The organism is Paenibacillus aestuarii, from assembly GCF_027789125.1.
Taxonomy (GTDB): domain Bacteria; phylum Bacillota; class Bacilli; order Paenibacillales; family NBRC-103111; genus Paenibacillus_E; species Paenibacillus_E aestuarii.
The window spans coordinates 115,343-173,013 of record NZ_JAQFVF010000021.1; the positions used below are offsets into that span (position 1 = coordinate 115,343).

A 57,671-nucleotide genomic window follows, 5' to 3' on the forward strand; every position below is an offset into this window, starting at 1 on the left:
ACGCTGGATCAGCCGATCCGCGGCTTGCTTTTGATCCAGCTCCGTTATTTCAAAAGGGAGATCGCTCTCCAGCTGCTTCGCGAGAGCTTCGCCCGCTGCCCCATCTTGATTCACAATCGCAACCTTAAGATGATTGACGCGATCCAGCACCCCATCATAAGCCGTCATCCATACCACACAAAAAATAATTTGCGCCATCAAGGCCACCACTACCGCAACGATCGTTTGCGGTTTTTTGACATACTTGATTACTGTATGTTTCATTTCTTCTCCATCTCCTCTTTTGTTTTGTGTTAACTTAGATATAGGTTCAATATAACTTATGAAAAATGATGAGTCAACAAAAATACAAGTTAACTTTAACCTATAAATAAACATTGCAGAATGCACATCTATAGATTAAAATGAACCTATAAAACAAATGATCTTCCCACATCTTGGACAAGGAGACATGGTTATGAGCTCTATTCGCTACGCATTGCTTACTTTGCTGGCCCGTGAACCGCTGAGCGGCTACGATATCAAACTGCAAATGAACGGCCGTTTGGGCCCTTTTTGGAAAGTAGGCAGCAATCAAGTTTATCCCGAGTTATCGAAAATGGAAGCAGAAGGCTTGGTCAAGCTGCAAGGCGTGGAGCAGCTTACGTACCGTCCTGCGAAGAAATTGTACGAGATTACACCATCTGGACGCGATGTGCTTGTACAGTGGACGTTAGAGCCGGCGGGTGTGGAAAATGTCCGCGATGACTTTCTATTGAAAGCTTTCAATTCCTGGCTGATTGAACCGGATCAGATGAAAGCGCAAGTTGAAGCCATCCGCAAACAACATGAGGAGCGGCTAGCCGAATATACGGCGAAAATTGCCGAGCTGACTCCGAGGGTGGATCCGTCCAACCCCCACGATCCGCTTGCCTCTACCATATCGGTCGTTGACTTTGGCGTGCGCTACGAACGGCTTTATTTGGATTGGTGCGACCATCTATTGAAAAACGTTTAATGAAAGGCATATGGCCCGTGAATTTTCACTAGCTATATGCTTTTTTTCGTGGATGGAAAAGATTCAAGACGTAGAGGATGACATTTGTCCAAAATGGGAGTATCTTTCAATTAGAGAGATTCACACGGGACAGGGAGTGTGCGGCATGGGTTTTATGAAGAAGTATGTAGACAAGCATTGGAGGCTATTTCTAGTCGCGGTATTTTTCGTTACGCTGGAGTCGGTCGCGGATTTGCTGCAGCCGACGATTATGTCCCACATTCTGGACTTTGGCGTCGCAGCAGGACGGCTCGATTATGTGCTGCGGCTAGGCGGGCTTATGCTGCTCGTTACGGCAGGCGGCGCGTTGGCCGCGTCGATGCGTAACATCGTGGCGAGCCGCGTATCCCAAAAGTTCGGCACCGAGCTTCGCAGCGATTTGTTCCAAAAGATTCAATCGCTTGATTTTAGCAATATCGACCGCTTCGAGAGGGCCTCGTTAATTACTCGTTTGACCAACGATGTCACCCAGGTGCAGAACTTCGTCAACGGACTGATGCGCATCTTCGTGAAAGCGCCGCTGCTCTGTATCGGCTCCCTGATCATGGCGGTGCGCCTTAACCCGCAGCTCTCGGTCGTGCTGCTGATCGTCGTCCCGATCGTCGGCTTGCTTGTCGCCTTGAACTTGAAAATCGGCTTTTCCCGGTTCGTCCTCGTTCAGAAAGCGCTAGACGGCGTCAACCGGGTCATCCGCGAATATTTGTCAGGTGTGCGCGTCGTCAAAGCGTTCAACCGTTTCGACCACGAAACGGCCAAGTTCCAGCAGTCGAACACCGACTATCAGAACAAATCGATTCAAGTCACAAGAACGCTTTCCATCTTCAACCCATTGATCCTCCTCACCGTCAACTTCGGGATCGCAGGCGTGCTGTGGCTCGGCGCTTGGCGGGTCAATCATCACCAGATGCAGGTAGGCCATATCGTAGCTTTTGTCAACTATATGACCCAAATTTTGTTCGCACTCATGACCATTTCCATGGTTTTCAATATGTTCGTTCGTGCCAAAGCTTCCGCCAGCCGGATCGGCGAAGTGTTCGCCGAAGTGAACCGCATGGCCTGGGACTCCGCCCAGCTGATGCCCACGGTTCAACCGGCAGGCCGGATTGAGTTTGACAACGTATCTTTTGCTTATGAAGGAGCGGCGGGAGATCCTGTATTGAAAAATGTCACATTTACATGCCTGCCCGGGGAAACTGTAGGCATTATCGGCTCCACCGGCTCCGGCAAAAGTACCCTTGTCGGGCTCGTTCCCCGGTTCTACGACACGGTCCAAGGAACCATTAAAGTCGACGGCGTCGATATCCGCCTGCTCGATCCCGCCCAGCTGCGCAAGCGAATCGCCATCGTGCCGCAAACTACGATTTTATTCAGCGGGACCATCGTAGAGAACTTGCGCTGGGGCAAAGCAGATGCCAGCCGCGAGGAAATTGAGCTGGCCGCTCGTATGGCGGAAGCGCATCCCTTCATCTCCGAGTTTCCCGAAGGCTATGAAACACGGCTCGGACAACGAGGCATCAACTTATCCGGCGGCCAAAAGCAGCGGTTATCCATCGCCCGCGCCCTCATCCGCAAACCAGACATTTTGATCCTCGATGACTGCACCAGCGCTGTGGACGTGGCAACCGAAGCGAATATCAAGGAGTCGCTGAAGCAATATGCCAGCGGCGTCACGTGTCTGATTATCGCCCAGCGGATTACTTCTGTCATGGATGCAGATAAAATTGTCGTCATGAATGAAGGCGAAATTGTCGGTGTCGGCACGCATGAGACGTTGATGAGAAGCTGCCGGGTTTATGTGGAAATTTTCCAATCCCAGTTTGGAAAGGAGCTGCCGCTACATGCCGAAGCCGAATGAAAGCAATAGCCAACCGCAGCCTCAAGCGCCTGCCCCGCCGATGCTGACCGGTCCGATGCCCCGGGGAGGACGCGCGCCGGTCGTTAAGCCGAAAAATTTTAAAGGCACCTTACAGCGCCTCTGGTCTTACTTGGGCCATGAGCGAAAATGGCTGACCATTGTTTTCCTCTTTATTTTAGCCGATTCCATCTTGACGCTTGCCGGTCCGTATTTGATCGGTGTGGCCGTCGATGCGATGGCAGGCGGAACGGTCAATTATAGCGTGCTCAATGTGACGATGATCGCCCTGCTCAGCACCTATGTTGCCGACGGCGGCCTGACGTTTCTGCAAAGCTGGATCATGGCCGGCCTTGCCCAACGCGTCGTCATGCGGCTGCGGCAAACGATGTTCGCCAAGCTGCAGAAGCTGCCATTGGCTTTCTTCGATGGACGTTCGCACGGTGATATCATGAGCAGGCTGTCCAATGATATCGACAATGTCAGCAATTCGATCTCTCAATCGACCACCCAGCTGATGAGCGGATCGATTGCCATTATCGGCTCGTTCATCATGATGCTGATCTTGAGCCCAACGCTGACACTGGCGAGTCTGATCACGGTTCCGCTTGTGTATTTGCTGGCGAGAACGGTCACCAAGCGGACAAGTAAGCTGTTCAAAGATCAGCAGGCGCAGCTGGGACGGCTGAACGGGCATATCGAGGAGACGGTCTCGGGACTTCTGGTCGTCAAAGCGTTCAACCGCGAGAGCAAAGCGATCGAGGAATTCAACGCTGTCAATGAACGTTTGTACGAGGTGGGATTAAAAGCGCAAATCTGGTCCGGTTTCATGATGCCGTTGCTCGGTGTCATCAATAACCTTGGATTTGCTGCCGTGGCCATTGTGGGGGGCGTACTGGCGGTCAAAGGTTCCATTACTGTCGGCGTCATTGCCAGCTTTTTGAGCTATTCGCGCCAATTTGTCCGACCGCTGAATGATATTGCCAATACGTATAATATTTTGCAATCGGGTGTTGCCGGGGCGGAGCGCGCCTTTGAGGTGCTGGACGAAGCCGAGGAACCGGCGGATGAGCCAGGCGCCGTGGAACTGCGCAAGCCGCGCGGTCACGTGGTGTTCAAAGATGTCACCTTTGGCTATCGCGAGGACGTTCCGATTTTGAAGCAGGTCAGTTTTGAGGTGCCGGCAGGCAGCAGTCTCGCCCTTGTCGGGCCAACGGGAGCAGGCAAAACGACAGTTGTCAATCTTGTCACCCGCTTTTATGACACAACAAGTGGAACGATCGAGATTGATGGGCGCGATATCAAATCTTACACGCGTGACAGCTTGCGCCGCTGCTTTGGCATCGTGCTGCAGGATACGTACTTGTTCACAGGTACGATCAAAGATAACATCAAGTACGCCAAGCCGGATGCGACCGACGCCGAAGTTGAAGCCGCAGCCAAAATGGCCAACGCAGATTCGTTCATTAACCGGCTGCCCTTGCGGTACGACACGCTGCTGTCCGAGAACGGCGGCAATTTAAGCCAAGGCCAGCGCCAGCTGCTTGCGATCGCGCGCGTGATCTTGGCTGATCCTTCCATCCTTATATTGGACGAGGCGACAAGCAGCATCGATACGCGCACGGAGCTGCATATCCAGGAGGCCTTGCTCTCTATTATGAAAGGGCGAACCAGCTTTATCATCGCCCACCGCCTGAACACGATCCGTGACGCCGATACGATCATGGTCGTGGACCATGGCGAGATTGCCGAGCAAGGCAATCATGCTGCTTTGATGCGGCAGGAAGGCACGTACTTCCGGATGTTTTCCAATCAGTTCAAAAATCTCGAGCCTGCGGCTGAGTAGCTGCGCTATCGGCACCGGCCTGCCGGGAACAAACGCAAAAAAGCCTTATCCGAACTGTAAAGTTCGGTGAAGGCTTTTTTGTGCGTTAGCCTGCGAGGCGAGCGGCTCCCCGCTGCCCTGCAGCGCGACTACGGGCTAGAACTGCTCATCCTCACAATAATAGGCAAACAACTGCTCGATAGGTTTAAAATACAAATGCCCGTCCGGCCACGCCTGGAAGTGCAGATCCATGCGTGAGTCTTCCCAATTGACCGGCGTGCCGTGTGTAGCTAGCTTTTTCGGCGTAATCGGCTCTTCGATAACCTTTGGGAATTCCTGGTAGCCAAACAGCAAATTTTCGTGCATCGCGATAATCTCATACTTATCGCCCAAGAAGGCCCGCTCCTCCTGCAGCTGATAGTGGTAGTAGATGTAGCTGCTCATCATCTCGGGCTTCAAATGGGCGACACGCCCGGCACGCCGCTCGACGGAAGCTTTGCGCAGCCAATGCTCATAGCTTGCCGGTTCATTGAAATGGAACACGTCTACCATCGGCACCCATTTTCGCAGCTTCGCCTGACCCGGCCAATTCACCAAAAATGGCTCGACAGCCCCCGCAATCTCCTCCGGCAGGACATGATCTCCGATGCACTCGTAATATAGAAACAGATTGCCTTCCCATGCAAACCCCGCAGCCGTCATCAGCTTGCCCTCGTTCACCAATGTCAAGGCTGCCTGACCTTCCCGCATCGCCGACAGTCCGGCTTCCTCCAGCCCTGGCTGCAATTGGGCGCGATAGATCATTCTTTTCATCACTCCGCCCCCTCCCTACCGTCACTGCCTTCTAAACTCTCGAAAACTGGCAATTCTACATTTGCAGGATTTTCCATACGAAGCAGAGAAGGTTCCAAGGTGCGGATCACCACATCGTCCGTCTGCCATTCCTGCGCATGAGCAATATACCCAGCCTCATGTACCGTCATCCGCACACGCGACCAGCGAATATCCCGCATCGGCTTCTCTGGGTAAGCTTTCACTTCAAAAGCTCGCGAACGGTTCTGCGGGTAGTCGAGATCTCCAGTGACAGTGACCGTCACATGCGAAAACTCGATGTCGCGAAATTCGGGAATGCCCCGCTCCGGTGGATGTACCGACTCTGCCATCACCTTCCAATGCGCCGGAACCTCACCCGACCAGCTATCCGGCAGCTGCGCGTAACTGTAGCTCGGATTCAGCAGAGCTAACAAAGCTCCATCAGCCACATCAGCACCTCCTTACTAGTCCGATCCATTCCTATTTCGACTGCAAATCCCGAATCATACTGCGCACCTCAACCCCGGCGAGCATAACGATGCCGATCCCGTGGGTGTCGTTGAGCAGCCATGACAATTCATCTTTGTAATAGCGTGCCGCAAAAGAGTAGCCGGAGCCCCGGCACACGCCATAAATATGGCCGTGCTTGTCGATGCTGATACGGGTCAGGCCTTCCCAGCCTTTGCGCACAGCTCGCACATACGGCTGCGCATCAGTCAGCCAGCCGAGTCGGATACCACGGGCGAACGCATATAAGAACATCGATGTGCAGGATGTTTCCTCATACGATTCCGGATCGGTCAGCACTTGATGCCAAAGCCCGTTCGTTCCTTGCAGGCGCAGGTACCCTGCGCATAATTCGCGGAAGAAGGCGAGCAGCTCATCGCGCTGCACGTGATTTTCCGGCAAGGTCAGCAGCAGTTCAGCCAGTGAGAACAGCACCCAACCGTTGCCACGGCCCCACGGCACTTCCGTTTGTTTGTTGAATTTAAAATCATATACATGAGACATAATTTGCAGCTCAGGCATGTAGAGGTATTTTTTATACAGCAAAATTTGCTTCACCGCATCGTCCAAAATACTCGCATCCTGCGTGAATTCAAAATAACGGCACATGAACGGCACGCTCATGTACAAGTCGTCGCACCAAAGCGTATCTTTCATGAAATCAACACTGCCACGCACCCGATACAGCACGCCGTCCTGAAGGCGGTCCTGCACTTGCGTGATATAATGTGCGATCCGGCCGGCAACCGCTCTCGCTCCTTCCGGCTCGTGGAAACGCGCTGCCGTCAGCATTGTAGCCCCGAACGAGCCGCAATCATCGAGGCTGTCCATAAGCGCCAGCTGATTGTTGACACCAGGCGCTCCATAGCGGGCTGCATCCCACAGCGAATACGCATCGACAGACGTACACTGCTCAATGTGCTTGAGCACATAGTCAACGTAATCCTGTCTGCCCAGCGCCGCCCCGGTCTGCATGAGGCCGTACAGCGTCACGCCCAGCGGATAATTCCATTTGCCGAACAGCGGGTTCTCCAAATAAGGGCGTACCCACGTCTCCGGATGATCTGCCCGCCAATAGGTCCCCTCCCCGCCGTCGTCATAGACGTGGTGCATCTCCCCCAATTCATGAATGGCCGGAACCTTCTCCTGTGCAAACGTGCCAAGATAGAGCCAGTGATCCGCCAATCCCTTTACAGGAACTGGCTGCAGCCATGCCACGTCGCCGCTAACTTCTGCACCTTGCAGTCTGAACCCCCACCGACTTCCCAGGCACTCGGACACGACAACCACATTATTCAGCCCGAACAGCAGTTCCGCATCCACACAGAACTCCCCGCTTGCCGGTGCCGAATAAGCCAGCTCCCCGTTGATATAGAGCGCAATTGAGCCCTCGTGGCTTCCCCGCCATGATATGGCCTGCGTGCCCGGCAGCAAGCTCTCCACCTTCGTCCACGCCAATGCGGATCGTCCCGCCACGGTGCCGAACTGTCGGCCAAACGTGCCCTGAGCAAGCTCTGTTTCGCTCCACTGCGCAGAAGGATACCAACGCAGAGCGTTATCCTGCTCAAACAAGCCGTCCGCAAGCAGCGGAAGCAGATCCCGCTCGGTCGGCTCCGAGTAAATCCATCCTTCCCAGCCCTCCCGTTCAGGCGTCGGATTCATGAAATGCAGCGGAAAATTTTTGTAAGAGCCCGTGCCGAATTGCCCGCCGCAGCCAGAGGCTGTCTTCAAATACTGCACGACAACCGGATTCCAACCCTTGTTCAGCATCGCACGGAACACATTCTTCCGCTCCGGGGCCACATCGTCGGAAATGTTCGAGGCGTAAGCGAGCTTGCCGTTAACGTACACCTTCGCCGGACCGTAGCAGCTCATGCCGAAGTTCAGCTCAGCAGGCTGGTCCATCCACAGCTTCGCCCAAGTGTAAACGACCTGTCCATTGCGCATATCCGGCCACTTTTTCGCCAAATCCATATCGTACCGATAGTCGTGAAGCCGTGTGAACCCCTCCCGGTTAAAAAGCCGGTACACAAACGGGTGGCTCGGATTCGCCCCGATATATCGCTCAGCAATCGTTGCAAGCGTCTGCTCCACATTTGTTCCATATTGGCTGAAAATAGATTCCTCTTGCCCAAAATAGCTCATCGCCAACCGCTCCTCTCTTCTGATCCACATAAAGCAACTCCCGCACCTGTGTACGGGAGTCGGGGTACCCTGCTATGACTTCGCGCCTGCGCGCTTCTTGTAAGCGTCCGTTAATTCCTGGCTCACTTTGGCAAAGCTCGGATCCGCTTTCATCTTCGTGACAAAATCGTCCCAAGCAGCCAGCGACTCACGGCCCATGATCACTTTAATTTTCTCATCTTGAATTTTCTTCTGGAATTCAGGCATAAATTGCTGCGCCGTCGCCGAGTACAGACCGAAGCTGATGTCTGCGGAGCTTGTTTTCGCACGCTCGTCTTGAATTTGACGATACGAATCCTGCACATCTTTCGGGAAGTAGTTTTTGATCGAGCTCGCGTAAGGGTCAGCAACATAGACGATCTGGTTGAAGTCCGGTCCGCCGTCTTCTTGCAGTTTTTTGGCATCAACGACTTTAACGCCGTCTTTCACCGTATGGTCTACGCCTTCCACACCGTACTGCTGAATGTTGAACACATCGTCATTCATCCAAGTGTCAATCATTTTCAGGATGCGCTTCATTTTCGCTTCGTCCACAGTCTTAGGAATCGCCAGTACACCGGCAAATCCAGGACCTTTCGGATTGTAGCCGTTCAAGTTCGTCACCGGAACGAAATCGGACTCTTTAATATTCGGGTTCGTCTTTTTCAGTTCATTCACGTACTCTGTGACTGATCCCGCTTTCTCCCACATGACGCCTGCCTTGCCGGCTTTCACCATGTCTTTGACTTGCGACGCTTTCATCGAAGCAAAATCTTCCGGAATAAGCTTCTCTTTATAAAGGTTTGCTAAGTATTCCAGCGCTTTATGCTCTTCAGGCAGGAATGCCGTGTATTCCAATTTGTTATCTGCAAATTTCCACGGACCGTTCGCGCCAGCGAAAGCGTACTCCAGCTGGCCGAGGCCTTCCATTTTATCCGGAGGCGTAACGTTCGCTGCAAGTCCGATCGTATCTTGCTTGCCGTTCTTATCGGGATCTTTTTCCGTAAAGGCTTTCAGGACGTTGTAAAACTCTTCAGTCGTCGTTGGTACTTTCAGCCCCAGGTTATCCAACCAGTCTTTGCGGATCACATAGAAGGCATCGGCTTCGGACGGGCGGGGACGCGGGATGCTGTAGTTTTTGCCGTCATCCATTTTTGACAAATCCCAAGCTGTCTTGGAAATTTTGCTCGATAAATTCGGATAATCTTTGATGTAATTCGTCACATCCCAGAAGACGCCTTGTTGAACAGCCGTACGGAATGTAGTCTGCATTAATTCTGGCGGGATATAGATGATATCCGGAATATCGCCGGAAGCCAGCGATACGTTTAATTTATCGTTATAGCTGTTGGCGGATACCCATTGAACCTTCATTTCGGAATTCGTTGCCTTCTCAATCAGCTTCTTAATCGCGTTATCATCCGCTGGCGGTGTTGCGCTGAGCAGAATCGACATGATGCTGACCTTCAGCGGTCCGCTCTCCGTCGCCGACTGGCCTGCTTGGCCCGCAGCTGTGCCGCCGTTCTTGGCACCGCAAGCGGAAAGCAAAGATGCTGCCAACATCGTAGCGCTTACACCAAGAATGATTTTTCTGTTGATTTTCAAAGTGATCAACCCCTTCTACTTGTTTCGGTTTGAAACCGCTAACATCAACTTAAGCGGAATGAACATTCCCGACAACTAAACTTTTTTGCAGAAGGTCCGAATTCGCACTTTATCCTTTATTGCAAAGCAGGCTAATCTTGCAGGATTCCAGCTCAGATCTAATGCAAGGCTATTTCCGTTCTTTCTGGATCATATCGCGATATTGGCTCGGAGTTACACCTTCGACTTTTTTGAAAATACGGTTAAAATACGTCTGCTGGTAGCCGACTTTCTCGGCGATCTCAATAATTTTCAAATTCGTTTCTCTTAACAGATCTTTGGCTGTCCCAATGCGGAGATTCGTCAAATAATCGATAAAATTAATGCCGGTCAACTGTTTAAACGCCCGGCTTAACGTATAGGGGCTCGTCCCGAATTGATCCGCACAAGCTTCCAGCGACAAATCGGTCATATACTTTTCCTTGATATAAGACATCACTTTCTCGACGACCTGCTTAAGATGAAAATCTTGCTTACTGATCAGCTCCTGTACGAAGGTGCCGACGACACGATGCTGGAACCAGTTCAGCATTTCCTCCGGCTCTTGCAGTTGGTGGAACTCTTCATATAAATTCGCGCCTGCAAACAAAACAATCGGATTCATGCCCGACTGCAGCATCGCATGCTGCATACTGCCCAAGAGCTGGGTCATCCCCTGCTGTACGATTAATTTCTTATACCCTTCTTGCGTAAGGTCTGCCATAAACTGCCGGATCAGCTTCACCGCTTCTTCTTCGCCCCCGAGGCGCAAAGAATGGATAATCTCCTTCTCCAGCGAGAAGTTGTAATTAAATTCACGCTGCGCCATGGACTTGTTGAGCTGGTCGACGTCAATCAGCCTGTTCTTGTCGTTCCTGTCCACATAGCTGAGCGCCTGACGCGCTTCTTCAAACATATACGAAATATGTCCGAGCTGATTCGTCATATGGCCGAGAACGACGACGGATTGCAGCTTCATCATGCTGTGGATGATCTGTACGTAGGCCTCCCCGTACTCGCGCATCAACGCCCGGCACTGCTCACTCGTGTAATCGCCTGGGAAAATTAGGAACAAACCGAGCGACAAATCATGATAGTTGAGCGTTTCACAGGAAATGCCTTTGCTGCTGGCCAGCTCTTGGGCAATATTGCCCGCTGCGAACGTCACCAGTTCCTCATCCCCGGATTGGAAGCGCGTCTCCTCGACATGCAGCCCACTCAATTGCACGACCATCGCAGCGAATTGCTTGCCTTCGATGGTGAGGCCCAATTGGCCAAGCCTTTCATGAATCTCGTTCTCCGATAGCGGGAATAAATACCCCTGAACGAGCTGCATCAAGAAGCCTTCGCGAAGCAGCGGAAGATGAAGATTCAATTGCCCCCGCAGGTTCTGACTCTCCCTGGACATGGAGTCCCATTTGCTCTCGATCCATTCGAAACTGCTGGCGTTTAGCCGCAGATCCGGATTGCCGAACAACCGCTGCAGCACCCTCTCGAATGGTGAGAACATGCGGGTCGATGCCAGCCACGATAGCACCAAAGCAAGCAGCAAGCCGCCGAAGCTGATAAGCACAATAATCTTGGAAACGAGCAGCACCGGAGCCGTAATACTGGATAAAGGGACAGCCGACAAAAAAGTCCAACCCGTGCCTAAGCGGTTAAATTTGCTCGTCGAGACGGAATAAGTCGCTTTCTGGAAGTCGAACAGAAACGAGCTGCCTTCCGCAGCCTGCTTCGCATATTTCGCTTCCAACGTTGTATCAAGCTCTGTTAAGCGCCCGCTGGAAGAGAAGCGCCATTTGCCGTCGCCGGCAATCATGAGCGTCGTCCCTTCCTCATAAGGATTAAGCGAATTCAATTGTTCCTTCAGCTTCACCGGATCGAGTGACGAAATTAACAATCCGAAAGGCTCGGCAGGCACGCCTGGCAGCTTATTAACTAGCGTCAGCGTCGAGCTGGCGGCAGCTGTGTTAGCGTTCTCAGGGACGTCCGGCGTTCCACTCCCGTCTGTCCAGAACATCGACTTCTTCTGCTGCAGCATGGCGTTGTATTTCGCAATCAAGGCTGGATCCGTCAGAAACGTGTAGCCCTCTTTCGTAATAACGACCGGCTGGGGAACCGCTAAGTACAGCTCAACATGGCCCAGCATCGGGCTAGAGCCTTCAATAATCAACAAAGTCCGATAAAGCTCCTGAACCTGATCATACTTCTCGACAAAGTCGATATCCTTCAGCTTATTGCCCAGATTGGGATCATAAGCCCAATGCGAGAATGTAAGCTCCAGATTGGCGAATTGATCCTCGACATTCTTTTCCTGCTGCACGATTTTATTGTAATGAAGGCGCTGCAGTTCGCCCTCTACTTTTCCGGTCACGATGCCATAAATAGCAAGTCCCGTGACGAGTCCGGGAATCGAAGCAATCAGCAAAATGAGGATCAAGCTTTTGCGGTAGAAGTTCCCTTTCTGTTTGTTCTTAAGCATAAGCATCACCTTCCAGCTTTTCGTAGCAAGTACACAGGCAGAAGCGGCCTGATTTCATTTATTATAAATCATCCCGCTCCCGATATCGACGAAAAAAACAGACCAGCATACGCAAAAATCGCCGGCTCTGAGCAGCGCTCCAAGAACCGGCTTCCATCTTGCATGTTACGGAATGATTCATTACCCCTTCACCGAACCGACCATAGCCCCTTTGGCAAAATGCTTCTGCAAGAAAGGGTATACAATCAGAATCGGAATCGTCGCCACGATTACGGCTGCCATCTTCAGCGTTTCGGATGGCGGCGCCTCCACGTAGGCGGACATGCCGAGCTCGCTGTTTTGCGAATTGAGCAGGATGTTTTGCAGCAGCACCTGAATCGGCCACTTGGAAGCATCTGTCAAATAGAGCAGCGCATTGAAGAAGGTGTTCCAATAGCCGACCGCATAGAACAACCCGAAGGCTGCCAATGAAGGCAGAGACAACGGCAGAATGATGCGAATGAACGTTGTGATATCGTTGCAGCCGTCGATCGCTGCCGACTCTTCCAGCTCCACAGGGATGCCGTCGAAGAAGTTTTTCATCAGAATGACGTTCCACCCGCTGGCCAGCACGGGCAGAATAAGCGCCCAGACGCTGTTGATCAGATGCAGATTGCGGACGATCAAGTAATTCGGGATGATGCCCGGGCTGAACAAAATCGTGATCAGAATGAGCAGCAGCAGCAATCTGCGTCCAGGCAACCGCTTACGCGACAAGGCATACGCAAGCGCTGCAGTGACGACCAAGCTGCAAGCCGTACCGACGATCGTCAGAAAGGCGCTGTTGCCGAGCGAGTGAACGAACGCCTTTGTTGCCAGCAAGTAGCTGTAAGAGGCGAGCGACCATTGATGCGGGAACAAAATAAAGCTGCTTTTTAAGTATTCGACCGGGTCCGTGAATGAAACGACAAATACGTAGTACAACGGGAATATCGTTAGCATGGCGATCAATCCGAGCAGCAGCACGTTAAACACGTCGAATATGCGGTCACTGAGCGTCTTTTTCATACGGCACCTCCTAATATACGCCTTCTTCGCCAAATTTTTTGGCCAATTTGTTGGCCACGATAACGAGAACTAAACCGATGACCGATTTGAAAAGCCCTGCTGCCGTACTGTAGCTGAATTGCGCCTGCTGAACACCGACACGGTAAACATACGTATCGAACACTTCGGCAACACTAGAAACAGCGCCATTATACATAAGCAAAATTTGTTCAAAACCGACATCCATGATATGACCGAGACGCAAAATCAACAGGACGACAATGGTGCTGCGAATCGCCGGCAGCGTAACATGCCACATTTGACGGAAACGCCCAGCGCCGTCCATTCTGGCCGCTTCGTACAGCTGCGGGTCAACGCTGGCAATCGCTGCCAGGAAGATGATCGTGCCCCAACCGGCTTCCTTCCAGATCGATTGGATCGTCAGCATGATCCAGAATAGATGCGGATTGGACAAGACATCGACTTTATCTGCGCCGAAGGAAGCCAAAATTTTATTGAAAAGCCCCTCACCTGTAGCAAACATCAGGAACGTCAGCCCTGAGATAATAACCCAAGACATGAAGTGCGGCATGTAGACAATGGTTTGAATTGTTTTCTTATACTTATCACTGCGCAGCTCATTGAGAAAGAGCGAGACGATAATCGGCAGCGGGAAGAAAAACACTAGGTTCATTAAGCTGATGCCCATCGTATTGCGAAACAGAATCAGAAAGTCCGGATTCGAGAAAAAACGCTCGAAATGCTGGAAACCGACCCATGGACTGTTGGCAATGCCCCGGATGGGCGAGTAGTTTTGGAAGGCGACGACGACTCCGAACATCGGGATATATTTGAAAATAAGAAAGAAAATAATCCCCGGCAAGGCAAGCAGGTACAAATATTTGCTTTTTACGATATCCTTCCATAATCTTCCTAATCTCCCCCTCGTGGCCGTGGGAGCCTTTTGGGCTCCTTGGGCGACAAGCGTCGGAGGCGATTGTAATTGTTCCATATCCGCTGTACTCCTCTCCGAATTTTACAATGTTAGATATCGATGACCCGATGCTGTTCATAATCAAAATATTTCCCCTCAAGCAGCCCGATCAATGTGCCGGTCACCCGCACCTCGATCTCGTTCTCGCCTTCACGGAGAATCGCTGATTGTCCGCTCCATACGTAAGGCGACCATGGGCGTAAGCCCAGCGACTGTCCGTTCACCAGCACTTCGACACTGTCATGAACGTCCCAGCCTGGAAACATCACTTCGAACATTGCAGCCGATGGCAGCGAGCTTAGGCTCATAGCGCGCTTAAATGACATGTCGCCGGCGTAGTACGGATATCCGGCATAGTATCGGCCTGCGCGCAGGGACTCGGCGTTCTCCGGAGCGCGGGTCACGACAGGGCGAGACGTCTCGTCGAAGCGTACGCCGAAGTCGCCGTATAAGTAAAGCGCATCGACGATGCCGTGCCAATCCTGCTCCACATGCACGTCGATGTGCATGTTATTCCAGCCTTGACGAAGCGCATGCCCAATACTGCACAGGCAATTGGCATGATCGTAAACGAGCTGGCTGGTGAAATCTGCTTTCGTGACAGCCACATCGTTCAGATGGAGCGTCCATTCGCCTGCGATCGCCGATTGGTCCATCAGCAAGCTGCACGACGTTGGCAGCTGCTCGATATAGAAGGAGACCGAGTATCGGCAGGCAAGCGGATAAGCAATCTTCGTCTTCATCGGTACGCCGAACACTTGGCTGAATGATATCGGCAGATTCTGCTGCTGCGCCAAATCTGCGCATTGGTCAATAAAGGTTTTGGCTTGCACCCAAACCGCTTCCTGCGCTTCCGCCGATTCGCCGACGCTTAAGCGGAACTTATCAAAGCGAAGCGCATTCGGGCTGAGCGCCGATTGCCGCCAATCGCCAGCATCGGCGTCAAGATTCCAGCGCCACACGTCTGCTTCTTGCGGTGCGCTTGCGCTTGCACTAGTCGTTATGCGTATTAGTCTCGACTGATACGCATCGAAGGTAAGCGGAATGGTGCACAGGCCTTCCGCCAAAAAATTGATTTGCAACGGGGTATGTGCCCCCGATTCTACATCCACGAGCTCGGCATCTATCGTATACGGCGACTTCAGTTCCGGCCAAATTTGACCAGGATCTATAGTCAGCCGAGTATCCCACACCGCCGATTCCTGATTGCTGACGAACACGGCATAGTCCTGATCGTCCAGATAACGGCTCTGCATCAGGAAGCCGTCTGCCTCGCGCCCGAAGTCCAAAGTCACCGGCCTCGGAAGCAGCTCGTCAAGCAGCTGGCTCAGCTGCTTGAGCGCGTGATCCGCAGGCTCCCCACCGCTGCGTGGGATGAAATAGGCGGCCCCTTGCCCTTGGGCGAGTAGCTGTAGCTCTATCGCTTCTAGCCCCTCACACGCCTCCTGCTCATCCTTCGCCTGCATGCTGCGCCAATATAGGAGATGCGGTGACGCCGGCACCCCGAATGTCTGCACCGCTTCCAGATGGGCCGTGCCCTCCGCCTCAATCGCCTCGTAAGGCAGCAAGCCATAGGCGATGACTGTGCCGCCGGCTTGCAAGAACGCCTTCACCTGGCTCCAAGCCCGCTGTTCCAGATTCGCCATCGGCGGTAGGATCAGCACGCTGTAGCTCGCCTTGCCGATGCGGATCGTTCCCTCTTCCGTCAATTCCGCTTCAGCAAGCAGCTCGGGATCGAGATGGTCGAAGTCGCGCCGGCTTTTCAGCAGATGGACATGAATCGATTGCCAATCACCTTTGAGCTGATCAAGCCGCTTCTTCTCCTGAGCATCGTATCCCGCATATTCGAAATGATGCATCGGATTCGCCATATGGCTCCACAGCGTTGTCGTCGGATCGAGCACGGCAATGCGGATATCAGCCGTTCCTTTACTCATCAAGTAGCTCATTCTGGCGGTATAATCGCCTAGCTGGCGGAAATGGCGCCAATATGGATTTTGATAAAACTGGGAAGGCGGTGCATCATGCTGCGTCATACCATCAATCGTATAGAAGAAGGCATGGAAGTTGTAAAAGTTCGTGCCCAGTGCCGCAAGCCGGTCAATCATCCACTTCGCATCCTGCAAATTCATCGACCAGCCGACGCTGTGGAACGATTCGTTGAGCACCCGCTCTCGTCCCAATTGGCGTGCGATCGAGCTGGTCATCTTCGGATTGTCTCGGAAGCTGAGCGCATATCTGCGCAAAATCCAGTCGAGCGAACGTCCCAGCTTCTCATGCGCGCTGTCACCACCAGGCACATGGCTGTAGCGCTGCGTCGTCATCCGCATGGAAGGCACCTCAGCCACATATTGCAGGCTGCGCTCCTCACACCAATCGTGAATCTGCTCATGGTACGATTCACAAAGCAAAAGATGCAGCGATTGATAATAGTCGTAGCGGATCTTCGGCGCATTCGGATAATCGCTGCACACCAGAGCCTGGAGGTGATCTTTCAGCGAATATCCGTTGCGCTTCAAGAAGTAGGCCTCCAGCTGCGGTGACCACGGATTTTTCCCAAGCAAGCCGATCTCATCCGTGAACATGCCTTTGACCGTCTCGCCGAAATCCTCGCCGATATATGCTTCATAGCGATCATGGGTCAGCCGGATGAACGATTGCATCGCTTCCCGGTGACATGGATCGACGAACGTGCCGTAATATTTGAAATTTTCAATTTCCTTTTCCTGGAAGATCAGGACTAACCATTCGCCTGCAGGCGCCTCCCAATCCAAACGATACACGGTGCGATAGGTGAAGAAGCGCTTTTGGTTATATGTCGTCAGCCCCGTTTTTTGAAACACGGGATCCGCTTGGAAATTACCGATCGCAGCCGACAGATCCACGGCGTGCTCCCAATCTTTCTCCCCAGTCGGTTTCACCGGCACAGCTTTGGCTGCTAGAATGCGCGCCCATGGAAGCTCCAACTGAATCTGACTGCCGCCAGCGACGCTGTGTTCGGTTACAGCAAGTGTCTGATGCTTGGCGTCCGGATGCAGCAGTGTCACTTCCCCGCCGGCAATTCCGCTTGGATACGGATACTCGTCATAAAGCCAGACTTGCATATTCCTTTCCTTCGCCGCCTTGATCGCAAAGCTGACTTTATCAAACCAAGTTTTCGACAAGTAGGAGATCTGCATGCCTTGACGTGCACAGATGAAAAATCCGCGTACGCCCTTGTCGGCCATCTCCTCAATCTGTCTAATAATCTCCTGTTCTTCCATATCTCCGTTCCAAAACCAAAACGGATGAATGCTATATGCAGCCCCGGGACTTCGGAATTGCTGCCAGTCCATTCGGCTCCCTCCTCATTGAAAAATTTGTAGCTTAACCTTATTCCCCCGGACGCTTCCCGGCAAGCACACATTCTTGCATGAGCGAAGTGGTGGGCCTAACACTTTTTTGCGCGCTTGCAGTTCGTTGCAAAACCGCATTGCTCCAGGCTTTGCACCGGGCTTCACGGCAAATCGGCGGCTGCGTATGCCTACCAATAAACACAAAAAAACACAAATGAGCGCACTCATTTGTGTTTTCAATATTGGCTATTATGTACTACTCTGATATCAATTCCATCACTAAAATATCACCAATAGGTATCCAATCAATGCCTTGATCGTGCGATAATTTCACTTTACGTGATTCCTGATCGATCTTCGTGATGAGACCTGTCATCTGCTGGTCGCCAGCTTCATTATAGATCTTCACTAATACAAACTGTTGACTTAACAGCGCCTCTGACATCACTTTTGCAATTTTGTTATTTTCACGTTGTCCAGTCATTATGTCTTCACTCCATTGCCAGAACGTTAGTTCTTATTATACTAGAGAATCGAACGGGGGTAAAGATGACTTTATAATTTAATACTCAAGCCACAACTTGATAGGGGACCTTGATCGTGACTTTAGTCCCAGCCCCGGGTTCACTTTCATAAGTGATCACACCGTTCATGCTTTGAATAATTCGAACCGCCAGTGCCGTTCCAATACCAGTTCCCACTTCCTTCGTTGTGAAAAATAAGGTGCCGATGCGCGAGACCTGCTCCTTGGTCATGCCCTTCCCGTTGTCCATCACGACAATTTGCGCATGCTGGTCATGGCCGGTAAGGTGCAGCAAAACTTCTCCATCCGACGGCGTCGCTTCCACCGCATTTTTAATAATATTAAACAAAGCTTGCTGCAATTGCCCGCGGTCAGTGTGAATCATGATATCTCCTTGCAGGTTCGAGCTCAATAAGACACCATTGTTGGTCGCCATGGGCATAAACAAGGTGGTGACGTTTTGCAGCATGTCCGATAAGGAAAAAGATTCAATCTTCGTCAGCTTCGGCTTGGCAAAATACAAGTAATCATTAATGATCGCTTCCGTCCGCTCCAGCTCACCCAGGGCGATCTCCAAATACTGCGCGTTCTTCCCTTGCTCATGAGGACGCATCATCTGCAAAAAACCTTTGACCACCGTTAAAGGATTGCGGACTTCATGGGCGATAGAAGCTGCGAGCTGACCTAACGTTTTCATTTTCTCGTTATGCTGGATTTCCTGCTTCATGACAATTCTTTCGTGACAAACCTCCTGCAGCATGGCCGAGATACAAGCAGCCGTGCTTTGGAAAAATCCGAATAGCAGCACCGTGACAGCCGGATTATGCTCAAGTTGAATCGAAATATCCTTCAGCATCGTAAACGAGACTAAGACCGCCAGCATCACCAGCGAAGGCAGCACGGAAATCAGGAGCGTTCCACGAATGCGATATTTGCCCGATGTCCCTTTCATTTTCCAGGAAGGAAACAGCAGCAATAAAAATGTAAAGGTAATGCTGATGTAACCGAACAGCAGTGCGCTGCCACCTAAATAGGTACGTGTCGCGATGATAATCAAATAATTAACGGCGCCGGCGATTGGCCCCCCATAAATGGTAGATATCACAAGAGGTACATAGCGAAGGTCCCAATACAGATTCAACGCTTCATACGAGAAAATGAGGCAAAGCATGGAAGACAGGCCCTGCAGCAATCCAATTCCGAAAGTAGATCTTACAAAAGGCCATCGATCCCCGATGGCTGTGAGTACCAAAGTCGGTGCGAGAACGATCAATATGTTGAGAAACAATTTTTCGATTAACATGCGCGTTCACACACATCCCAAGGGTACAGATTTCAAATAAAGGTGCTTCCCAATTGTTTCTACATTTACGAACAATTCCCCTGCCTGGCATGAACTTTGGATAAAAATAATCCAGCAGGCATGCAAAAGGCGCCCCCCCGTCTAAGACGGAAAGACGCCTTGCCTTGTATTGAGCTATTCTTTAATCGTTACATAGACCGTTGTCTTCATGTTGCCAAAAGTGACGCTGATCACCGCTTTACCTTTGCCGTTCGCTTGAATGACACCGTCTTTCACATCGGCGATGCGGATGTTGTTGCTTTTCCATAATGCTGGCAACGTCACATCTTGTTCACTTTGATCCGCATAGGTTGCCGTCGCTTTCACGTTGTAAGTAGCGCCTAGCTTCATTTCCACATTGACGATATCTGTCTTCAAATATTTCAACGTGTCCACTTCTACAGGGATCGAGATCGTCTTTCCGTTGTACGTACCCGAAATGTTCGCTTTACCCGACCCTACAGCTGTAACCAGACCGTTATCCACAGATACCACTTTGTAGTTCGAAGATTTCCAAGTCCCGGAAGTGCTCACATCTTTCTTGCTGCCGTTAGCCAGCATAGCCGTAAGATTTACCTGAACGGAATCTCCGGTTTTCATGGAGATGAACTTCTTGTCCGTATCAACCGTCTGCACCGCACCGACTTCCACAGGAATGGTAACGGTTTTCCCGCCGTAAGTTGCAGTCACTGTCGTTTTGCCATTCGCTACGGCTGTTACAGTACCGGCGGCAACTGTAGCCACCGCAGGAGTGCTTGATGTCCATTGCGCCTGGCTTGTCACATCGCTCGTATTGCCGTTCACATCCGTGGCTGTGATGACGATAGCTTTCGTTTCACCGATATCGATGGCAATGGATGTCACGTTCGGCGCCAACGTGCTGGCCATATCGACCTGGACATTCAGCGTCAGGCTCTTGCCGCCGTATTCAGCGGTGATGACCGTTTCTCCGGCAGCCACAGCTTTAAGCACGCCTTCACTCACTGTTACCGCTTTTGTATTCGAGCTTGTCCAGACAGCGTCTTTGCTGACTTCAGCTGTCGTGCCATCCGTATATGTAGCCGTCACCGCAACGGCTTGGCTGTCGCCCTTTTTCAGAACGATGTTGGAAATCGAATCTTTATCGCTGGTTAAGCTTTTCAAAATGCCGACGGATACTTGAACCGTAACCGTTCTTGTTCCATATTTGGCTGTCACGGTAGCCGAACCTTTGCCGACAGCTGTAATCAAGCCGTTACTGACTTCAGCAACCGAGGAATCACTGGTTGTCCACTCCGCTTTGTTCGTTACGTCAGCCTCTGAACTGCCGCTATATACCGCTGTAAGACCGATCTGCTCGTAGCTGCCAACCTGGAAATCAAGGTTTTTCTTGCTGGCCTTGATATACGTAGGGATATCGACATAGATTTTGGAACTTACGCTTTTGCCGCCGAAGCTTGCTGTAATCGTCGCTTCTCCGGCTTTGAAAGCCGTAATTTTACCATTCGTGACGTCGAGAATGTTATCATCACTAACTTTCCAAGTTGCCTGATTCGTCACATCTGCCGTCGTACCATCGTTGAAAGCAGCCGACAGTGTCAAAGCAGGTGTATCCGTCGTTTTCATTGAAAGGCTCTCTTGGCTGATGGTAAGCCGCTTAGCCACATCGACATCAACGGTAGCTGTAACCGAACGCTCGCCGTATTTGGCTGTGATCGTCGCCTCGCCTGTCGCATTGGCAACGAGCTTGCCTTTATCCACGTACACAACGCTTTCATCGGAAGATGACCAGTCTGCACGGTCTGCGATGTTATTCGTAGAACCGTCCGCATAAGAGGCTGTCAACTGAAGCTGTGTCGTACTGTTCTTCTTCATGTACACTTGCTGCTGATCAAGATCCAGCTTGATCGCTTTATCAACATCCGTCTTGATTTCAACGGATTGTGTGCCGTAAGTCGCTGTGATCATCGCTTGTCCCGGACCGTATCCGGTAATCTTGCCTTTCAAGACATCGGCAATATCCGGATGATCGGATTCCCATTCCGCTTTATCGGTCACATCTTCTACGGAGCCGTCCGGGAAAGTAGCTGTCAATTTGATCGTTTGCGAATCATGAAGCAGGAGGGAAAGCTGGGATTGATCCGGCTCCAGACGCTTGACGATCTCCACATTGACAGGAATCGTCACGGAACGATTGTTATATTGAGCCGTCAAAGTCGCAGTACCCGAGCTAAGGCCTGTAATCTTGCCATTCACTACGGTAGCAATCGCGTCCTTATCAAAGCTCCATTCCGCTTTCTGCGTAACATCTTCATTCGTGCCGTCATCATAATAAGCCGTCAGTGTGATCTGATCCGATTGTCCCAAACGCAAATCAACGCTTTGCTTATCTTTGATTAGCGAGCGGACATGCTTGTTAACCGTAACATTGACGATAACGGTTTTGTCCGAATACGTGGCCGTAATCACGGCGGTACCCGCCTTCTTCGCTGTGACTGAACCCGCATACACAGCAGCAACGTCATTGGCGCTTGAATTCCAATCCGTCTTCACCGTGACGGTCTCCGTCGATCCGCTCTCGTAGACCGCAGTTGCCGTCATCGCGAGCGTATCCCCGACTTCCATCGTCAGTTCGTTCTTGTTGAGCACAAGCCGCGATATTTCGTCCGCCGCCAGTGCGGTGCTTCCAAAGCTGCTTATGAAAGCGAAAATAAGTAAAAATGGCAGCAGCAGCAGCTTTGATTTTCGTGCGATCATCATGTCATCTCCTTCGTCCTCGAATGTGCATTATATATTACATTGTCAGTCTACAGCACGAATCTGGATTTTGTGTGGAGTTGAGATGACCTTTTCGTGAAATTTTCACAATAAAGTCCATGAATCGACATGAATTGGCAGCAGTAAATCCGCAAAATCCGCTTCTCCCACACCGTCCGCCTGCTTAAAGCTCCAGCTTGTAGCCAATTCCTTTTATCGTTTTGATATAAGGGATCCGTGTTTTTCTGCGAATATTTTTCAAGTGCGAGTCTATAATTCTCGCGTTTCCGTAGTACTCGTAGCCCCAGAGCTTGTCGAGAATCTGCTCGCGCGTCACCACATGTCCAGCTTGCCCGACCAACAGCTTCAGAATTTCGAATTCTTTGCTTGTCAATTCGACAGCGGTCTCACCAACAAATACTTTAAAAGCGTTCACATCCAATCGCAGCTCGTTAAATTTCACGCGGCTGTTGTCCGGATCTGCCATAGCGCGCGAACGGCGCAAAAGCACTTCGACCCTTTTGACCAGAATTTGAACGGAAAAAGGCTTGACCATATAATCATCCGCACCACTATTAAAAACTTCCAGAATGAAATGTTCCTCTGACAATGGAGAAAGCAGGATAATAGGGACACTCGATTCTTGTCTCAGCGTACGGGCAAGCTCATACCCGGTGAAACCAGGAATTTGAATACCGGAAATGATTAAATCGTAGTTTCCCTGGCGCCACAGCCGAAGCCCTTCCTTATCGTCTGACGCGGTCGTTACGTGGTACTCTTGCGAAGACAGGTTTTGTTCAATAACTTCTCTAGTAATCTCATCTTCTTCGATAACTAAAATGCGCGCTTTCAACCTTTTCACCTCAAAATTATGAATAGCCTGACTTTTATGTATACATTCTAGACGTTACTTATGGTTTAAAAGTTGCACATAAAAATTCAGCCTTCACAGATGAAAATAGGCCGATAGCGGAAAGCCTCTTCCGCTATCGGCCTTGCGCGCGTTCGCTGCGCCTGGCGGTGCACTTATCGCCCCGCGCGCCCCGCAGCAAACGTCCGCATCACGCGCTCCGCAGCATGCTCAAGCAGCTCGTGTGTGCGCGACATCGCCTCCGCAAGCGTCATCGGGCCATCGACGATGCTGTGCACGCCGGTGATCCCCGCAGCATACAGCACATCGATGCCGGGGCCCACCGAGCCGGCCAGCGCAATGACCGGCACGCCGAATCGCCGTGCTTCCTGGGCGATACCCAGCGCCGTTTTGCCTGAGGCTGTTTGCGAATCGACTCGGCCTTCCCCTGTGATCACCATATCGGCATCCGCCAGATGAGCAAGCAGCCCGGATTCCGCGATCACGATGTCAATCCCACGTTTCATCTCAGCTCGGAAAAAAGCAAACAAAGCCCCGCCGACGCCCCCCGCCGCTCCGGCTCCCGGCAAATCGTGAACCCGAATACCCGTCTGCTCCGCGATCCGGTCCGCCCAGTTGCGCATCCCCGCTTCAAGCTCCTCCGCCATCTCAGGCGTAACGCCTTTTTGCGGTCCATATACCGCCGTTGCGCCGCTCACGCCGAGCAGCGGATTCTGCACATCGGCAGCAATCGTGAAGACCGCTTCCCGCAAACGCGGATCCGCCTTCCGGTCATCAATCTCCGCAATCCTGTGCAGCTCTCCGCCGCCGTAACCGATTTCGGCACCTTCCTTATCCAGCAGGCGAATGCCTAAAGCTTGAAGAAGCCCGGCTCCGCCATCATTGGTCGCGCTTCCACCGATCGCGATAATAAACTTGCGGCAGCCTGCATCCAGCGCATGGCGGATCAGTTCGCCGGTTCCGTAGGTGGTCGCGCGCAGCGGATCCCTGCCGTCCGGCGGAACGAGCTCCAGCCCGGAAGCGCTGGCCAGCTCAATGACAGCATCCGTGCCTGTCCGCAGGATGCCGAACTCGGCGGCAACGGGGGTACCGAGTGGACCTGTTACCGTGACAGGAACCTTCGTCCCGCCGAACCGGGTCAAGCTGTCCAGCGTGCCTTCGCCGCCGTCAGCAGCGGGAAGAAGCACAGTCTCCGCCTTAGGCAGACAACGCTTCACCCCTGCTTCAATCGCTAGCGCAACATCCGCTGCACGCAAACTTCCTTTAAACGAATCGGGAGCTATCACAACTTTCAAAGGGAACGCACCTCATTTACCATATTCGTCGGATTGCCTTGTAAAAAAGCGGCCACATTGCCCACAGCAATGCACATCAGCTTACTCCTTGCCTCATGAGTCGCCCAGGCAATATGCGGCGTAATGATGCAGTTCTTCGCCTGCAGCAGCGGATTGTCATCCCCTGGAGGCTCGACCGAGAGAACATCCAGCGCTGCGCCTCCAAGCCGCCCTTCATGAAGCGCAGCCGCCACATCGCGCTCCTGCAGCAGGCCGCCACGGGCCGTGTTGATCAGAAAGGCGCCCCGCTTCATCAGCGCAAGCCGCTCATGATTGATCAGCCTTTCCGTCTCAGGCGTCAGCGGACAATGAAGGCTGACCACATCGGATTCGGCGAGCAATTGCGCAAGCGGCACCCGCTCGGCCTGCGCTTCCTCAGAGCCCGCCGCAGCTCCCCCCGGCCGAGCCAAGCTCGTTCTGCCCGCGACGAGCACGCGCATGCCGAAGGCTTGCGCCAGCCGGCCGACTTGCTGGCCGATGCGGCCGTAGCCGACGATGCCCATCGTTTTGCCGGCCAGAGCCATCTGCGGGCTCAGCGTATAGCAAAAATCCGGCGAAGACGCCCAGCCGCCGCTCCGCACGCTCTCGCTGTGCATGCCGACACGGTGGCATAATTCCAGCAGCAGCGCGAAGACGAATTGCCCCACCGAATCTGTGCCATAAGTCGGCACATTCGTAACGGCAATGCCCAAATCGGCGGCTGCGTGCACATCGACAACATTGTAGCCAGTAGCCAAAACGCCAATGTAGCGCAAGCGGGGAAGACCCGACAGCGTTTCCCGCGAAAGTGGCGTTTTGTTCGTCAAAACGATGTCCGCCTCCTCGATCCGTTCCCGGATCTGCTCAGCCGGCGTCCGGTCATAAACCGTAACGCGGCCAAGCTGCTCAAGCTCCGCCCAGCTCAAATCCCCGGGGTTCAGCGTATAGCCGTCGAGCACGACGATTTGCATACATTCACCTCATATCAATATTGCGTATAAATCACTTTCGTTTCCGTATAAAATTGCTGATTACTGCTGCCGATAGAAAATGCGCCAAAGCCCGAGCGCTTCACCCCGCCGAACGGCATGTGCGCCTCACTGGCTGTGCCATGGTTTATATGGACCATGCCGGTTTCCAGACGGGCGGCGAACCAGTTCGCATCGCTTAAGCGATCCGTGAATACCGATGCCGCCAAACCGTATTCGGTTCCGTTGGCGATGCGCAGCGCATCTTCTTTCGTATGCGCTTCCATCACCGTCAAAACCGGACCGAAAATTTCCTCGCGCGCAATCGTCATACCTTCAGTCACTTTGGCAAATAGGGCCGGTGCCATATAAGCGCCGTTGTCATAGTTGCCGCCGCTAAGCGGTTCACCGCCGATCAAGAGCTCGGCGCCCTCCTCTTTGCCCAAGCGCACATAGCGCTGCACGGAAGCCAATTGCTCCGGATTGACCAGAGGCCCCATATTCACGCCTTCTTCCCACGCAGGCCCTACGCGCAGCTGGCGGATTTCTTGCAGCAGCGCCTCCGTCAGCCGGGCAGCGTATTCCTTCAAGACCACGACGCGGCTGATCGACGTGCAGCGTTGGCCGCTGCAGGCAAAAGCGGCCGCCACGATCTGCTTCGCAGCGCCAGCCAGATCCGCATAATCCAGGACGACCGCCGCATTTTTGCCGCCAAGCTCCAGCTGCGTCCTCGCCAGCCGCTCAGCCGCTGTGTGCTGAATACGCAGTCCGAGGCCGGTCGAACCGGTGAAGCTGATCCCTTTGACGCGCGAATGCTTCGTGAGCGGATCGCCGACCCGGCTTCCGCTGCCCGTGACCATGTTCACGACACCATGCGGCACGCCGGCTTCCGTGAACAGCTCCATCAGCCGGGCGGATGCCCATGGCGTTGCCGAGGCCGGCTTGAACACGACCGTACAGCCGTAGGCGAGTGCGGGCGCGATTTTGCGCACGGGCGTCACGACAGGGAAGTTCCACGGCGCAATAGCGGCAACGACGCCGATCGGGTAGCGGACGACCGCGTTCGAGACGTTCCGGCGCTCGCTCGGTACCGTCTCACCTACGATACGCGCTGCCTCCCCTGCCGCATAGCGCGCTTCCTTCGCCGCACGGGCGATCTCGCCCCGGGACTCAGCGACCGTTTTGCCCTGCTCCGCCGACAGGCGGAAAGCCAGCTCATCGCGGTCAAGCTCCAGCAGATCCGCAAAGCGCAGCAGAATCGCCCCACGTTCCGGTCCCGGCACTTCCGACCAAGCGGCAAAGGCGGCTTCCGCTGCGGCTACTGCACTGTCCACATCCGCTGCATCAGAGTCGGCAAAATGACCGAGCACACGATGCTGCTCCGCCGCATGAACGATGCTGAACGTGCGGCCGGAAGCCGCCGGCTTCCATGCACCGCCCACATAGTTGCCATAACTTTCGCCGCAAGCTTCCTGAAGCCATTTTACCATTTCATGCTCAGACATAGTAACCCCCGCTCCCCTCATTAATTGGCTAAAGCGCTGCTTGCAGACATCGCCGCACGGCAGATTTGCTTCAAATCCTCAAGCGTCGGCTTCACCGGATTCACAGGCACGTTGCCGGAGAGCATCGCTTCTTCCACAATCGCATCCAGATCGTTCTCCGTCACTCCGTAATCGGACAGCGTCTGGGTGATGCCGATATCCGCCTTCAGCTGTCGGATGGCCGAGACGGACCGTTCCGCTGCTTCACGCAAGGAAAGATGGTCGGTCTTCTCCCCAAAAATACCGGCGATTTCTTTAAACTTCTCCAAATTACCAACGAGATTGAACGCCATCACTTCCGGCAGTAGAATCGCGTTGACGGTGCCGTGAGGAATTTTGAACTGTGCGCCGAGCGGCATCGCGAGAGCATGAGCAAGCCCCAGCCGTGTCGGGTTGAAAGCCATGGCAGCGATTAAGCTCGCCAGCAGCATATCGTGACGCGCAGCTAAGTTCTCCCCTTGAACGACGGCGGTGCGCAGGTTGCGGGCAATCATTTTCATCGCTTGCAAAGACATGCCTTCAGAGATCGGCTGCGTCGCTTTGTTGACATAAGATTCCAAGGCGTGTGTCAAAGCGTCCATCCCTGTAGCGGCTGTGATTGGCGCAGGCAAGGATACCGTCAACTCAGGGTCGCACAAAGCGAGTGTCGGGCAATTATAAGCGGATCCTACGCTCAGCTTCGCTTTTGCTTTTTTATCGGAAAGCACGGACCAGATCGTCAATTCGCTGCCTGTGCCAGCCGTCGTCGGAACCGCAATAACCGGCGCACCCCTGCGAGGCACTTTGTTAATGCCGACATAATCGCGGATGTTGCCTTCATTGGCAAGCATCAGTCCGACGGCTTTCGCCGTATCCAACGAGCTGCCGCCGCCTACGCCGACGATAAGGTCGCAGCCTTCGCTTTTGGCTAGGACCGTTGCTGTATCGACGGAATCAATGTTCGGGTCCGGTTCAATTTCGGAAAAAATGACAAATGGCAGCTGGTTCTCCTGCAAAGGCGCAGTCAAACGATCAACCACGCCGGCTCTCAAGACGCCAGGATCACTGACAATCAATACCTTAGTACCTCCCAGCGCCCTAACGTGCTGCGGCAATGTTTGTACAGCCCCGTTGCCGAATTCAATCGTTGTCGGCAGTTCATAGCGAAAAATCCGATTCACCATCGTAATACCTCCTTTTGTCATGAGCTCAACACCCAGCCCGCTGTGACGCACGGTTACTCCATTTTATTAGGCAGTGACGCAATCACAATGAAGCCACGTTCAGCTCTTCGATCGACTTGCAGACCGTAATCGTTGCCATACAGCAATTGCAGACGTTCATGAATATTCCGGAGTCCAAGACTACTCGGTTTGTGGCTATGCGGCGGACCCGCCGAATTTAAGACGCTTCGGATCGCTGTAATTTTTTCTTCACTCAGCTCCGCCCCGTCGTCTTCCACACCGATATGCAGGGAGTGCTCATCCACCGCCGCCCAAATCTTGATCGTCCCTTGGTCTTCCTTGGTTTCAATCCCGTGAAAAATGGCATTCTCCACTAGCGGTTGAATAATCAGCTTCGGAATCTGACAGCGAAGCGTCTCCTCTGGAATTTTCATCACAAGCTCGAAACGATCGCCGTAGCGGAATTTTTGAATACTGATATAATCCTTCACATGCTGGATCTCTTCGTAAAAGCTGACGATTGGCGCACCTTTGATGCTGAAGCGGAAAATTTTGGCCAGGCTGATCGCCATATCTCCAATATCCGGGGCTTGATGGATATCGGATAACCATTTGATCGATTGCAAGGTGTTGTATAGAAAATGCGGGTTAATCTGCGCTTCGAGCGAGGCGAGCTCCGCTTCTTTTTGCTTGAGGTTCGAGACGAATACCGTGGAGATCAAATTCTGAATATCGCTGATCATGATATTAAAATGTTTGTTCAGCTTCCCGATTTCATCGGATTGGCTCACGCGCGCCCGGACGGTCATGTTGCCTTCGGCAACTTTTTCCATCAACCGAATCAGATTGTGAATCGGCCGGGAAATACGGCGGCTTAAATAGTAAGCAATTACAGTGCTCATCACGATCATAATCAGCGCGAGCAGCACAATGATGTTCTTCACTCTGGAGGCATCCATAAACAGATCGCCGGCAGGAACGACTGTAACCATTTTCCATCCCGTCGTATGGATGGTTGCAAATGCAACCAACTTGCGTATCCCCTGTTCTTCCGTAAAATAGTAGCCGTTATCCTCATGAAAAGCTTGCTGAAACAGTGTCACCTTTTCCTGCTCCAGCTTTTCCGTGACGATTGTTTTATCGCTGGCCGAAATGACCGTATTCGCCTCGTCAAGAATTAGCGTATACCCATTCGGAGCTATGCGGCCTGATGTGTAAATATTTTCCAGGGACCGCTCATTTAAATCCATCCACAAAATCCCGATTTGGCGGCCGTAAGGGTTGCTAATTTTTTTGATAAACGTGACGACGTTCGCATTCGAGCTTGTGGTATAACCGCCTACTTTGTGCGATGACGACCATAGTGCTTCTTGCGCAGCGGAATTGCGAAACGCCTGGAACCATGAGAAGCTTGTAAAATTAGGCTTTTCCCGCAGCTGATTGGCCGAAGAGAAATAATTGCCAGCTGTATCGATGAAGTACATGCCGTTAATATCGTTACGGTAAATCGTATATTTGTTCATTTCGTCTTCCACGCTGCGGCTGATCTGGCTTTTCTCATAATCCGAGGCGGTCGGGTAATCTTCGATTTGCTTTTTGATCGGATTTGGCAAGTTGAATGAATCATAGAACGCCGTATGCACGGCTTTCTCCGCTTCTTCCAGCACGACTTCCGAGTTCAGCGAGAGCTGATGGACCGTCTGCTGCAGGGAACGGCTGAGGTTGTTGTTAATAATGTGCGTAGCTACGCTGTAGGCGATATAACTTAGGACCGTCAGTGGGAGAACGACCAAGCTCAGGAAGGAGAACATCAGTTTGGCAAACAGATTGAACCGGACCTTCTTCATGGCGCCAACTTCCGAAACTCGCTCGGTGTCATTCCCGTATGCTTCTTGAACATTTGGCCAAAATGGCGAAAGTCTTTGTAGCCTACGGCTTCAGCGACCTCATAGTTTTTCATGCCGCCTGCCGCCAGCAGCTCTTTCGCTTTCTCCAGCCGCAAATCAGCGAGAAAGTCGGAGAAGTTGCTGCCGGTCTCCTGTACAAATAAATAGCTCAGATAGCTGCGGTTGAGGAAAACCCGGTTCGCTGCATCGGCCAAAGAAATCTCCTCGCCGTAATGCTGATTGACATAGTCGATGACTTCGCGAATAACTTTGCTATACGGCTTCGGCAAATGCTGATGAAGGACATGCGTCGCTTCCTGAAACAAAGCATGAACACTGTCTACAGCGTCCAGCAACGTATCGGACAAATACAGCGCTTCGCGTACCCGCTCCCTGAATTCGGCAGGCTGCTCTTTGCAGCGCTCCATCAACACCGCCTCGACAGCCTCCGCTAGCTTCAAGTAATACGCTTCGATGCTAACCGGATCATACGCCGGCGGCTGCGCCAGCCGTTCCCGCAGCTTGCTCAGTTCATCGAGCAGTGGCTTGCTGCTGCCGAGCTGCAGAGCCTGAACCGCCGTAAGTGCAGCCTCTCCGGCCGCCAACGGCGCTCCGACCGCCTCTTGGCCGGTCATCCACACGCGCTTGGCCGGGTTCAGCCATCTGGCTTTGAGCGCGCGATCCGCCTCCTGATACGACTGGCGAAGCCCTTGCAGGCTGCTCGTCATCGAACCGATCGCCCATGTTGTCGGGATGCGCAAATAATCAAGAATCGCCGATTGTGCGTGGTGGGCCAAGCTCATTAACTGCTCGTGCTTGCCTTCCTGCTGCGTCAGCACCAGGCAAAGGCTCCCTGGACGCAGGTCCACAAGCTCACCGCTGCCTTCGATTCTTACCAGTTCTTCCAATATGTTCTGAACGGCAAAATGCAGCAAGGCGCCATCGCGAAACAAGGTGCTCTTCTCTTTAAACGCATTGATTTTGACCAGCACGACAGCCTTCATTCCAGCCAGCGATTCCTGTAAGCCGAGCACGTGCTCATAGCGCTTCCATTGTTTTTCCCCAGCCTCGCCAAACAGCAGCTCCTTGAGCACCTTCTGTCTGGCGATGCCCACGGATTGCTGCAGCAGATGTGTCATCTGCTCCTGCTCGCGCAGCTTTCCCCGTTCCTCGGCAATCTCCTGCGTAACTTTCTCTACCGCTTGCGACAACGATTTATTGTCAATCGGCTTTAGTAAATAATCGGTGACCCCGTAAGAAATCGATTTTTTGGCATAACTGAAATCATCATAGCCTGAAATAATAACAATTTTGATGGACGGCCAGCGTTCTTTCACGATGCGCGAAAGCTCCAACCCGTCAAGTCCGGGCATTCGTACATCAGTCAGCAGAACATCCGGCTGCTTCTGCTCGATCATCTGCAGCGCAATTCGGCCATTAGGGGCTGCCTGCATCTCCTGAATTCCATAGCTGCTCCAATCAATCGCCCTCTGGATACCCATCCGCATCAACGGCTCATCATCTACGATTAATGCTGTCAACATGCACTTGTTCCCTCCTGCAGCGGTATATTCAGACGATCTTCTTGCTACCTATTGAATTCGCTGAAACAGGCGCTTTCCCCTCTCATCAGACCTCAACAATTAACCTCGGATGACCCGGCTGACCGCAGCAAAATCCAGCTCCCCATTTTCCTTCGCCGCCATTTCAAAGAGCTGCAGCGCCAGCGCCGTCACCGGCAGCGGTTGGCCCAGCCCTTCCTGCAGGGCAATGCCGATGTCTTTCTTCATCAAATTGAGCTTAAAGCCGGGTTGGAAACTTCTTTCTGCAATCGCCTGCGCTTTGTTGGCAAACATCCAGGAACCACCGGAGCTGCTACCAATCACTTTCTGCAAAGCATCCAAGTCGACGCCGAGCCGCTCAGATAAGGCTATCGCCTCAGAAGCGGCCAACATGTGCACGGCGGCCATCATTTGGTTAATCGCTTTTACCGCTTTGCCAGCACCGATCTCGCCGACCTTATGAACGGTCTGCGCGATCGCTTCCAAAATAGGCTGCACCTGCTGCAACGCTTCTTCACTGCCTCCCGCCATCACGGTCAGCGTTCCTTTCTCGGCGCCGATCGTGCCTCCGCTGACAGGCGCATCCAGGACAGCAGCCCCTTTGGACGCATAGGCCTGGGCTACCTCCTTCATCGCCCCCGGCGTGCCTGAAGTCATCTCCAGCAGCAGCTGCCCAGGCTTTACTGCAGCGAGTACGGCTTCGGCCAACAGCACCTCCCGCATTTGCTTATCTTCCGGCAGGATGCTCACAATGACGCCGGCAGAGGCGATGGCAGACGCAGCGGATGCGTGCACTTCTGCCCCCAAGCTGCGCAGCTCCTCTGCCGGCGCCGGGTCCCTGTGGACCGTCACATGCAGCTTGAATCCTGCTTTCGTCAGATTTCTCGCCATCGGCAAACCCATGGCCCCCAAACCGAGAAATGCAACCTGCCGCATATCGAGTAGATTCATTTGGATTTCCCCCCCCATGTGCATTCGTTTATCGAATAAGGAAAAACCCCGGTAGAACCGGGATTTTCTCACTTAATAGCCAGCTACGGACGCATCGACCGTCATGCCCATTTTATCGTACAGCTTCCGGCGGCTCTTCTTATCAGCCTCCATCTCTTGCGTTGCGTATTTGGCCACATCCCAAGCTTTCTCGAGCGGCACGACAACGATGCCGTCACCGTCGGCGACAATGATGTCATTCGGGCGTACCAACTGGCCGTTAATATTGACAGGAATATTATGCGCTTGGTACTCCACGCGTCCTTGCACCATGGTTTGAGAAACGTAACGCGAGAATATAGGAACTTGATTCAGAATCAGCTCATCGGTATCACGCGCACCGCCATTGGTGATGATGCCTCTGCAGCCTTGGCTTTTATACTCCAAACCGTTGTTAGAGCCGATAATGCCGACATTTGTATTGCTGGCGTCAAGCACGAGCACATCGTCTTCGCCGATCTCTTTGCCCCAGTGATAAGTAGCAACGTTGCCATACCAGTGGTTCGAGAACTTCGTGTAGCTTTCCGGATCCATCGTCGGAATCGTGCGGTTCGTTGGAACGAACTGGACCGTTTTGGCAAATCCGCAAAAGTTGGTGCGGAACAATGGCTTAATCTCGTCCGTATAAATGCTTCCCATAAAGTGCATCATGTTCCAATCCATACCATCGCGAACATCAGCAACGCGCAGCTTGCGATAAACTTCCATTAATTTTTGCTTTTCCTCTTTTGTCAATTCGACCATGACCATTCACCTCTTTATTAGTTTGGGGTGCTGCTTTGGCAAGTTTATTTACGAAGAGCGATCCGGGCTACAGCTTCAAACCGCTCGATGCCACACTTTGAATCACATATCGCTGCAGGATGAGGAACAACGCAACCATCGGGATAATGGTAAGTGTTGCAAGTGCAAGGCTGCTTCCGATGTACGTGCCGTTCGGTCCCAACGTATAATTAGCGACGCCGATTGAAACCGTATACATGCTGCTTTTGGATAAAATCAAAAGCGGCCACAGCAGTTCGTTCCACTTCTGCATCACAGTAATGATCGATAGCGTTGCCATGATCGGCGCCGTCAAGGGCAGGTAGATCTTGAGGAAGATGCGAAAATGATGGGCACCGTCCATTTTGGCTGCTTCTCCCAGTTCGTTCGGCAAGGAATCCATGAATTGCTTCACCAGGAAGACGCCGAACGGATAGGCCAGCGTCGGCAGAATAACGCCAACGAACGTGTTGATGAGGCCAATCTGGTTAAAAATGAGAAATCTCGTAAACACGATGACTTGATCGGGCACCATCATGGCGCTGAGGATGATGAGGAGCCACAGCTTTTTGCCCCTGAACTCTCCTTTGGACAGCGCATATCCTGCCAGTGCAGCGCCTACGATATGGCAAAATACGGAGCCGGCGACAATGATGAGCGAGTTCATGTAATAAGTGCCGATCGGCAGCGATCTAAAAACGAGCGAGAAGTTTTTCCACCCGAATTGTTCAGGCACAATGCGAGGCGGAAAGCTAAGTCCGAAATTGGCGTTGTTGTCCAAACTAATGCCGATCATAAGCACAAAGGGGTAGAGGAACACGACAGCCAGTAGTGCAAGAACGATTAATCGGACCAGTTCCACCATGTGATTGCGTCTTGTCATTCGAACCGCCTCCTTTCATCGTTCCGCTCTGCGGCTGATTTTCAGATTAATCACCGTAATCAGGAGAATCATCAGGAACAGTGCGATCGAGGCGGCCGAACCATAGCCATACTGCGACTTCTCCATCGTTTCCTCATAGAAGAAAAGCACGATGGTTTGCAAGGAGCGCAGCGGGCTTCCTGAAGCTCCCCCGAATGTGTATACATCATCAAAGCGCTGGAAGGCGCCGATGACACCGGTAATGAGCAGGAACCAGAGGATCGGGCGTACGCCCGGCAAGGTGATATGCAGCAGCTCATCGAAGCGTGAGGCGCCATCTACGCGTGCGGCTTCATAATAATCTTTGGGAATCGATTGCAGCCCCGCCATCCAGATGAGGATGTTGAAACCCGTCGACTGCCACAGCGCCAAGAAGATAACCACCCACTTGATCAGCGACGGATCACTCACCCATTCCTTCGGGCCGATCCCCAGCCACGAGAGCACATAGTTTACGGTTCCGGAATGGTCAGGGAAAAACAGGACTTTGAACACGAGTACAACCGCTACGGCTGAGGTCACATTAGGCAAAAAGTAGATCACCTTGAGCACACTTTTGCCGTACATCGCCCGGTTGATCAGGGCCGCCAGAAGGAACGAAAGCGGCAGCCCGAGCAGCAATCCGAACAATCCGATGTACAAGGTGTTATAGATGGCGTAGTAAAAATTCGGATCTGTCAGCAGATGTGTGTAATTAAACCAGCCTGCGAACTTTTCCAAACTTCCGTTGCTGGAGACGTAGAAGCTGAGAAGTAAGGTTTTGATCATGGGGTAGTAACTAATGAAGATAAGTACGCCGACAGTCGGCAGCAGATAGAGGTACCAGCTCAGCTCCTTCAGGAGATTTCTTCTGCCTGAAGCGTGCCGGATGATCACCGGAGTCGCCGGATGGGCCTCAGCAACCGTATTCGCATATGTCGTCGGTTTCATGTTGAAATCCTCCTTTGCCAAGCATACGCATACTGACGTTACTTTTGATCGGCCGCCTTATTTTTGGCGAACTCATCCATCACTTCTTTTTGAGCGGTATCCAGCGCTTCCTTAGACGGAGTGTCTTTCAAAAGCACTTTTTCCAAAGCGCGTGTGAGCGCGAATTTTGCGGTAGTAAACCAAATCGGAGACATGTATTGCGCTTGACTGACCATCTTGAACATTTTTTCGTCGGTTGCATCCGGCTTGTAATCCGTACCGAGTGCTTTCGTCGAAACCGGCATCGTATTCTTCGTTTCCCAGAGGAAGCGCTGACCGTTGCCGACGGACATCCACTTGACAATTTCCCAAGCGAGATCTTTATCCTGCGTATTTTTCACCATTTGCACGCGCACGCCGCCGAGGAAACCGCCTGTACCTTGCGGACCTTTCGGAATCATCGCCACATCGTAACGGTCCAGCATTTTCAGGGACTTGAACTTCTGCAATTGAATTGCCGGCAAATTCACGTACATGGCGATATTGTTTTTCGGCGTGGACCACTTCTCTGCACCTTGACCCTGGACCATGCCAGGTGGCGTGAACGGAATGAGCGACTTGTAAATATCCGTGGCTTTCACCATGCCGTCGCTATTCAGCGTGACTTGGTTCAAATATTCTTTGTAACCCATTTTTCCCATGTCTGCACCGAATGTATTGGCAATGATGGAGACCGCATAGCCGGCTTGATCACCAGGGATACGCGTGTACAGACCGTAAGTCTGTTCCCCTGTTTTCGGATTTTTGCCAGTCAGTTTCTTCGCTTTCTCCAGCACTTCATCCCAGGTCGGATTCTCGGAAAGCGCCTCGACACCATAATCGGCGAAAATCGTCTTGTCATAGTAAATGCCAGAACCGTCTACGGCGATCGGCAGTGCATTATTTACTGTTTTGCCGTTCTGATCCACTTCCAGCGGACCGGTGAGCAAAGTAGGCGATAAATACAAATCCTTGCTCCACTCTTTGTCTTTCTCTTCAAAAGGCGTCAAATCTTCGCTTAAGCCCTGGTTCCACATGAACTTGCTGTCTGATTCAATCGAGACATCAATTTGGCGCGACTCCACGAGCGCTTTCGCCTTCGCTTGATGATCCTTATAAGGATACGTGACAACCTCAAAATCAATATTCGGATAATCCTGCTTTAGCCGCTTTTTCAGCTCGTCAGCTCCATAGACCATCTCGCCAGTCAACGGATCCGGTGCAGTCTGATCGTTCAATCCGACGTAACCGATGCGGATTTTGCCTTTCAGTTCAGGCTTTGCTTTAACCGGTGACGTCGAAACTCCGGACGCTGCCGAATTACCTGTTCCTTTGCCGCTTGACGAAGCCTGATCCCCGCTGCCGCATCCGGCAGTCGTCATGGCAAGCATCGCTGCTACGGATAATGTAAGCCACTTGCTCTTCATTGTTTGGCCACCCTTCATCTCTTGTTCGGTACCGCTTACATCCTTATTGTAACGGAGCCTGGACAAGATTGTTAGGAGGCGCTGTTTGGATTATGTGGGCTTTGTTTAGCTTTTTATCAGCTAACCTCAATATCCACGACAATACCGTCTAATCTTCCTGATTCTCGAATCAATGCGGAGCAAGCATGATGCTCTGCATTGCTTTCATAGGCAGCCAGCGCTTCCCGGCTCTCGAACCGCACCGTCAGCACGAGCTGGTAGCCCTGATTGCGATCCGAAAAATTAAAGCCGGCCTGCAGGTCCAGCACGCCCCATAGATGCTGCCTTAATGACTTAAAGCAATCAATCACAGCCTGCAGCTGTTCATCGGTCGTATGCTCATGAAATTTCAGCAATATGATATGATCCAGCATGCTGTTCCTCCTCTTTTATCCCGTCAAACCCTGGGTCTCCCCGATAACCGGATGATGCTGGAACGCTGCATCGCTCAGCTGCAACCCGTATTTTAAGCCGATTTCATGAAGCTCCTCTACAACCTTAGGCGGAAGCTGAATGCCGCCTTGCTTGCGGGCTTCTGTCTGCCGGTATTCGATCTCCCCGGGAACCAGAATCTCGCTGACGCCGGGCGCTTTCGGTTCATTTTTAATTTGACGCATATACTGATCGACCCGCTGCTTAAACATCTCAATCGGCATGAACCGGCTAATATCAATTGCCAGGAAAAAGTGGCCGACATTCTGCGGCTCCTGCCAATTCTCGTACATGTTATTCACGTATCGCCCGTAACCTGCTCCTGTCAAAACGCCGGACAAAATATCAATGAACATCGAGATCGCGTAGCCTTTCGGCCCACCGATCGGCAATACGGACCCTTCCAGCGCCGCTTCCGCATCCGTCGTCGGATTCCCATCCTTATCGATCGCCCAGCCCAGCGGAATCTTTTCGCCTTTTTGCGCTGCCACGATAATTTTGCCTCTGGCGACAACACTTGTAGCCATGTCCAAAATAAAAGGATTTTCCTCCCCGGCCGGTACACCGATACATAGCGGATTCGTGCCGATGAACGGCCGCACACCACCTGTCGGCGGCATCGTCTGCGAGGCGTTGGACATCACCAGCAAGATGAGATTTTGCTGAATCGCTTTTAACGCATAGTAGGCTCCGGTGCCAAAATGGTTGGAGCCTTTGACCCCCACAATGCCCGCCCCGTGCAGCTTGGCGCGCTCCATCGCCAGGTCCAATGCATAGCTGCCCACTACCGATCCAAAGTTGTTGTTCCCGTCAACAAGAGCTACGTTGCCGTACTCCGAGACGACGGACGGCTTGGCTTGCGGATCCATCATGCCTTGCTCGACACGCTTCAAGTAGATCCCGGTACGTACGACGCCATGCGATTCTACCCCACGCAGATCGGCTTGCACGAGCGACTCCGCCACGATGGACGCATCAGTTACAGGCACGCCTGCACGGGTGAACACATCACAGCAAAAAGACTGCAGCTTCTCCCAATCGTATAAAAGCGGTAAACTCTGTGAACTCATAATCCCTCACAGCCCTTCTGCTTAAGTAGCTGATCGACCCAATCCCGACTGACCGTGCCATCCTCGATCGATTGCAAAATCTGCCGTTCCCGCTCCTGTTGTTCGCGAACTAGCTGCAGCACCCCTTGCGCCTCTTGGAGAGGCACAACAGCGAGACCGTCTTCATCACCGACGATGATGTCGCCCGGTTCGACGACGAGCCCGCCGATGGAGACCGGCACATTAATTTCCCCGGGACCGTCTTTGTACGGTCCACGATGGGTCACGCCCCGGGCATAAACCGGGAACGTGTCTGCCGTGAAAGCCGCCGTATCGCGAATAGCGCCATCGATCACAAAGCCGGCGATTTGCCGCTTCTGGGCGAGCCTCAGCATGATCTCGCCGACGATTGCATTGGTCAAATCGCCGCCGGCGTCAACAACAATCACGTCTCCTGGCTCCGCCATATCAATGGCTTTATGCACCATCAAGTTGTCGCCGGGTCTTGTTTTTACAGTCAGCGCTGCGCCGACCAGCTTGCCTGCCTGGTGATAGGGACGGAGTCCTGCGCACACCGCATGCATGCGGTTTAAATTGTCACTAATGTGCGGCGTCACCACATCTTGGAATTGATGAAGCAATGTGCGGTCCGGGCGTTCAGTTCGCTGCACGATTCGGAAACCTAGGTTGGGCATCACGGCACTCTCCTTCATATGGGTTGTCGGTCCTAGTGAATCTCGGACCGGATTGCTGCTTTGATCTTGTAAATCGATTTAGGAAATCGATTTACAAGTAAAATTTAACATGTTTGCTGCGTTTCAGCAAGCGATTTCAATAAAAAAAACGCTCGCGGACCCAAGGCAAGGCTGGAGCAATTGTGAAGACATTAGCTGTTTGAACGAGTCCCGCTCACACTTCCCCACGCAAGCAGTCCGACTTTCCCCAATTGCAGACGCTGCTCCCCGCTCTCACACTGTTCTAGTCCGATTTTGCCCAACTACAAGCACGAAAAAGCAGCCGAACGTACGAATCCCCCGCCCCAATCAGGCAAATCCGAACTACAGCCCCCATTCCCACTCTCATCCACTCTCTAGTTGGGCAAATCCGGACTACAGCACCTTCGCACACTTAAAAAGCCCAACAGCGCCTGATCTCTCGCTGCTGGGCTTCCCCAAGTCTTGCTGCTGCATCGCCGACGTCTTCACTAGCCGCAAACCGCTGGACGGCTAGCCTACCATTCGGTCCAGGCAAGAATGGCATCGTGCCATAACGCCCCGTCCCAAACAAAAAAATGCGCCAGTCGATCATCGACTGCGCATTTATTCATCCGCAAAACTCTACTTCTCTCCCCCACTCGACCTTCTTACGACCAGGTCAGGCTGGAGAACGACGTGCTTCGGTTTGCGCACCGTTTTGGTGCTGATTTTTTGAATCAGATTTTTAGCAGCAATTCGCCCCATTTCGTAAGCAGGTTGGCGCACTGTCGTTAACGGCGGGTTCAGGTGCTTGGCCCAAACGGTTTCGTCATAACCGATCAGCGCGATATCATCCGGGACGCGAAGTCCAAGCTCACCCAGCCCCTCCAAAATTTCCAACGTCATCATGTTATTCGTGGAAAATAGAGCATCCACTTCAGAAGCGGGGTTACGCTTAAAATAAGCCAGCACGGCTTCCTTCGCCTTTCCGCTTGCGTAATCAACTTCAACGACACTTCGGTCCGTCACTTCAAGCCCGCCTGCTTGCAGAGCTTCCCGGAAGCCTAGAATCCGCTCCTCCCACGTGCTGACGCCTGCAGAACGGTAGACGAAGCACACCGGACGGCGCCGGCCGCTTTCGATGAAATGCTCGACGGCCAGCCGGGCACCTTGAATATTATCCATGACAACGTCATCCACGTCCAAACTTTGAAGGCGGCGATTGATGACGATCAGAGGGTATTTTTTCTCCACAATCTCCTCGAATATCGCTTGATTATTGACCGTCGGATTCACGATGATCCCGTCAACCTGACGCATTTGCAACCCTTCGATTAATTCCGCTTCACGACTGGAATCTTCATTCGAGTTGCACACCATGAGGCTATACCCTGACTGACGGCACGTATCCTCGACGCCTTCCAAAACCCGGGACCAAAAGGGGTTGCTCAGGTTGGAAAGAATGATACCGATAATATTCGTCCTCATCTGCTTAAGACCACGTGCCATCGGATTCGGACGATAGTTCAATTCACGGATGATTTTCAAAACCTTTTCCTTCGTTTCTTCCGTTGCCTGCGAATAGTTTCCGTTCAGGATTCGTGAAACCGTCGTCTTGGACACTCCGGCCATTTTAGCCACATCATCAATGGTCACTCTCAATGAAATTCCTCATTTCATACCGGTGTAAACGCTTTTACAGCACCTCAATTGAATTTGAACTTAATATAACAGAAAGCAGAATCCACCGTCAATCTACGTATTCCTCGTGATTTCGTCACCGCAGCTGCCAATAAAAAGAAAAACGGATACTCACTGCCCGCAATCAGGCCGACAGTAAATATCCGTTCCGTTCACGATTAAAGAACTGTATGATCCAGCTCCCTGCCCATCGCTTCATAAATTCTTTTGCGCCCCGCTTTATCACCCTTGAGCTCTTGATGGGCGTATTTCGCAACCTCATAGGCAATTTTACGCGGAACGACGATAACACCGTCGCCATCAGCAACGACAACGTCACCCGTACGAACGACAACGCCGCCGATATTCACAGGAACGTCCAGCGCCTCAAAGCGGATGCGGCCTTGATCCATTTTTTGCGAAATAAATTTGGACCAGACTGGCACTCCTTGCAAAATGCACTCGTCCGTATCCCTGACACCGCCGTTCGTCAAATAGCCCACAATGCCGTCTTTCATTCCGCCGAGCGTGTTATTGGAGCCCAAAATGCCGACATCGACGCCGCTTTGGTCGATCACCATGAAGTCACCTTTCGTGATGCTCTTATGCCATGGGTCATAGCACACTTCACTGTAATACCATTTCACCCATTGTGTGTACTCTTCCGAAGTCATTTTGGGTACAGCTTCCTCATAAGGCACATATCTCGCCGTTCTGGCGATCCCGACAACGCGCGTCCGGTAAAGCGGGCGGATTTCATAGTGCACGGAGCCGTAATGATGCATCATGTTCCAATCCATGCCATCACGAACATCAGCTACCCGCAAATCTTTGTATAACTCCAAAATCTTCTCTCTATCGTCCATTTACACTCACGCTTCCCTTCCTCTATGTATGGTTAAATAACAGTTTGATCCAATTCCCGATTCATCGCTTCATAGATGCGGCGTCTTCCGGCTTTATCGTTCTTGAGTTCTTGATGCGCGTACTTCGCGACTTCGACTGCGATTTGGCGAGGAACAGCAATGACGCCGTCTCCGTCGGCAACGATGACATCACCTGGATGAATAACGACCCCGCCGATATTGACTGGCACATCATTAGCGTCGAACTGGATGCGTCCTTGATTCATCTTTTGCGAAATAAACTTGGACCAAACCGGGACTTCCTGCAAAATCAATTCATCCGTATCGCGAACGCCGCCATTCGTAATAAAGCCTACTGCGCCTTGCGAATAGTATTGCAGCGAATTGTTCGATCCGAGAATGCCCACGTCCACACCGCTCTGATCGACGACGACGAAATCGCCAGGCTGCGAAGCTTTCATACCGGGATTTTGCGTCACATTGGCGTAGTACCATTTCACCCATTCTGTGTATTCATCAGGAGACAGCTTCGGCACAGTTCCTTGGTACGGGACGTAGCGCGACGTTTGTGCAATGCCGACAGCTCGCGTCCGGTAAAGTGGACGGATTTCGTGATGGACGGTGCCGTAATGATGCATCATGTTCCAGTCCATGCCATCTCTGACATCGGCTACTCGCAGGTCTTTATACAGCCTTAACAATTCCTGTCTTTCATCTTGGGACATGTTCAATTTGCCCATTGGCTCACTCCCTCAAGCTTTTTTTTATATTTTTATCCCTAAAAACACGGGGTGCCCACGCCTTTAAGGAACAAAAATCTGCTGTTATGGTGGTTGAACTGCCAGTCGCGTAAATTGCGCACTTCTCGTAGTCAGCCTTTGAGTCCTCCGGTAGAAATACCTTCGATTAAGTAACGCTGGAAGAAAATGAACATCGCAAATACCGGTACGAGGGAAAGAATCGACATGGCAAACAGCGCGCCCCACGAATTATCCCCCATGGAATCAGTGAACATGCGGAGCGCCAGCGCGATCGGAAATCGCTCAATATTGCTGATGTAGAGCAGCTGGCTGAAAAAATCGTTCCAAGTCCAAATAAACGTAAAAATCGAGGTCGTCATCAAGGCCGGTAAAGTGAGCGGAAGAATGATATGCAAGTACATTTTGATCGGTCCGCAGCCGTCGATTTCCGCTGCTTGGTCCAATTCGCGCGGAAGCGAACGGATGAACTGCACGATTAAAAAGACGAAAAATGCTTCGACGCCGAGAAATTTCGGCATGACAAGTGGCAGGTACGTATTAATCCAGCCGAATTTATTGAACATAATATACTGCGGAATCACAGTGACATGAAATGGCAGCATTAACGTCGAGAGCATGATGGCGAAAAAGGCTTGGCGCAGAAAAAACTTTAGCCGGCCGAACGCATAGGCAGCCATGGAGCATGAGATCAAGTTGCCGATGATGCAAAGCGCGACCAGAAAAAACGTATTTAGAAAAAAGGTCCCAAAGGTGACACCTGAAAGCCCTGCCCATCCCTGCTTGTAATTTTCGAAGGTGAATTTATGAGGAATTAATGAAGTATTGGTGAAAATCTCCGTATTTTCTTTGAATGAACTGACGAACATCCAGAGAAGCGGATACAGCATGATCACACACCCGGCGATAATAAAGGCATGGAGGAGATATCGGGATGCTTTGCTCATGACCACAGGGATCACCTCTATTCTTGATAATAGACCCAGTTTCTTGATGTGACGAAGAGCAGCGACGTAACGAGCGCAACGGTGAGCAGCAGCATCCAGGCCATCGCAGCCGCATAGCCCATTTCGAATTGAGCGAAGCCTTTTTGATATAAATACAAGGTGTAAAATAAAGTTGAGTTGAGCGGTCCGCCGTTTCCTCCGCTGACGATAAAGGCAGGTGTAAAAGCTTGGAAAGCATGAATGATTTGCATCACGAGATTAAAAAAGAGGATCGGCGTCAGCATCGGAAAAGTGATATGGCCAAATTGCTTCACAGCTCCTGCGCCATCGATTTTGGCGGATTCATAGAGATCCGTGGGGATCTGCTTTAAACCTGCCAGGAAAATGACCATCGCCGAGCCGAACTGCCATGTAGACAGGACGATCAGCGTGTAAATCGCTGTGCTTGGGGTTGCGATCCAGTTCATCCCTTCGACGCCGAAGAGATGCAGGATACTGTTCATCAGCCCTTCGCCGCCAAATAACTGCCGCCATAATAAAGCGATAGCTACACTGCCGCCAAATAACGAAGGCACATAGTAAATGGCCCGATACACGCGCAGCCCCCGGATGCCCCTGTTTAGGAGCAGGGCCACGGCCAAGGCAAAAGCTAAGGAAAGCGGAACCGAAAAAAGGACATAATGCAAAGTCACTTTGATGCTGTTCAAATATTTATCGTCATGGAACATCTCGATGAAATTGCCGAGCCCGATCCATTTGGGAGCGGAGAACAGGTCATAACGGGTAAATGCCAAGTACAGTGAAAATCCCATTGGAAATGCACTGAGCACAATCAAACCAATGAGCCATGGTGTCAAGAAAAAATAGCCGATCCAATTATTTTTCCAGAATGTTTTTATGGCCTGCATAGTTTCACCCCAGTGGGGCAGCCGTACGGGATCGCTCCCGCCGGCCGCATAAATGTTGGTATCGCGCCGAGCCAATTGCTTATTTGTTAAGAATTGCTGCTGCTTTATCGACGAAATCCTGCGCACCTTGATCTACCGTTCTTTTGCCGAACGCAATCGACTGCGCCGTCTCCGTGAGCAATGTGCGTACAGCCCCTTGCCCTGCTGGCGGCAGCGGAAGCTGACCGGCTGTTTTCAGGCTCGTTTGGATCGCATCCGTCGTTCTTTGCTCCGCCGGTGACAGCAACGGTTTGATAGTTTCGTTGCCTTTCGTCGAACCGAGCGCTCCCTGCTCAAGCTTGAAGACTTTCTCCGCTTCTTCATTGTTCACGAAGAAATTAATGAAATCTGCGGCCGTTTTCGCCTGTTTGGAGTTGGCTGATACCGCTAAGTAAGCGCCTTCGACGAACTCGCCTTCTTTGCCCTTCGGATCCAGCGGTCTGCGCAGCGCGCGAACTTCACCATCTTTGATGTAGTTTTGATACAGAGGAATTTGATTGAACGGGAAGACGGTCAACATCACTTTATTTTTTACGAACAAGCCTTGATCCAAGGATACGGTTGCATATTGCTCCGTCGTTGCCGCATCCGGAATCGCTTTGGCTTTGCGCAGTTGATCCCAGATAGAGAACCAGGCGACCATGTCGTCTTTGCCCACGCCTAATTTGCCCTCTGCAGTAAACAATTCCTTACCACGCTGACGGGCAAATACTTGAACGCCGGTAATATCACCACTGTTGTCGCCGGCAGCCCAGACGCCGTTCTCTTTGATCGCTTTCTGCAATTCCAGAGCTTTGGCGGTAAAATCGTCCCATGTCCAGTTGTAATCCGGGTACTTGACGCCCAGTTTATCAAACATGGCCGTGTTAAATTCCCAGCCTGTCATCGTGACACCTTGCGCGACCATGACCGTTTTTCCATTGACTTTGCCTGCTTCCTGCACGGCTGGAGGGAAGTCCTTTAAGTTAATGGTGCCGTCCTGGACGAAGCTGCCAAGATCGAGCAGTGTGTTCCGTCTGGCATAATCCGCAACGTATGTAGCATGCATGCCGACTACGTCAGGCATATTACCGCCTGCGGTTTGGGTAGCCATTTTATCCCAATAATCGTTAAAGGAGCCGAACTCTCTGACGATTTTTACGTTGGGGTGCTGCTTCTCGTACATGTCGGCGATGGCATTGTACTTCTCATGCCGCTTTCCGTCTCCCCACCAGGCGAAGCGGATCGATATATTGTCTTCTTTCTTGGCTACGGGTGCGGCCGATGCTGCAGCTGCTGACGGAGCAGCCGTTGAGGTGGAGGCTGCTGGTGCGGATCCGCCGGTGCTGCAGGCGGACAATCCCATAGATGAGATTAGCGACATCAATAAAAGCGCTTTCATTTTCTTCATGTAATACCCTCCTTTAGTGGATTAACGCGTTTATCCATACTATTTCTTGTGCTGCAATTGCAGTGGGCGGGGCTAGTGCGACGGGCCAGAGCGACGGGCCAGAGCGACGGGTCAGTGCGGCGTAAGCAGCATGCCTCAGTCGGCGGCTAGCCACAGATGGCGCTGGCTCGGCGGCGCGGGCCATGCCGCTCGCTGAGAGCGCCAGTTCGCGCTGCGAGCGGACCGTGGCGGCGCTGAACCTGTGGCTCACTACGAACTGGGCACAAGCGCTGAGCCTAAAAGCATACAGCCGTGCGCTAACGCTGTATCGCCTTGCAGCCGGCAGCTTGAAATAGCTTAGATCATACTTAGAAGCAACGTGTTCATGAAGTGCCTGTGTGGAGGAGATGAGTGTATATACAGCAGAAACGAAGAATTGAGTTGAGTAGTCTTGAGGTGAACGTTTGGTTAATCGATTTAGTTTATCGATTTCCTATTTAAATCTTAAACCAGTCCACGCGTTATTGTCAATAGTAAATCGTTACACTAAATCGTTCTCCTAAGCATTTCAACTCCGCGCTCTCACTACACTCCACTGAAGGGATTATCATGCTACTTTTGCGTGATAATCCGCCGATTCTGCCATTAGCGCAATTTATCCTACACTTTGTGCAGGATAAGCCTCCGCCCAGTTAATCTTGCGTAGTCATCCTGCCATTCCCCCGCCTCCTGCTCCGCTCCCGCCACTTCTATCAAACTGCCGTCTCTTCTTTACTCGCTATCCTGCACCTAATGCCCATCCCGCCCATACATTGGAAATATTCCCGTACCGAATGAGGAGCGTCCATGATTGTATTTACCGCTAACCGATCATTACCTTTCGACGCAAGCCCGCTGTCCGAGTTGGAGAAGAGCATTTATGAGCAAAAGATGATGAGCGCTGTCGAGTATCTGTATGATTCCGCAGACGACCTGCTGTTTGAGCTGCGATTTCGCAGGCATCTACTCGAAACCTCGCTGGCGCTCAGCAAAAGCGGGATTCATTTTGCAGGTTTCAACGATTCCAAATGCAACGACATGTACTGGGAGCGCACTCCCAATGGGCGTTTTCGGCTCAAAAAAGGGGAGTCTGCGCGCAAAGCGATCAACGATATTTTTGTCCATGGACATATGTATGCGTTTGAATGTTCCACGGCTGTCATCGTGGTCCTGTACCAAGCCTTATCAAAATCCATCGGCCCCCGGCATTTTGACCGCCTGTTCCCGGATCTGCTCTTATTTGATTGGGAATACAACAGGTACTTGCACCTAATCGAGCGTTCAAATGTGGAAGAAGCGGTCATTGGCGACGTGCTCTATTTCGACAACCCTGACTTTTCCTCTTCAACTCCATGGTGGCGGGGACAAAATGTCATCAAATTAGACCATAACTTGTATTACGGACATGGACATGGCGTCGGCATCGTGACAGCGCAAGAGGTTATCACCGTCCTCAACCGGTTTCGCAAGCCTTATTATTCGAAGTCGGCACATTTGACACCGCCTTTCATCCATCCTGATTTCTCATATTTTTCCAAATATCAAAGCGCTATTCAGGAACCCGCCCTGATTGCACTCATAGGGTCCATGACATACGCCGGGGGATGAGCCCGAATTATATAGTCATGTGCCCGATTCAGCACCACCTGCATACGATAAGGTATTGCTAAATCCGAGAGGAGAACGATCATGAGAACTGAGATTATGTCTGAGGAAAACCTGCCATTGCATGCCGGAAGAACTGAAAAACTGCCTATTCAACCTATCGTGCAACCGCTCCCTGCCCAGCCTATGCTACCTGCCCAACCTATGCAACCTATTCAGCAAGGTCCAGCTACATGGACAGATGCCAACATGCCGATCCATCAAATGCCAGTGCCGCTGCCCGCTCCTGTACCAACACCTTATTCCGCTCCTATTGCTGGCGGTGTGATCCCAGCTCAGCCTTATCACCATGCTGTTCATCACCCTGTTCACCATGCCGTACACCACGCTTATCATCCAGTACACCATGCCGCTCATCACCCTATGCATCACGTTATGCACCATCCTGTATACCACCCCTATCATGTCTTGGCTTACCATCCGTACCACCACATGGTGCATCATCCGCATCATGCCATGCACCATCACATGCAGCACCATCACATGCAACATCCGCACATGCAGCACCCGCACCATCATACAGGGCACATGCACCATCATCAGCAGCAAGCAGATCCCAAATAAGAAACAAAAAAGAAGCCTGGATCCGAAGATCCGGCTTCTTTTTACTTGCGTTGTTACTGAAGGGAATATTCACCAATTGCAGGCGATACTTCATTTTTATATTCAATTCCACTTGGGATACATGTTTAGATACGAATTTTATCCGGTAAACAGGTTATTTTCCTTATCTGTACTTACGCAATAGAAACTAGTATATCCCGTTCCTGATTCAAATATACATATCTATTTTTAAATTCCCAATCTAATGTACTGCTCGGGTGGAGCGTCATGCGATTTCATGATGCGAATCATGTGATCAATCATCCGCTTTTCGACGGCGGCGTCCTGAATGGGCTGCTTTTGCTCCGGATCGATATGCAAATCATACATCAGCGTGCCGAAGCGATGCGCCGGAATATACGAGGATGCCGGGATTTTGAGCGTACGTACTCCTTTCGTAAAAGAGAACGGATCCGCCAGCTCCAGCTCCTGCAGCTCCTGCACGCTAAATAGCGAAGCCATATGCGTCGGCATCAGCGTGTAGTTATATAACGGCGTATTGTCAGGTCGAATAGGCGCGCGCATATAAACATACCGTCCATCCGTGCAATTGACATGCCCGCCATGAATGCCGAACAGCACGGCTTCACGCTGTGACGCCCCGCTTGCGTCGCGCAAAGGAATACCTTGCATGTCCGCAGGCACATCAACACCAAAAAATTCCAATAAAGTCGGCGATAAATCGATCAATTGCGTTAAACCAGCACAGCGCTCGTTGTTCCGTTTATCGCGTGGATCCCAGACAAAGAGTGGCGTGCGGGCAATTTCATTGTAAAACGGCATGATGTTCTTAGCCCACCAATCATGCTCGCCAAGCAGAAAACCATGATCCGTCGTCACGATCAGCATCGTATCCTGCCACAGATCGTATTCATCCATGGCATCCAGCACTTTGCCCAGGTAGGCGTCGCACATGCTAAGCAGCGCAGCATACTCATATTTGCAGTGCTCGATTTCCTCGCGCGTCTCCTTCACAGGCTGGTATCCCGGCCAGTCAAAGTGCTTCCCCGTGTAATCGTGCGGATACATATCTTTATACGCTTGCGGTGAAAAAAACGGCTCATGCGGATCAAAAGCTTCGATTTGCAGCAGCCAGCGGTCTTCGCTATGATTTGTGCGGATAAATTCAATCCCTCTGGAAAAGGTTTCCGACTGGGGATGCAAACGCTCTTCTTTCATGTATTTGCGGTTAATCCAGTCTTGGCGAAAAAGCTGGCTGCGGTAGCCATCGAAGCTGCCGACATGCTCGGGTATTTCCGGCTCCGCAACCTCCCCCTTCCAGGGATCCCCCTCCTGCCCACGAACGAAGTCCCAAGTGGTATATTGGCTGTGGTAGGTGGCGCCACCCGGCTCCCAGTAATGGTAATGGTCGCTAACCAAATGTGAGTACACCTGATTCGCTCTCAGCAGCGCTGGCATGGAATCATCAAAAGGCTCCAACGGCCCCCAGCTGCGATGCAAGAAATTGTACCGACCGGTCAACATATCGCGCCGGGCAGGCATACAGGGCATGCTGCCCACCCAGTTATTGTCAAACGTAACCGTGTGCTCCGCCAACCGACTAAAATTCGGGGCATGCGTCCAATCGCCGCCATAAGGCGGAAGCATATGCCGGTTCAAGGAATCAAACATGACTACAATCGCTTTCAATGCGTTTGCGCCTCCTCGTGTAAGGATCGGTACCACCGTCTTACGTCTTCCTCCAGCCTGCGGGCCACATCCGGGAATTGTTCCGCAAGATTGACCCGCTCGCCGGCGTCCTGCTCCAGATCGGATAAATGCACGGCATCAACCGCCGTCCTACTGAAGTCCAGCTTGCCGTTCAGCACCAGCTTCCATTTGCCTTCGCGAACCGCCAGTTGGTCCCCATATTCCCAGAACAGCTGCGGGTGTGGGCTTGGCGCCGTTCCGCGAATGGTCGCGCATAAGCTGTAACCGTCTACATCATAGCCTTTCTGATCCGTGCCAGTCAGCTCCAGCACCGTCGGGAACATATCCATCATCGCGCACACTTCGTCATTTACTTGCCCTTGGCTTCCAGCGAAGCCCGCCGGGTAACTCAATATCGCCGGTTCGCGAATGCCTCCATCGAATAAGCTGGCCTTATGGCCACGGAACTTTCCGGCGCTGCCGCCGTAATACAGATCCTCTGTGCCGTCCAGCCAATTACGCGACTCTGTCGACGGACCGTTATCGCTGGAGAAGAAAATAATCGTGTCCTCGTACACGCCTTTGTTTTTCAACGCCGCTACGATTTCCCCGACCCCGTCGTCAACGGCCGCAATCATCGCAGCCATAATTCGCCGATCCGGCGGCAGATCCGAGAAGCGGTCTATGTACGCCTTCGGCGCGTGCATCGGGTAATGCGGTGCATTGTAGGCCACATAGAGGAAATAGGGCTCTTGCTCCGCAGCAGCCTCGATGTAGGACACGGCCTCTCTCGTAATCACTTCGGTCATATATTCGCCGTTCTCCCATACTTCCGTCTCGTTATGCCACAAATCGTGAACGGGATTCACGCCGCCAGCCTGCTCCCAGTAAAAAATATGCGAGTAATAGTCTATGCAGCCTGCACGAAAGCCATAAAACTGGTCAAAACCGTGAGCATTCGGTCCATGCTCCGCCGATGCGCCCAAGTGCCACTTGCCGAATACAGCCGTCTGATACCCTTGCGTTTTCAAGGCTGCAGCCAAGGTCGTCTGCCCGAGGGACAGCCCTTTCGTTCCTCTTTTACCGCCAAGGATGTGGCTGATTCCCGCTCTTGCCGGATATTTGCCCGTCAGCAGCGATGCCCGAGACGGCGAGCAAACCGGTGAATTGGAATACCAATTCGTGAACCGCACGCCTTCGCCGGCCAGCTGGTCGAGATGCGGCGTTTTCATCGCATCCGAGCCATAACAGCCGAGATCGCCATACCCCAGATCATCACAATAAAAAATGATTACATTCGGTCGTTTCATTTGCTATTCCTCCGCTTATCCAAAGAGATGACAGCGCACTTGATGTCCGTCGGCAATTTGCACAGCAGCAACCGGCGCCGTTCTGCAAGTATCGGTGACATAGGGGCAGCGATGCTGGAAGCTGCAGCCCGTCACAGGGATATCCCGTCCCTGCGGATCGATCACTTCTAAAGCTTCCGCCTGCTCTCGCCATGGATCAGGTGACGAATAAAGCAGCAATTTCGTATAGGGATGCTGCGGATTCTGAATCAGCTCCTCAGCCGGTCCGCACTCCATCATTTGCCCTGCATACATGACCATGATGCGGTCAGCCATATACCTAGCGCTTCCTAGATTATGGGTGATCAGGATCATCGCCAAATTTTCTTTATCTTTCAAATCGAGCAGCAAATTCATAATATCGACGCCGATGGAAACATCCAGCATCGATGTCGGCTCATCGGCGACAATGACCTTCGGCGTCAACCCCAGCACCTTGGCGATCACGACGCGCTGCTTCTGCCCGCCAGATAATTGATAGGGATACTTATCGATGAAATCTTCCGCCGGCATCAGTCCAACCTTCTGCAGCAGTTCCAGCACCCGCTCCCGGATATCGCCATCCCAATTGCGCTGCACCTGCAGCGGGCGGCCGATGATGTAGCCGATGGTGTGATGAGGATTGAGCGCAGCGAAAGGGTCCTGAAAGATCATTTGCACAAACGTAGGCAAATTTTTCCGCAGCTGCTTGCTGCTCGCAAGTGATTCCCCGTTATAGACGATGTCGCCGGATGTGGCGGGGATCAAATTGGTCAGCATGCGGGCGATCGTGCTTTTGCCGCTTCCGGATTCGCCGACAATGGCCAGCACTTCACCCGCTTCTAACTTAAAACTGACATCATGAACCGCTCGAAATTGTTTCTTGCGAAACATCGTGCGGGTGCTGAACATTTTGCCGAGCTCATTCACGTGCAGCAGAGGCTTGCTCACGGGATAATCCCTCCTCGGTATAAAGATGGCAGGCAATCTGCCCCCAATTATCCTGCTTCAAGGCAGGCTGCAGCGTTTGGCATTTGGCGACGGCTTGACTGCAGCGTGGGAAGAACCGGCAGCCGGCAGGCGGCCGAATCAGATCCGGCGGGTTGCCTGGAATGCCGGCCAGTCTCTGTTTCGGACCCGACAGCGCAGGAAATGAGCCCAGCAGCCCCTGCGTATAAGGATGGCGCGCCCCCCGCAAAATCTCCTCCCTAGCCGACACTTCGACCAGCTTGCCGGCATACATGATGCCGATTCTATCGCACATTTCCAGCATTAAAGGAAGATCATGCGTAATAAACAGGATGGAAAAGCCAAATTCTTTTTGCAGCTCGAGAATTTTTCGGATGATCCCGTTTTGAACAACGACATCAAGCGCCGTCGTCGGCTCGTCCATGATCACGAGACTGGGCTTAAGCGCCATCGCCATAGCGATGACCACCCGCTGCCGCATACCGCCTGACAACTCGTGCGGGTAGCTGTCCAAGCGGTCTGCCGGAAGATCCACCAGCTTCATCAGGTGGGCCGCTCGCTGCAGGGCTTCCCTCCTGGCCTCAGGCTCGTGCGCCACAATGGCGTCGACAAGCTGATCGCGGATTTTGAGCACCGGATTCAGATTGTTCATGGCGCTCTGCAGCACGATGGACAACTTGGACCAGCGCAGCCGGTCGAACTCCTCATCGCTCAGCGCCGTCAATTCTGTGCCATCGAGCAGCACGCTGCCGCCGGTAAGCTTAGCCGGGTGGCGCAGCAAGCGGGATATGCCGAAGGCCGTCGTCGATTTTCCGCATCCGGACTCACCGGCCAGCCCGAAAATCTCCCCTTTTCCGATCGAGAAACTGACCTCATCGACCGCTTTGACGACACCTCGGGGTGAAGCGTATTCTATACTCAGATTATGGACCCGCAGCAAATCCGCCACATCGATTCCTCCTTCTGATACTTAATCTACAAGGCCGCATTCCCACGGTTCGCCCGATACTTCTCCAGAATGCCGTTGCCGATCAGGATAAAGCCGAAGCAGAAGAAAGCGATCGCCAGCCCCGGCGGAAGAATCCACCACCAGGCATGAAACAGAACGGCATTATTGGCATTGGCCAGCGCCAGAATCGTCCCCCAGCTTACATTCGTGGGATCGCCAAGCCCGAGGAAGCTTAATCCCGCTTCCGCCAGCACAGCTTGCGTCGTCACCAGAACCAAGTTCGCGAGAATAACCGGCACGATATTCGGCAGTATTTCACGGAACATAATTTCCGTATCCTTCATCCCCACCATCCGCGCAGCTTCCACATACCCGCTTTGCCGTTCGCTCATCGTCTGGCTGCGGATGCTTCGGCCCATGTAAAGCCAGCTCAATGAACCGATAATGAGAATCGTGCTCAGCGTCCCCATCGAAGGGAGAAATGAGGCCAAAATAATCATCAGCGCAAGTGTCGGAATGATGAGAAACAGATCGACGATGCGCATCAGCGACTCCTCGATCCAGCCGCCTTTAAATCCGGAAACAACGCCGACTGTGACCCCGATCACCGTTGTAATTAGTCCGGCAAGAATGCCGACCCAGAAGGAAGTCCGTGTTCCGTAGATCATTTGGCTCAACACATCCTGGCCGTAGCTGTCGGTGCCCAACCAGTGGCTAAATGATGGCGGCAGCCAGGAATCGAAGCCGATGAAATTTTTCGGATAGGGGGCAAACCAGGAACCGAACAGTGCAATAACGGTGAAAATCAACAAAATGATAAGCCCCATCTTCCCTTTCGTTCCCGGAAAGGCGGACCAGCTTGCTTTCAGGAATTGTTTTATGATTGGCATGTTAGCCTCCTTGACCGGTTAATTGAGCGCCACGCGCGGATCAATCAGCGGATAGACGAGATCGGCAATCAAATTGCAGACGATAACCGAAATGGCGATGCTCAAGAATGCCCCCTGGATAAGCGGGTAGTCATGATTTAGAATCGCATTGAAAGTGACCAGCCCCACACCGGGGTAGGAGAAGACGATCTCGGTCGTGATCGCGCCTCCAATAACGTGGCCCAACGAGGTCATTAAACCGGTGAAAGAAGGAAGCAGCGCGTTACGTGCGCCGTACATATACTTCCTGCGGCTTGTGCGAATCCCCTTAGCCTTGGCCAGCAGCATGTAATCCTCGGACAGCACGCGCATTAAGTTGTTGCGCAGCACCAAGATATGGCCAGCCAGTGTAGCGATAATTAAAGTGAATACGGGCAAAAAGGCATGATACAAAACCGATCTCCCTTTTTCCCACGCCGTGAAGCTGTCGAAGGCAGGATCAACCGCCTGACCTAGCGGAAACCATCCCAAATAGAAGGAGAAAATCATAATGAAAATAATCGCAATCCAAAAAAAAGGCACGGAGTTCAGAAAAAAGGCCGAGAATAAAGTCGTGTTGTCGAAGAGCGATCCCGCTTTCCACGCGCCCCGAATCCCGATCAGCCATCCGACCAGATAACTGAGCAGCGTGGCAGTGAGCACGGTCCCGAATGTCCAAGGGAGTGCTTTCAGCATGACGTCGGCAACCGGTGAAGGAAAGTTGGCGTACGAGACGCCAAGGTTGCCATGTAAGAGCTGCTTCAAGTACTGCACATATTGATGCCAGAGGCTGGGGTTATCCAGCCCGAATTGTATTTTCAGCGCGTTAGCGACCTCTTGCGAGCCCAGCGCCTTTTCCGAAGCCAGCGCGCTCGCCGGATCTCCCCCCATTAACCGGGGGAGCAGGAAGTTGAGCGTTGCGGCGACATATAACGTGATGAGGGCAAAGCCGATTCTTTTCAACAAATATACGGAATTGTAACGCATCGAACGCGCCTCCTCTTCCCTTAGCTTGATTACTTCTTCTTCACTTGCAGCAGCGAGAGTGCGGAGGTGACCGGCAGATCCTCGTTATAGTTAGTGAACTGGTCGACACGGTAAGGAATATGTCCGCCGACATTGTACATGACGGCTACTGGCGCTTTTTCCGCAATCCGGTTCTGCACTTGTTGATAGAGCTCTTTGCGTTTGCTGCTGTCGGCGGAAGAAGCTTCGTCCAGCCATTTATCGACGTCCTCATCACGGAAACGCATGTAGTTGAGGCCTGGCGCATTCGTTTTGGTCGGTGCTGTCATTTTACTGTGGAAAATTTCCAACTGAGCTTGTGGGTCCGGCGGCGTTGTAATCCCATTCTGCAGCAGCTCATAATCCCCAGCCATCAGCAGCTTCGTCAATTCCGGCCAAGTGACCAGCTTCACCGTCGTTTCGATACCGACATTTTTCAGCCAGTCCGTGATCATGGCTCCTTCTTTATTTTGTGCCGGCGCATTAGCTGCCATGTGATACGTGAACGAAAGCGGCTTGCCGTCCTTCTCAAAGATACCCTTGGCGTTTTTCTTATAACCGGCGGATTCCAATAATTTGATCGCTTCATTGACGTTAAAGCCATAGGCTTGGTTATCGAGCAGTTTGCTATCCACCATTTCGCCAAAGACGGAGGACAAGAACCCTGGATTCGCCGGGAACACGCCGTTAGACTCGCCTTTTTCAATAAGCGACTTACGGTCGAGCGCAATTTGGATCGCCCGGCGTACATTGTTATCCGACAACCCCGGTTTTTCGTTGTTCATAATGACGGAATACGTACTCAGTCCCGGAAACACTTGCAGTTTATTCACCGGATTTTCCAATAGCTTCGGTACACTTGGCATCGCGACGGTGCCCGTCGAGCCTTGCACGTCACCTTTTTCCAGCGCAAGCGTGAGCGTCGAGGAGTTATTGAAGCGGTCGATGAATAGTTGATCGATATTTGGAGCCCCGAGGAAATAGTCCGGGTTCTTATCCAGCACTATAGCGCTTTCATTTATACTTTTAAATTTGAAAGGTCCTGTGCCAATCGGCGTTTTATTCAAAAATTGCGAGGCATCTTCTTTCTCAAACTGCTGCTTCGGTACGATGTAAACGGTTGATAAATAAAATGGCAAGGATGGGAATTGCTTGCTCAATTTAAATACAACGGTATCACTGCCTTGTGCGCTAACGTCCTGCAGCCTGCCGTCACCCCACAGCTGGTAGCGGTCCAGCACTTTGTTATTTTTTAAAGTATTAAAGGAATAAAGCACATCATCAACCGTAAAAGGTTTACCGTCCTGCCATTTCGCTTTCATATTCAGCTTGACGGTGTACGTTTTGTTGTCGTCTGTCCAAGTTCCGTCACCTGCGGCCAAGCGCGGAACGAGCTGCCCTTTTACTGGATTAAAATAGTACAAAGGATCGAATACGTAATCGAAGAATGCCGGCCAATTGCCGGTAGCAAGGAACGGGTTGAAATTGGTTACTTGCTCTGGATTCACCGTTTCGCCGAGATGATAAATGACCGTTTCACCTTTTTTTGCTGGTTCAGCAGGCTTGGCTGTCTCTGTCGTCCCTGCCTTGTTATCCACCTTAGTTTGCGCTTGCGGTGTGGAATCGCTGCATCCGCTGAGGACACCTGCGAATAAAGCCAATGTGGTGATTGCAACCGCAGTCGTTTTTCTAGTACCCCACTTCATTGGAATTTCCTCCTTAATAAAAATGGTGTTGTAGACACGCACATCTACAACACCGATCATAGTCACTGCATGAGATCTGCGTAAAGAGACCATTTCCGAACTTTGTCACTTGGGCCAAGGAAGCACCTCAAATTCTGCTATGGACCTTTTCTGATATCGTTCACCAAGGCTGGAACATCAATAAATTTCGTCCCGATGGAGCTTCTTCGGCGCGTGAATGTCCCTGAATTCACCGGGCGTCATGCCTTCATACTTTTTGAAGATGCGGTTAAAGCTGCGCTGATTGGCATAGCCAACCGAGGCGCCGATATCTTTGACCGTCAGTTCACTCATCCGCAGAAGCTCCTTCGCTTTCTCCAACCGCAGCGAGATAACATAGTCCATGAATGTAATGCTGATTTCCTGACGGAACAAACGGCTGACATAGGACGGGTCCAGCTGCAATTGGTCAGCAATGCCCCCAAGTGAAATCTCCTTATCAAAATTAACCTGAATATAGTCCAGGATTTGCTGGGCAACCGATTCCGGTTCCGTCTTCTTCTCGGCGTGGAAGCGCAAATTCGTCTGGCGGATGTAAGCCTGAGCGAAATGTACGACATCATCCACCGTTTCCAAACGAAGCAGCTTCTCCAGCAGATCAGCAAGCTCATTGTCCGCATGCGCCGGCAGTCCGAGCTCGGTGGAACGCTGGAACACTTCGACAATCAGTTGAAAATACGCATGCTGGATCAGCGGGAACGGCAGCCCCTCTGCGCCTTCAGCCGCTTCGCTCAGCTTATAAAGCTCATCTTCGAAGCTCTGCGAAGGCTCCTCGCGAAACATTAAAAGAATCTCCCGCTTCAATTCCGCCAGCTTGCGGATGAGCAGGTGGTCGCCGGGATTTTTTTCACGGTTCAGCCAGCTTGGGGCAATCAGCCCGTAACCTTTGAACGCCCGGCTTTCCAGGGCATCGACAGCTTCCCGGTACGACTCGCTAATGTCGCCTGCCTGCATATGGAGCTGGCCGATCCCAGTGCTCACAGTCAAATGCAAATATTCCCGAATCGCTGCGCGCATCCGCTCAGCCGTCTCTACCACGTCTTGGCAGAACGCTTCAGCCGTCATACTCGCCTCCAGATTGCAGACGAGAATGACATCCCGGCTCTCCATGTGCAGCGGGTAGCTTCTGTATAAATGACCGCTCAGCTCACCGGCGAGCTTGGCGATAAAATAGCGGATCAAGCTTTGGTCAAAGCTTCCGTATTTCTCAACATACGTATGATAATCATCGATGCGGATCACACATACAAAAAATCCATTTGGCGTCACCGGCAGCTGGTAATACGCAAATTTGGCAAAGCGCTCTTCATGCAGCTTCGACCGCTCATGAATCAATTGCTGGAGAAAGCTTTGCTGCAGCACCGGCCAATTGTCTTTCAACTGGCTTTCCATCTCTGCGCCCTGCTCTTTCATCG

Annotated in this window: 46 protein-coding genes (2 of these 46 running past the window's edge); 5 read left to right on the top strand and 41 right to left on the bottom strand. The window is 52.1% G+C overall.

Annotated elements, in window-relative coordinates; all coding sequences use genetic code 11:
* On the bottom strand, positions 1-264 hold the start of the coding sequence (locus O9139_RS07010; protein WP_270878749.1) for a YhgE/Pip domain-containing protein. 921 nt of this gene lie to the left of the window's left edge; the window shows 264 of its 1,185 coding nt (coding positions 1-264); its start codon is at positions 262-264; the stop codon falls past the left edge of the window.
* 193 nt (positions 265-457) lie between these two features.
* Here O9139_RS07010 and O9139_RS07015 point away from each other — a divergent pair, with 193 nt between their 5' ends.
* The 3 genes from O9139_RS07015 to O9139_RS07025 all read left to right on the top strand — a co-directional run bounded on the left by O9139_RS07015 (position 458) and on the right by O9139_RS07025 (position 4,734).
* Complete coding sequence (locus O9139_RS07015; protein ID WP_270878750.1) at positions 458-997, top strand: PadR family transcriptional regulator; 540 nt, start codon at positions 458-460, stop codon at positions 995-997.
* A 145-nt stretch (positions 998-1,142) separates the two neighbouring features.
* Positions 1,143-2,891, top strand: coding sequence for an ABC transporter ATP-binding protein (locus tag O9139_RS07020; RefSeq protein ID WP_270878751.1), 1,749 nt, complete (start codon positions 1,143-1,145; stop codon positions 2,889-2,891).
* 40 nt (positions 2,892-2,931) lie between these two features.
* Positions 2,932-4,734, top strand: coding sequence for an ABC transporter ATP-binding protein (locus O9139_RS07025; protein ID WP_270878801.1), 1,803 nt, complete (start codon positions 2,932-2,934; stop codon positions 4,732-4,734).
* A gap of 135 nt (positions 4,735-4,869) precedes the next feature.
* Here O9139_RS07025 and O9139_RS07030 read toward each other — a convergent pair whose 3' ends face one another.
* From O9139_RS07030 to O9139_RS07185, 32 genes are all read right to left on the bottom strand, one after another.
* Positions 4,870-5,526: a hypothetical protein gene (locus O9139_RS07030; RefSeq protein ID WP_270878752.1), complete on the bottom strand. Its 657-nt coding sequence runs from the start codon at positions 5,524-5,526 to the stop codon at positions 4,870-4,872.
* Positions 5,526-5,975 (bottom strand): hypothetical protein, encoded by a 450-nt coding sequence (locus O9139_RS07035; RefSeq protein WP_270878753.1) that lies wholly within the window; start codon positions 5,973-5,975, stop codon positions 5,526-5,528. The genes O9139_RS07030 and O9139_RS07035 overlap by 1 nt, the downstream gene beginning before the upstream one ends.
* A 31-nt stretch (positions 5,976-6,006) precedes the next feature.
* On the bottom strand, positions 6,007-8,208 hold the full coding sequence (locus tag O9139_RS07040; protein WP_270878754.1) for a glycoside hydrolase family 88/105 protein: 2,202 nt from the start codon (positions 8,206-8,208) through the stop codon (positions 6,007-6,009).
* Between the two features lie 42 nt (positions 8,209-8,250).
* A complete protein-coding gene (locus O9139_RS07045; RefSeq protein WP_270878755.1) occupies positions 8,251-9,801 on the bottom strand; it encodes a type 2 periplasmic-binding domain-containing protein in 1,551 nt (516 codons plus the stop codon).
* Positions 9,802-9,970: 169 nt separating this feature from the next.
* Positions 9,971-12,301 (bottom strand): AraC family transcriptional regulator, encoded by a 2,331-nt coding sequence (locus O9139_RS07050; protein WP_270878756.1) that lies wholly within the window; start codon positions 12,299-12,301, stop codon positions 9,971-9,973.
* Between the two features lie 180 nt (positions 12,302-12,481).
* Positions 12,482-13,348 (bottom strand): carbohydrate ABC transporter permease, encoded by an 867-nt coding sequence (locus tag O9139_RS07055; RefSeq protein ID WP_270878757.1) that lies wholly within the window; start codon positions 13,346-13,348, stop codon positions 12,482-12,484.
* Positions 13,349-13,358: 10 nt separating this feature from the next.
* Positions 13,359-14,339, bottom strand: coding sequence for an ABC transporter permease (locus tag O9139_RS07060; protein ID WP_270878758.1), 981 nt, complete (start codon positions 14,337-14,339; stop codon positions 13,359-13,361).
* A 32-nt stretch (positions 14,340-14,371) separates the two neighbouring features.
* Positions 14,372-17,656: a glycosyl hydrolase gene (locus O9139_RS07065; RefSeq protein WP_270878759.1), complete on the bottom strand. Its 3,285-nt coding sequence runs from the start codon at positions 17,654-17,656 to the stop codon at positions 14,372-14,374.
* Between the two features lie 256 nt (positions 17,657-17,912).
* Complete coding sequence (locus tag O9139_RS07070) at positions 17,913-18,140, bottom strand: YolD-like family protein (RefSeq protein ID WP_270878760.1); 228 nt, start codon at positions 18,138-18,140, stop codon at positions 17,913-17,915.
* An 85-nt stretch (positions 18,141-18,225) separates the two neighbouring features.
* Positions 18,226-19,482 carry a sensor histidine kinase gene (locus O9139_RS07075; protein WP_270878761.1) on the bottom strand — a complete coding sequence of 419 codons (1,257 nt, stop codon included), beginning with the start codon at positions 19,480-19,482 and terminating at the stop codon, positions 18,226-18,228.
* 174 nt (positions 19,483-19,656) lie between these two features.
* The gene (locus tag O9139_RS07080) at positions 19,657-22,260 is read right to left on the bottom strand and encodes an Ig-like domain-containing protein (RefSeq protein WP_270878762.1); all 2,604 of its coding nucleotides are present in this window, start codon (positions 22,258-22,260) and stop codon (positions 19,657-19,659) included.
* A gap of 181 nt (positions 22,261-22,441) precedes the next feature.
* Positions 22,442-23,110: a response regulator transcription factor gene (locus O9139_RS07085; RefSeq protein ID WP_270878763.1), complete on the bottom strand. Its 669-nt coding sequence runs from the start codon at positions 23,108-23,110 to the stop codon at positions 22,442-22,444.
* A 173-nt stretch (positions 23,111-23,283) separates the two neighbouring features.
* Complete coding sequence (locus O9139_RS07090) at positions 23,284-24,423, bottom strand: glycerate kinase (protein WP_270878764.1); 1,140 nt, start codon at positions 24,421-24,423, stop codon at positions 23,284-23,286.
* A complete protein-coding gene (locus tag O9139_RS07095) occupies positions 24,420-25,412 on the bottom strand; it encodes a D-2-hydroxyacid dehydrogenase (protein ID WP_270878765.1) in 993 nt (330 codons plus the stop codon). Before O9139_RS07095 ends, O9139_RS07090 begins: the two co-directional genes overlap by 4 nt.
* 14 nt (positions 25,413-25,426) lie before the next feature.
* Positions 25,427-26,914, bottom strand: a complete 1,488-nt coding sequence (locus tag O9139_RS07100) for an aldehyde dehydrogenase family protein (RefSeq protein WP_270878766.1) — start codon at positions 26,912-26,914, stop codon at positions 25,427-25,429.
* A 20-nt stretch (positions 26,915-26,934) separates the two neighbouring features.
* Positions 26,935-28,116: an iron-containing alcohol dehydrogenase gene (locus tag O9139_RS07105; RefSeq protein WP_270878767.1), complete on the bottom strand. Its 1,182-nt coding sequence runs from the start codon at positions 28,114-28,116 to the stop codon at positions 26,935-26,937.
* Positions 28,117-28,169: 53 nt separating this feature from the next.
* Entirely contained in the window at positions 28,170-29,963 is a 1,794-nt protein-coding gene (locus O9139_RS07110; protein WP_270878768.1) for a cache domain-containing sensor histidine kinase, read from the bottom strand.
* A complete protein-coding gene (locus O9139_RS07115; protein WP_270878769.1) occupies positions 29,960-31,546 on the bottom strand; it encodes a response regulator transcription factor in 1,587 nt (528 codons plus the stop codon). The genes O9139_RS07110 and O9139_RS07115 overlap by 4 nt, the downstream gene beginning before the upstream one ends.
* Positions 31,547-31,645: 99 nt before the next feature.
* Positions 31,646-32,515 carry an NAD(P)-dependent oxidoreductase gene (locus O9139_RS07120; protein ID WP_270878770.1) on the bottom strand — a complete coding sequence of 290 codons (870 nt, stop codon included), beginning with the start codon at positions 32,513-32,515 and terminating at the stop codon, positions 31,646-31,648.
* 72 nt (positions 32,516-32,587) lie between these two features.
* Positions 32,588-33,298, bottom strand: a complete 711-nt coding sequence (locus tag O9139_RS07125; RefSeq protein ID WP_270878771.1) for an RraA family protein — start codon at positions 33,296-33,298, stop codon at positions 32,588-32,590.
* A gap of 67 nt (positions 33,299-33,365) precedes the next feature.
* A complete protein-coding gene (locus tag O9139_RS07130) occupies positions 33,366-34,199 on the bottom strand; it encodes a carbohydrate ABC transporter permease (RefSeq protein ID WP_270878772.1) in 834 nt (277 codons plus the stop codon).
* Positions 34,200-34,214: 15 nt separating this feature from the next.
* Entirely contained in the window at positions 34,215-35,168 is a 954-nt protein-coding gene (locus O9139_RS07135) for a carbohydrate ABC transporter permease (RefSeq protein WP_270878773.1), read from the bottom strand.
* Positions 35,169-35,206: 38 nt separating this feature from the next.
* The gene (locus tag O9139_RS07140) at positions 35,207-36,613 is read right to left on the bottom strand and encodes an ABC transporter substrate-binding protein (protein WP_270878774.1); all 1,407 of its coding nucleotides are present in this window, start codon (positions 36,611-36,613) and stop codon (positions 35,207-35,209) included.
* Positions 36,614-36,729: 116 nt separating this feature from the next.
* Positions 36,730-37,026 carry a Dabb family protein gene (locus tag O9139_RS07145; protein ID WP_270878775.1) on the bottom strand — a complete coding sequence of 99 codons (297 nt, stop codon included), beginning with the start codon at positions 37,024-37,026 and terminating at the stop codon, positions 36,730-36,732.
* A 15-nt stretch (positions 37,027-37,041) separates the two neighbouring features.
* Positions 37,042-38,154, bottom strand: coding sequence for an Ldh family oxidoreductase (locus O9139_RS07150; protein ID WP_270878776.1), 1,113 nt, complete (start codon positions 38,152-38,154; stop codon positions 37,042-37,044).
* A complete protein-coding gene (locus tag O9139_RS07155; protein ID WP_270878777.1) occupies positions 38,151-38,828 on the bottom strand; it encodes an RraA family protein in 678 nt (225 codons plus the stop codon). The genes O9139_RS07150 and O9139_RS07155 overlap by 4 nt, the downstream gene beginning before the upstream one ends.
* Positions 38,829-39,470: 642 nt before the next feature.
* Positions 39,471-40,484, bottom strand: coding sequence for a LacI family DNA-binding transcriptional regulator (locus O9139_RS07160; protein ID WP_270878802.1), 1,014 nt, complete (start codon positions 40,482-40,484; stop codon positions 39,471-39,473).
* 203 nt (positions 40,485-40,687) lie between these two features.
* A complete protein-coding gene (locus tag O9139_RS07165; RefSeq protein ID WP_270878778.1) occupies positions 40,688-41,374 on the bottom strand; it encodes an RraA family protein in 687 nt (228 codons plus the stop codon).
* 32 nt (positions 41,375-41,406) lie between these two features.
* Complete coding sequence (locus O9139_RS07170; RefSeq protein WP_270878779.1) at positions 41,407-42,114, bottom strand: RraA family protein; 708 nt, start codon at positions 42,112-42,114, stop codon at positions 41,407-41,409.
* A 131-nt stretch (positions 42,115-42,245) separates the two neighbouring features.
* Positions 42,246-43,079 (bottom strand): carbohydrate ABC transporter permease, encoded by an 834-nt coding sequence (locus O9139_RS07175; RefSeq protein ID WP_270878780.1) that lies wholly within the window; start codon positions 43,077-43,079, stop codon positions 42,246-42,248.
* A gap of 17 nt (positions 43,080-43,096) precedes the next feature.
* A complete protein-coding gene (locus O9139_RS07180; RefSeq protein ID WP_270878781.1) occupies positions 43,097-43,987 on the bottom strand; it encodes a carbohydrate ABC transporter permease in 891 nt (296 codons plus the stop codon).
* Between the two features lie 79 nt (positions 43,988-44,066).
* Positions 44,067-45,416: an ABC transporter substrate-binding protein gene (locus O9139_RS07185; RefSeq protein WP_270878782.1), complete on the bottom strand. Its 1,350-nt coding sequence runs from the start codon at positions 45,414-45,416 to the stop codon at positions 44,067-44,069.
* Positions 45,417-46,241: 825 nt separating this feature from the next.
* Here O9139_RS07185 and O9139_RS07190 point away from each other — a divergent pair.
* Both O9139_RS07190 and O9139_RS07195 read left to right on the top strand, forming a co-directional pair.
* Positions 46,242-47,042 (top strand): protein-glutamine gamma-glutamyltransferase, encoded by an 801-nt coding sequence (locus O9139_RS07190; protein ID WP_270878783.1) that lies wholly within the window; start codon positions 46,242-46,244, stop codon positions 47,040-47,042.
* Positions 47,043-47,123: 81 nt separating this feature from the next.
* Positions 47,124-47,663: a hypothetical protein gene (locus O9139_RS07195; RefSeq protein WP_270878784.1), complete on the top strand. Its 540-nt coding sequence runs from the start codon at positions 47,124-47,126 to the stop codon at positions 47,661-47,663.
* A gap of 228 nt (positions 47,664-47,891) precedes the next feature.
* Here the strand turns inward: O9139_RS07195 and O9139_RS07200 are convergent, their stop codons facing one another.
* From O9139_RS07200 to O9139_RS07235, 8 genes are all read right to left on the bottom strand, one after another.
* On the bottom strand, positions 47,892-49,352 hold the full coding sequence (locus tag O9139_RS07200) for a sulfatase (RefSeq protein WP_270878785.1): 1,461 nt from the start codon (positions 49,350-49,352) through the stop codon (positions 47,892-47,894).
* The gene (locus O9139_RS07205; RefSeq protein WP_270878786.1) at positions 49,349-50,662 is read right to left on the bottom strand and encodes a sulfatase family protein; all 1,314 of its coding nucleotides are present in this window, start codon (positions 50,660-50,662) and stop codon (positions 49,349-49,351) included. Before O9139_RS07205 ends, O9139_RS07200 begins: the two co-directional genes overlap by 4 nt.
* A 15-nt stretch (positions 50,663-50,677) precedes the next feature.
* Positions 50,678-51,631, bottom strand: a complete 954-nt coding sequence (locus O9139_RS07210) for an ABC transporter ATP-binding protein (RefSeq protein WP_270878787.1) — start codon at positions 51,629-51,631, stop codon at positions 50,678-50,680.
* A complete protein-coding gene (locus O9139_RS07215) occupies positions 51,603-52,598 on the bottom strand; it encodes an ABC transporter ATP-binding protein (protein WP_270878788.1) in 996 nt (331 codons plus the stop codon). The genes O9139_RS07210 and O9139_RS07215 overlap by 29 nt, the downstream gene beginning before the upstream one ends.
* A 26-nt stretch (positions 52,599-52,624) precedes the next feature.
* Positions 52,625-53,488: an ABC transporter permease gene (locus O9139_RS07220; protein WP_270878789.1), complete on the bottom strand. Its 864-nt coding sequence runs from the start codon at positions 53,486-53,488 to the stop codon at positions 52,625-52,627.
* Positions 53,489-53,506: 18 nt separating this feature from the next.
* Positions 53,507-54,493 carry an ABC transporter permease gene (locus O9139_RS07225; protein ID WP_270878790.1) on the bottom strand — a complete coding sequence of 329 codons (987 nt, stop codon included), beginning with the start codon at positions 54,491-54,493 and terminating at the stop codon, positions 53,507-53,509.
* Positions 54,494-54,522: 29 nt separating this feature from the next.
* A complete protein-coding gene (locus O9139_RS07230; protein WP_270878791.1) occupies positions 54,523-56,217 on the bottom strand; it encodes an ABC transporter substrate-binding protein in 1,695 nt (564 codons plus the stop codon).
* Positions 56,218-56,394: 177 nt separating this feature from the next.
* Positions 56,395-57,671, bottom strand: partial view of a helix-turn-helix domain-containing protein gene (locus tag O9139_RS07235; protein ID WP_270878792.1) — the 3' portion only. The gene runs 1,090 nt beyond the window's last position; 1,277 of the gene's 2,367 nt are visible here — the last part of the coding sequence; the start codon falls outside the window, past its right edge — the gene reads right to left on this strand; it ends in the stop codon at positions 56,395-56,397.

Bases quoted from the DNA above. Each gene is read 5' to 3' on its own strand.
- O9139_RS07070 (WP_270878760.1), bottom strand. From the start codon at position 18,140: ATGACTGGACAACGTGAAAATAACAAAATTGCAAAAGTGATGTCAGAG.
- O9139_RS07170 (WP_270878779.1), bottom strand. From the start codon at position 42,114: ATGGGCAAATTGAACATGTCCCAAGATGAAAGACAGGAATTGTTAAGG.
- O9139_RS07150 (WP_270878776.1), bottom strand. From the start codon at position 38,154: ATGAGTTCACAGAGTTTACCGCTTTTATACGATTGGGAGAAGCTGCAG.
- O9139_RS07195 (WP_270878784.1), top strand. From the start codon at position 47,124: ATGAGAACTGAGATTATGTCTGAGGAAAACCTGCCATTGCATGCCGGA.
- O9139_RS07180 (WP_270878781.1), bottom strand. From the start codon at position 43,987: ATGCAGGCCATAAAAACATTCTGGAAAAATAATTGGATCGGCTATTTT.
- O9139_RS07100 (WP_270878766.1), bottom strand. From the start codon at position 26,914: ATGTCTGAGCATGAAATGGTAAAATGGCTTCAGGAAGCTTGCGGCGAA.
- O9139_RS07135 (WP_270878773.1), bottom strand. From the start codon at position 35,168: ATGAAACCGACGACATATGCGAATACGGTTGCTGAGGCCCATCCGGCG.
- O9139_RS07190 (WP_270878783.1), top strand. From the start codon at position 46,242: ATGATTGTATTTACCGCTAACCGATCATTACCTTTCGACGCAAGCCCG.
- O9139_RS07065 (WP_270878759.1), bottom strand. From the start codon at position 17,656: ATGGACTGGCAGCAATTCCGAAGTCCCGGGGCTGCATATAGCATTCAT.
- O9139_RS07115 (WP_270878769.1), bottom strand. From the start codon at position 31,546: ATGTTGACAGCATTAATCGTAGATGATGAGCCGTTGATGCGGATGGGT.
- O9139_RS07105 (WP_270878767.1), bottom strand. From the start codon at position 28,116: ATGGTGAATCGGATTTTTCGCTATGAACTGCCGACAACGATTGAATTC.
- O9139_RS07025 (WP_270878801.1), top strand. From the start codon at position 2,932: ATGCTGACCGGTCCGATGCCCCGGGGAGGACGCGCGCCGGTCGTTAAG.
- O9139_RS07225 (WP_270878790.1), bottom strand. From the start codon at position 54,493: ATGCGTTACAATTCCGTATATTTGTTGAAAAGAATCGGCTTTGCCCTC.
- O9139_RS07175 (WP_270878780.1), bottom strand. From the start codon at position 43,079: ATGAGCAAAGCATCCCGATATCTCCTCCATGCCTTTATTATCGCCGGG.
- O9139_RS07145 (WP_270878775.1), bottom strand. From the start codon at position 37,026: ATGCTGGATCATATCATATTGCTGAAATTTCATGAGCATACGACCGAT.
- O9139_RS07125 (WP_270878771.1), bottom strand. From the start codon at position 33,298: ATGGTCGAATTGACAAAAGAGGAAAAGCAAAAATTAATGGAAGTTTAT.
- O9139_RS07020 (WP_270878751.1), top strand. From the start codon at position 1,143: ATGGGTTTTATGAAGAAGTATGTAGACAAGCATTGGAGGCTATTTCTA.
- O9139_RS07055 (WP_270878757.1), bottom strand. From the start codon at position 13,348: ATGAAAAAGACGCTCAGTGACCGCATATTCGACGTGTTTAACGTGCTG.
- O9139_RS07040 (WP_270878754.1), bottom strand. From the start codon at position 8,208: ATGTGGATCAGAAGAGAGGAGCGGTTGGCGATGAGCTATTTTGGGCAA.
- O9139_RS07120 (WP_270878770.1), bottom strand. From the start codon at position 32,515: ATGAATCTACTCGATATGCGGCAGGTTGCATTTCTCGGTTTGGGGGCC.
- O9139_RS07130 (WP_270878772.1), bottom strand. From the start codon at position 34,199: ATGACAAGACGCAATCACATGGTGGAACTGGTCCGATTAATCGTTCTT.
- O9139_RS07110 (WP_270878768.1), bottom strand. From the start codon at position 29,963: ATGAAGAAGGTCCGGTTCAATCTGTTTGCCAAACTGATGTTCTCCTTC.
- O9139_RS07050 (WP_270878756.1), bottom strand. From the start codon at position 12,301: ATGCTTAAGAACAAACAGAAAGGGAACTTCTACCGCAAAAGCTTGATC.
- O9139_RS07165 (WP_270878778.1), bottom strand. From the start codon at position 41,374: ATGGACGATAGAGAGAAGATTTTGGAGTTATACAAAGATTTGCGGGTA.
- O9139_RS07075 (WP_270878761.1), bottom strand. From the start codon at position 19,482: ATGTTAATCGAAAAATTGTTTCTCAACATATTGATCGTTCTCGCACCG.
- O9139_RS07155 (WP_270878777.1), bottom strand. From the start codon at position 38,828: ATGCCCAACCTAGGTTTCCGAATCGTGCAGCGAACTGAACGCCCGGAC.
- O9139_RS07030 (WP_270878752.1), bottom strand. From the start codon at position 5,526: ATGAAAAGAATGATCTATCGCGCCCAATTGCAGCCAGGGCTGGAGGAA.
- O9139_RS07205 (WP_270878786.1), bottom strand. From the start codon at position 50,662: ATGAAACGACCGAATGTAATCATTTTTTATTGTGATGATCTGGGGTAT.
- O9139_RS07015 (WP_270878750.1), top strand. From the start codon at position 458: ATGAGCTCTATTCGCTACGCATTGCTTACTTTGCTGGCCCGTGAACCG.
- O9139_RS07140 (WP_270878774.1), bottom strand. From the start codon at position 36,613: ATGAAGAGCAAGTGGCTTACATTATCCGTAGCAGCGATGCTTGCCATG.
- O9139_RS07095 (WP_270878765.1), bottom strand. From the start codon at position 25,412: ATGCAAATCGTCGTGCTCGACGGCTATACGCTGAACCCCGGGGATTTG.
- O9139_RS07220 (WP_270878789.1), bottom strand. From the start codon at position 53,488: ATGCCAATCATAAAACAATTCCTGAAAGCAAGCTGGTCCGCCTTTCCG.
- O9139_RS07185 (WP_270878782.1), bottom strand. From the start codon at position 45,416: ATGAAGAAAATGAAAGCGCTTTTATTGATGTCGCTAATCTCATCTATG.
- O9139_RS07060 (WP_270878758.1), bottom strand. From the start codon at position 14,339: ATGGAACAATTACAATCGCCTCCGACGCTTGTCGCCCAAGGAGCCCAA.
- O9139_RS07230 (WP_270878791.1), bottom strand. From the start codon at position 56,217: ATGAAGTGGGGTACTAGAAAAACGACTGCGGTTGCAATCACCACATTG.
- O9139_RS07080 (WP_270878762.1), bottom strand. From the start codon at position 22,260: ATGATGATCGCACGAAAATCAAAGCTGCTGCTGCTGCCATTTTTACTT.